This is a genomic window from Streptomyces malachitofuscus (assembly GCF_055571035.1).
The window spans coordinates 1-41,437 of sequence record NZ_JBVIGA010000045.1 but is presented as its reverse complement, the minus strand read 5'-3'; the positions used below and the strand labels follow the sequence as shown (position 1 = coordinate 41,437).

27 protein-coding genes, 1 tRNA gene and 1 pseudogene are annotated in these 41,437 nt (G+C 73.1%); 12 read left to right on the top strand and 17 right to left on the bottom strand.

Features of this window, described 5'->3' with window-relative positions; all coding sequences use genetic code 11:
* Window positions 1-341: 341 nt before the first annotated feature.
* The 7 genes from ACZ44S_RS37595 to ACZ44S_RS37565 all read left to right on the top strand — a co-directional run bounded on the left by ACZ44S_RS37595 (window position 342) and on the right by ACZ44S_RS37565 (window position 11,287).
* The gene (locus ACZ44S_RS37595) at window positions 342-1,778 is read left to right on the top strand and encodes a hypothetical protein (RefSeq protein ID WP_466937693.1); all 1,437 of its coding nucleotides are present in this window, start codon (window positions 342-344) and stop codon (window positions 1,776-1,778) included.
* Between the two features lie 71 nt (window positions 1,779-1,849).
* A complete protein-coding gene (locus ACZ44S_RS37590) occupies window positions 1,850-2,935 on the top strand; it encodes a glutamate ABC transporter substrate-binding protein (protein WP_466937691.1) in 1,086 nt (361 codons plus the stop codon).
* Window positions 2,936-3,009: 74 nt separating this feature from the next.
* Window positions 3,010-4,365, top strand: coding sequence for a hypothetical protein (locus ACZ44S_RS37585; RefSeq protein WP_466937689.1), 1,356 nt, complete (start codon window positions 3,010-3,012; stop codon window positions 4,363-4,365).
* Between the two features lie 22 nt (window positions 4,366-4,387).
* Complete coding sequence (locus ACZ44S_RS37580; protein ID WP_466937687.1) at window positions 4,388-6,970, top strand: serine/threonine-protein kinase; 2,583 nt, start codon at window positions 4,388-4,390, stop codon at window positions 6,968-6,970.
* 3 nt (window positions 6,971-6,973) lie between these two features.
* Window positions 6,974-8,464 (top strand): PP2C family serine/threonine-protein phosphatase, encoded by a 1,491-nt coding sequence (locus ACZ44S_RS37575; RefSeq protein ID WP_466937684.1) that lies wholly within the window; start codon window positions 6,974-6,976, stop codon window positions 8,462-8,464.
* A 111-nt stretch (window positions 8,465-8,575) separates the two neighbouring features.
* A complete protein-coding gene (locus tag ACZ44S_RS37570) occupies window positions 8,576-9,922 on the top strand; it encodes a vWA domain-containing protein (RefSeq protein ID WP_466937682.1) in 1,347 nt (448 codons plus the stop codon).
* A 93-nt stretch (window positions 9,923-10,015) separates the two neighbouring features.
* Window positions 10,016-11,287: an FHA domain-containing protein gene (locus ACZ44S_RS37565; protein WP_466937679.1), complete on the top strand. Its 1,272-nt coding sequence runs from the start codon at window positions 10,016-10,018 to the stop codon at window positions 11,285-11,287.
* Window positions 11,288-11,294: 7 nt separating this feature from the next.
* Here ACZ44S_RS37565 and ACZ44S_RS37560 read toward each other — a convergent pair whose 3' ends face one another.
* Window positions 11,295-12,281 (bottom strand): methyltransferase domain-containing protein, encoded by a 987-nt coding sequence (locus tag ACZ44S_RS37560; RefSeq protein ID WP_466937676.1) that lies wholly within the window; start codon window positions 12,279-12,281, stop codon window positions 11,295-11,297.
* A 49-nt stretch (window positions 12,282-12,330) separates the two neighbouring features.
* Here ACZ44S_RS37560 and ACZ44S_RS37555 point away from each other — a divergent pair, with 49 nt between their 5' ends.
* From ACZ44S_RS37555 to ACZ44S_RS37545, 3 genes are all read left to right on the top strand, one after another.
* Window positions 12,331-12,744 carry a globin gene (locus ACZ44S_RS37555; protein WP_466937698.1) on the top strand — a complete coding sequence of 138 codons (414 nt, stop codon included), beginning with the start codon at window positions 12,331-12,333 and terminating at the stop codon, window positions 12,742-12,744.
* 166 nt (window positions 12,745-12,910) lie between these two features.
* Entirely contained in the window at window positions 12,911-16,210 is a 3,300-nt protein-coding gene (locus tag ACZ44S_RS37550; protein WP_466937674.1) for an FtsX-like permease family protein, read from the top strand.
* 7 nt (window positions 16,211-16,217) lie between these two features.
* Complete coding sequence (locus ACZ44S_RS37545; RefSeq protein ID WP_466937696.1) at window positions 16,218-18,959, top strand: FtsX-like permease family protein; 2,742 nt, start codon at window positions 16,218-16,220, stop codon at window positions 18,957-18,959.
* 29 nt (window positions 18,960-18,988) lie between these two features.
* On the opposite strand, the pseudogene ACZ44S_RS37540 reads toward ACZ44S_RS37545, so the two are convergent.
* Window positions 18,989-19,239: pseudogene (locus ACZ44S_RS37540) on the bottom strand (hypothetical protein); the annotation flags it as partial.
* A gap of 45 nt (window positions 19,240-19,284) precedes the next feature.
* On the opposite strand from ACZ44S_RS37540, the gene ACZ44S_RS37535 reads away from it, so the two are divergent.
* Complete coding sequence (locus ACZ44S_RS37535; protein ID WP_466937672.1) at window positions 19,285-20,253, top strand: ABC transporter ATP-binding protein; 969 nt, start codon at window positions 19,285-19,287, stop codon at window positions 20,251-20,253.
* Between the two features lie 10 nt (window positions 20,254-20,263).
* Here the strand turns inward: ACZ44S_RS37535 and ACZ44S_RS37530 are convergent, their stop codons facing one another.
* From ACZ44S_RS37530 to ACZ44S_RS37490, 9 genes are all read right to left on the bottom strand, one after another.
* Window positions 20,264-20,929, bottom strand: coding sequence for a DUF8185 domain-containing protein (locus tag ACZ44S_RS37530; protein ID WP_466937671.1), 666 nt, complete (start codon window positions 20,927-20,929; stop codon window positions 20,264-20,266).
* Window positions 20,926-21,351, bottom strand: coding sequence for an acyl-CoA thioesterase (locus tag ACZ44S_RS37525; RefSeq protein ID WP_466937668.1), 426 nt, complete (start codon window positions 21,349-21,351; stop codon window positions 20,926-20,928). The genes ACZ44S_RS37530 and ACZ44S_RS37525 overlap by 4 nt, the downstream gene beginning before the upstream one ends.
* 4 nt (window positions 21,352-21,355) lie before the next feature.
* The gene (ettA, locus tag ACZ44S_RS37520) at window positions 21,356-23,020 is read right to left on the bottom strand and encodes an energy-dependent translational throttle protein EttA (protein ID WP_466937666.1); all 1,665 of its coding nucleotides are present in this window, start codon (window positions 23,018-23,020) and stop codon (window positions 21,356-21,358) included.
* Window positions 23,021-23,193: 173 nt separating this feature from the next.
* Window positions 23,194-24,081 carry a MerR family transcriptional regulator gene (locus ACZ44S_RS37515; RefSeq protein WP_466937663.1) on the bottom strand — a complete coding sequence of 296 codons (888 nt, stop codon included), beginning with the start codon at window positions 24,079-24,081 and terminating at the stop codon, window positions 23,194-23,196.
* Window positions 24,082-24,209: 128 nt separating this feature from the next.
* Entirely contained in the window at window positions 24,210-25,616 is a 1,407-nt protein-coding gene (locus ACZ44S_RS37510) for an MFS transporter (RefSeq protein ID WP_466937660.1), read from the bottom strand.
* A gap of 200 nt (window positions 25,617-25,816) precedes the next feature.
* Window positions 25,817-27,238, bottom strand: a complete 1,422-nt coding sequence (locus ACZ44S_RS37505; protein WP_466937657.1) for a Cys-Gln thioester bond-forming surface protein — start codon at window positions 27,236-27,238, stop codon at window positions 25,817-25,819.
* 277 nt (window positions 27,239-27,515) lie between these two features.
* Entirely contained in the window at window positions 27,516-27,998 is a 483-nt protein-coding gene (locus ACZ44S_RS37500; RefSeq protein ID WP_466937655.1) for a single-stranded DNA-binding protein, read from the bottom strand.
* Window positions 27,999-28,260: 262 nt separating this feature from the next.
* The gene (locus ACZ44S_RS37495) at window positions 28,261-30,087 is read right to left on the bottom strand and encodes a YfjP family GTPase (protein WP_466937653.1); all 1,827 of its coding nucleotides are present in this window, start codon (window positions 30,085-30,087) and stop codon (window positions 28,261-28,263) included.
* Between the two features lie 3 nt (window positions 30,088-30,090).
* Window positions 30,091-31,701, bottom strand: a complete 1,611-nt coding sequence (locus tag ACZ44S_RS37490) for a dynamin family protein (protein ID WP_466937652.1) — start codon at window positions 31,699-31,701, stop codon at window positions 30,091-30,093.
* Window positions 31,702-32,021: 320 nt separating this feature from the next.
* Here ACZ44S_RS37490 and ACZ44S_RS37485 point away from each other — a divergent pair.
* Window positions 32,022-32,097, top strand: a tRNA-Arg gene (locus ACZ44S_RS37485).
* 293 nt (window positions 32,098-32,390) lie between these two features.
* Here ACZ44S_RS37485 and ACZ44S_RS37480 read toward each other — a convergent pair.
* The 6 genes from ACZ44S_RS37480 to ACZ44S_RS37455 form a co-directional block, all read right to left on the bottom strand.
* A complete protein-coding gene (locus ACZ44S_RS37480; protein ID WP_466937649.1) occupies window positions 32,391-32,984 on the bottom strand; it encodes a malonic semialdehyde reductase in 594 nt (197 codons plus the stop codon).
* Between the two features lie 235 nt (window positions 32,985-33,219).
* Window positions 33,220-34,056 (bottom strand): shikimate dehydrogenase family protein, encoded by an 837-nt coding sequence (locus ACZ44S_RS37475; RefSeq protein WP_466937647.1) that lies wholly within the window; start codon window positions 34,054-34,056, stop codon window positions 33,220-33,222.
* Between the two features lie 81 nt (window positions 34,057-34,137).
* Entirely contained in the window at window positions 34,138-35,088 is a 951-nt protein-coding gene (locus tag ACZ44S_RS37470) for a class I SAM-dependent methyltransferase (protein ID WP_466937645.1), read from the bottom strand.
* Between the two features lie 78 nt (window positions 35,089-35,166).
* Window positions 35,167-36,798 (bottom strand): bifunctional 3-(3-hydroxy-phenyl)propionate/3-hydroxycinnamic acid hydroxylase MhpA, encoded by a 1,632-nt coding sequence (gene mhpA / locus ACZ44S_RS37465; protein WP_466937643.1) that lies wholly within the window; start codon window positions 36,796-36,798, stop codon window positions 35,167-35,169.
* A 24-nt stretch (window positions 36,799-36,822) separates the two neighbouring features.
* Complete coding sequence (locus ACZ44S_RS37460; RefSeq protein WP_466937640.1) at window positions 36,823-37,605, bottom strand: arylamine N-acetyltransferase family protein; 783 nt, start codon at window positions 37,603-37,605, stop codon at window positions 36,823-36,825.
* Window positions 37,606-37,609: 4 nt separating this feature from the next.
* Window positions 37,610-41,437 (bottom strand): SDR family NAD(P)-dependent oxidoreductase (locus tag ACZ44S_RS37455; RefSeq protein ID WP_466937639.1); only part of this gene is annotated, 3,828 nt, incomplete at its 5' end.

Below are 41,437 nucleotides of genomic sequence, written 5' to 3'. Positions count from 1 at the left end.
GCCCGCAGTGGCTGGCGCGTCCGCACCCCGCACCCCCACCAACAAGCCCCATCGCGCCAGTCCGAGGACGGACACCCCCGCCCCGGCCCCGCACCCCCACCCACCGTGGGCGCTACGCGCACCCCACCCCACCCGCAGCTGCGCCGCAGGCGTACGACCACGGCCCGCGGACGGGAACCGAACCGATTTCCGAGGCGTGTTCCTGGGCAGGGTGGGGGCGGGGGCAGAGCCGGAATGTCCGGCCATGGCGCTGCAATCCGATCAAGATCGTGCCAAGGCCGGTGCATATGTCAGCCCCGGCGGCGATACTTGCCGCGGAGGAGGACCACGGGGGAGGTCAAGTGACACACACGCCGAACAGCACGGCGCCACCAGGCACGCCCACGCTGCCCGCGCTGCCACCACAGCGCACCCCCACCCCGGCGCCCCCCTCACCCCCCACAGCCCCCACCGCCCCGGACACCCGCCGCACCGCCTTCGCCGAGGGCGTGGACCGCCTGCGCAAGGCCGCCACCACGGAACCCGGCCGCCTCCGCATCATCGGCGGGGTCCTGGCCGCCCTCGTCCTCGCCTTCGGCGCCGTCACGGCCTGGCAGATGACCGACAGGGCCGCCGCCGCGGACGACGTCCTCACCAGCAGCCAGCCCCTCACCTCCGACGCCGCCGACATCTACCGCTCCCTCGCCGACGCCAACACCACCGCGTCCAGCGGCTTCCTCGCCGGCGGTCAGGAGACCGAAGCCTCCCGGCAGCGCTACGAGAAGGACATCCGCACCGCGGCCGCCAAACTCGTCAACGCGGCCGCCAACTCCGACCCCGGCTCCCCCTCCGCGGAGACGATCACCAAGCTCAACCGCCTGCTCCCGGAGTACAAGGGCCTGGTGGAGCGCGCCCGCACGTACAACCGCCAGGGCTACCCCGTCGGCGGCGCCTACCTCCGGTACGCGAACGAGAAGATGCAGCAGGAGATGCTCCCGGCGGCGGAGGACCTCTACACCAGCGAGAACCAACGCCTCCGCGACGACTACGCCAACGCGACCTCGTACCCCTGGCCCGCGACAGCCCTCGGCGTCGTCGCGCTCGCCGCACTCGCGTGGGCCCAGCGCCGCACCTACCTCCGCACCAACCGCGTGCTCAACCACGGACTCGTGGCGGCGACGGCGACCGCCACCATCGTCCTGCTGTGGCTGACCGCGGGCCACACCCTCGCCCGTTCGAACCTCGACGACTCCTTCGACCACGGAGTCCGCTCGCTCAACGTGCTGCACGACGCGCGCATCGCGTCCCTCAAGGCCCGGGGCAACGAGAACCTGACCCTGGTGGCGCGCGGCGCGGAGACGACGAAGGTGGGCGACGAAACGGTCGACGCCTACGACCACGACTTCGGCCGGGACATGGACACCCTCGCCGAGGGCCTGGCCCGCGCCGAGCGCCTGGCGGACGACGACAGCGGCGCGAAGCCGGTCACCGCGGCGGTGGGCAACATGACGGAGTGGCAGAAACGCCACAAGGCCGCCCGCGAGCAGGACGAGAACGGCAACTACCAACAAGCACTGGACATGGTGATCGGCGTCAAGGGCGCGACGGGCGAGTGCTTCGACAGCGTGGACCGGAATCTGGCCACCGCGCTGAAGCACGAGGAGGCCGAGTTCCAGCAGGCGGCCGGCGACGGCAGGGACGCGCTCACGGGCCTGCCGATCGGCGCGGCGGTCCTCGCCGTGCTGGGCGCGGCAGGCGCGGTACTGGGCATCGGCCGCAGGCTGTCGGAGTACCGATGAACGGGCGCGCACAGATGAACGGGCGCGCACAGACCGCGCAGGGGGCGACCGAGCCGAAGGGGACGCCGAGGATGACCGCACGACGCCTGCGGGCGGGCGTGAAGGGCTGGGGCGGAGTGGGCGCGATGGCGACGGCCTGCGCCCTGGCCCTGGTCTTCGCCCTCATGCTGACCTGCACCGGATCCGTGAACCGCGACGCGGCAAACCCCACCGGCCAACCGGTCTCGCACGCGGCCGCCGCACAGGCACAAGCCCAAGCCCAAGCCCAGGAACAGGCACAGGCACAGGCCGCCGAGGAGTGCACGGCCCCGGAGAAGCAGACCCTGTCCCCCTCCGACGCCGACGGCCCCACGATCGAGGCGATCAAGAACCGTGAGGGCGAGAAGCGCAAGCTGATCGTCGGGGTGGACCAGAACAGCTACCGCTGGGGCTACCGCGACCCCAACAGCGGTGAGAGCGGCAAGCTCGAGGGCTTCGACATCGACCTGGTGCACCGCATCGCCGAGGACATACTCGGCGACCGGGACGCGGTCCAGTTCAAGGCGATCCCGACCGACCAGCGCATCCCCGCGATCAAGGCGGGCCGGGTCGACATGGTCGTCCGCACGATGACGATCAACTGCGACCGCCTCCAGGACGTCGCGTTCTCCGCCCCGTACTTCAAGACGGGCCAGCAGGTCCTGGCCCCGAAGTCCTCGCCGATCGAGGGGTACGACGAGACCCTCGCGGACCAGGAGATATGCACGGCGACGGGTTCGACCGCGTACGCGAAGCTGGAGGCCGACAAGGAGGCGGACCGGCTCCCGGAGTCCACGGACATCCGTACGACCGTCCCCAACCAGCTGGACTGTCTGGTGCGGCTGCAGCTGGGCGAGGTCGACGCGGTGGTCACCGACGGGGCGCTCGCGGCCAGCCAGGCCGCGCAGGATCCGACGGTCGAGCTCAAGGGCGAGGCGTTCACGGCCGAGTACTACGGCGTGGCGATGAAGAAGGACGCGGACGACCTCGTCCGCCGGGTCAACCGGATCCTGGTGGACTTCCGCGAGGACTCCTCGGAAGGTTGGGACTCCTCGTACGCGGACTGGCTGTCGGCCACACTGGGCCAGGACCCCACCGCATCGAAGCCCCCGGCCCCCGAGTACCTGCGAAAGAGCTGATCCCTTACCCACCCGCCCACCCACCACCCACCACCCACCACCACCAACCCCACCCCCCCAGCGAGAGGTGATCGATGGCCGACACGGACCCCACCGGGCCGGTACTGGACCGGGACGAGGTGGACCGTGCGCTGGCGCGGCTCGGCGCGGAGCACGAGGCGATCGAGACCTCGCTCCTCGCCCTGCAGGACCACGCGGGCCGAAGACTCCTGGAGGGTGCGCAGCTCACCGGCGTCACCGAGGAGCGCTGGAAGTCCACGGAGGCGTCGATCACGCTGCTGTGGACCTACTTCGACGCGTACACGGACGCGCTGCGCACCGCCCGGGACATCCGCTCCCGGCGCCGCTGGTCCAGCCGGGAGGACCTGGTGGAGCTGACGGAGCTGCTGCGCGGCGAGCCGGTGACGGTGGCGGGCAGCGCGGCGGCGACCGCCCACGCGCCCACCCTGCACGGCGGCGGCCCCGGCAGGCTCAGCGAACGCTACTCGCTCGCCGCCCTGGTCGACCGTATGAACGAGCTGTACGCGACCTCGCTGGACATGGTCGTGGCCGCGGACGCGGTGTGGTCGGCGCTGCCCGCGAGGATCGATTTACTGGCCGCCGAGCTCCAGCGCACGAGCCGGCTCGCGCACTCGGTGGGGGTCCGCCCGGGCGAGCACCCGGCGGGTGACGACCTGGAGCGGATCACCCGCACGCTGACGAAGCTGCGCGAGCAGGTGGTGTCCGACCCGCTGGCGTTCTGGAAACCCGCCGAAGGCAGCTCGGCTCCGGGCGGCGGCAAGCCCGACACCACGGTCTACGACCGCGAGGCACGGGCTCTGGAGGACGTACGCCGCGAGATCGACGCGGTGCTGACGGTCCGCCAGGACGCCGAGAAGAGGATCGTCAGGCTGCGCGACGTGCTGTCCCGTGCCGACCGCACGCTCGCCGAGGCCCGCACCGCGCGCGGCGAGGTGCTGGCGAAGATCGCGGCGACGGAGGTGCCGGTGGTCAGCGGCCCGCCGACGGCTCTGCAGGAGCAGTTGTCGACGGCGGCCGAGTACCGCAGACACGCGCAGTGGCACCGGCTGTCCCCGCTGCTGGAGTCGCTGGAGCGGAAGGCGGAGGACGAACTGCTGCGCGCCCGCGAGTCGTTGACCGCGGTCACGGCGCCGCTGGCGGTCCGGGCCGAGCTGCGCGGCCGGCTGGACGCGTACAAGGCGAAGGTGGCCCGGCACGGACTGGCGGAGGACCCGCTCCTGGTGGAGCGGTACGAGAAGGCCCGCCGCATGCTGTGGAGCGCGCCCTGCGATCTGCGCGCCGCCGAACAGGCGGTGCTGCGCTACCAGCAGGCGGCCTCGGAGCAGCTGGGCGGCGCACCGCGGGTGCCGGGCCAGGGCGGGCCCGGCGACCGGAGGGGGCCGGACGAGCGAAGGGGGCCGGACGCATGAGCGACCAGGGGGAGGCGGCGTCATGAGCGAGCCGGAGAACCAGCAGCCCGACGCCGGCCAGGCGCTGGGTGCCTGTCAGCGCCCGGAGTGCGGTGGCACGTACGAGGACGTCGGCGGCGGCGAACTGTACTGCGACACCTGCGGTCTGGCCCCGGTCGTGTCGCCGACCGGCCTGGTCGCCTCACCGCCGACCGGCGTCACGGCCGGCTCGGCCACGGGAAGCTCCCGGGAGTCCCAAGGCTCCAAGGGCTCCCGGGGCTCCCGCTCCAGCGGTCGCAGTTCCCGTACGTCGTCGCAGTCGTCGAAGTCCCGCCGCTCGGTCTCCGGACGGCTCTCCCGCTCGCTCTCGGGCCGGACGTCGGGCCGCTCGGTGTCGGTGCGCAGCTCCGGCGCCGGCACCGGCTCGTCCAGCCGGGGCCGGCTCGGCGCCGGACTGGTGCAGGTGCCGCCGATCCCGCGCCCCGATCCGCGCACGATGGTGCGGGACGACCCCGAGGTGCCCGAACGCAAGCGGTTCTGCTCGCGTTCGGACTGCGGGGCGCCGGTGGGCCGGGCCCGCAGCGGCCGGCCGGGGCGTACGGAGGGTTTCTGCACCAAGTGCGGCCACCCGTACTCGTTCGTGCCGAAGCTGCGGTCCGGGGACGTGGTGCACGGCCAGTACGAGGTGGTCGGCTGTCTGGCGCACGGCGGTCTGGGCTGGATCTACCTCGCCGTGGACCGGGCGGTCTCGGACCGCTGGGTGGTCCTCAAGGGCCTGCTGGACACGGGCGACCAGGACGCGATGGCGGCGGCGATCTCCGAGCGGCGGTTCCTCGCGGAGATCGAGCACGCCAACATCGTGCGGATCTACAACTTCGTGGAGCACCTCGACCAGCGCACCGGCTCCCTCGACGGCTACATCGTCATGGAGTACGTCGGCGGCAAGTCCCTGAAGGAGATCGCCAACGCCCGCCGCACCCCGGAGGGCAGGCGGGACCCGCTGCCGGTGGAGCAGGCGTGCGCGTACGGCATCGAGGCGCTGGAGGCGCTCGGCCATCTGCACAGCCGGAACCTGCTGTACTGCGACTTCAAGGTCGACAACGCGATCCAGACCGAGGACGAGCTGAAGCTGATCGACATGGGCGCGGTGCGCCGGATGGACGACGAGGAGTCGGCCATCTACGGCACCGTCGGCTACCAGGCGCCGGAGGTCGCCGACGCCGGGCCGTCGGTGGCGTCGGACCTGTACACGGTGGCCCGTACGCTCGCCGTCCTCACGTTCGACTTCCAGGGCTACACCAACGTCTTCGTGGACTCGCTGCCCGACCCGGACAACATCGAGGTGTTCCGGCAGTACGAGTCCTTCTACCGCCTCCTGGTCCGCGCCACCGACCCGGACCCGGCCCGCAGGTTCGCCTCGGCGCAGGAGATGACCGAGCAGCTGACGGGTGTGCTGCGCGAGGTCGTCTCGCTCCAGTCGGGCCGGGCCCGTCCGGCGCTGTCGCCGCTGTTCGGCCCGGAACTGCGGGTGACGGACACGGAGTTGTTCCCCGCCCTGAACGGGGACGTCTCCCGCCTGGGCACCAGGGCTCCCGCCCCCCGCAGGGCCAGGCCCGCCCTGCTCCCCGCGGCCCCGGCGACCCCCGCACCCGCCGCACCGCCCGCCGCACCCCCCACCGCCCTCGTCAAGCCCGCCGAATGCGCCCCCGCGGCGCTCGCGCTCCCCGTGCCGCACGTGCACCCCGCCGACCCCAACGCCGGTTTCCTCGCGGGCCTGCTGACGTCCGCGCCCGGTGAGCTGATCAACGCGCTGGCCGCGGCGCCCGCCCCGTCGACCGAGACCCGGCTGCGCGAGATCCGCGCCCGGCTGGAGACCGGCGAGTGGGCCACCGCGCTGGAGGCACTGCGCGCCGTGGAGGAGCAGGACCCCGACGACTGGCGGGTGGTCTGGTACCGGGGTGTCGCCGCGCTCGTCACCGGCGACCACGAGGGCGCCGCGCTCGCCTTCGACGCGATCTACGACGCCTTCCCTGGGGAGATCGCGCCGAAGCTGGCGCTGGGCCTGTGCGCGGAGGTACTGGGCCAGTTGGACAACGCCGCCGAGTACTACCGCCTGGTGTGGTCGACCGATCCGAGCTATGTGAGTGCCGCGTTCGGGCTGGCCCGGGTGCATCTGGCGGCCGGGGAGCGCGGTGCCGCGGTGCGGACGCTGGAGTCGGTTCCGGAGTCCTCCATCCACTACACGGCCGCGCGGGTGGCGGCCGTCCGGGCGCGGCTGCGCGGGCGCACGGCCGCCGCCGGTGACGTACCGTTCCTGGACGACCTGACCGCCGCCGCCGGGCAGGTCGAGGCCCTGGAGGCGTACGGACTGGATCCGGCACGGCGCGAGCTGTTGTCGGCCGAGGTCCTCGGCTGCGGGCTGGACTGGGTACTCTCCGGGGGCCGGGGTTCCGCCCCTCCCGCCGCCGGGGGACGGACGCTGCTCGGCAGCGGCCTGGACGAGCGTGGTCTGCGCTTCGGCCTGGAGCGTTCGTACCGCACACTGGCCCGGCTGGCGCGGAGCGGCGAGGAGAGGATCGACCTGGTGGAACGTGCCAATCGTTACCGCCCCCGGACGTGGGTGTAGTTGATGTCGCAGATGCCTCAGCAGGCCGCTCTGTCGAAATGCCCGAGCTGCGAGGAACCCCTCGAGTCGGGTGATCGTTTCTGCGGTGCGTGCGGATATGACCTGTCCGTGGTTCCCGCCCGGCCGAGGGACGAGCCGACGATTACCCTGAACGGCTCGGTGCCGCCCCAGGCGTCGGCCTGGCCGTCCCCCGGCCACGACGGTTCCGTGGAGGGCCCTCCGGCCCATCGGCCGACGGACGTTCCCGGCACGGACTCGGACGGCTCCCCGCTGTCCGGCGGGGCGGGCCGGCCGGCCCCCGCCGCCGCAACCCCGGCCGAGGGCCCCGCCGTACCGCCGCCGCCCCGGGGCGCCCCGGTCGCGCCGCCCCCGCCCGCGGCGCCGCCCGCTCCGTCGGCCGGTGTGCGCTTCGACCACCGCGCCGAACCGGCCGCGGCCCCCGCCCCCTCCGTCGCCCCGTCCGCCGTCCCGGACGGCCCTCCCGGCGGCGTCCACCAGCCCGCTCAGCCCGACGAGTACCCGCTCCAGGCGCCCGACCCGCGGGTGACCGCCGAGCCGGACCGGCGGGCCGCCGGTGCCACGGTGTGCGTGGCCTGCCGCGCGGGCAGGGTGGACGACGACGGCTACTGCGAGAACTGCGGCCACGCCCAGCCGCGCGAACGGGACCACATGGAACAGGAATGCGGGCCGTTGGCCGCGGTCAGCGACCGCGGACTGCGGCACCACCGCAACGAGGACGCCTTCGGGGTCGGCACCACCACGCTGCCCGACGGTTCGCCCGCCTCGGTGGCGATCGTCTGTGACGGCGTCTCCTCGGCGACCCGTCCCGACGAGGCGTCGCTGGCCGCGTCGCGTGCGGCCAGCGAGTCGCTGCTCGCGGCCCTGCCGCTCGGCACGCACCCGCAGCAGGCGATGCACGACGCGATCATCGCCGCCTCCGACGCGGTCAACGCGCTGGCCGACGAGCCGGACCCGGCCGCCCGGGAGCACGGCCCGCACCAGAACGCCCCGGCGTGCACGATCGTCGGCACGGTGGTGACACAGGGCCTGCTGGTGGTGGGCTGGGTCGGTGACAGCCGCGCCTACTGGGTCCCGGTGGACCGCTCCGCACCGGCCGCCCGGCTCACCGAGGACGACTCGTGGGCCGCGCAGATGGTCGCCGCGGGCCTGATGGGCGAGGCCGAGGCCTACGCCGACCACCGGGCCCACGCGATCACCGGCTGGCTCGGCGCCGACGCCTATGAACTCGAACCGCACACCGCGTCGTTCAAGCCGGACCGGCCCGGGGTGATCGTGGTCTGCACGGACGGCCTGTGGAACTACGCGGAGTCCGCCGACGACATGGCCGAGGTCGTCCCCACCGACGCCGCCGTGCGCCCCCTGCACAGCGCGCGGGTGCTGGTCGGTCACGCCCTCGACGGCGGGGGCCACGACAACGTAACAGTGGCCCTCGTGCCGTTCCCGGCCGTCCCCCAGGGGGCAGGATCGGCCTGAGGCCGCGTACGGGACACGTTTTACGGGGAGGCCTCAACGGACCGGAGGGGACCGGTCCGTCAGCCGTCGTCGCCCCGCGCAGTCGGGGCATCCGAGGGGGATCGAACAGGCATGGCCATCTTCTCGAAACCGAACGTGCCGCAGTTCTCGGTGGACGTGTACCAGAACGAGTACCTGCCGGAGGGCGGCAGCGAGGTCAACGCCATCGTGACGGTGACGGCGACCGGCGGCGGCACCATCGGCAGCGCGCTGGCGGCGCCCCACCTGTACTCGCCGGGCGAGGGTCCGTCGGCGGCCGTGGTGCTCATGGTCGACTGCTCGGGTTCGATGGACTACCCGCCGACCAAGATGCGCAACGCCCGCGACGCGACGGCCGCCGCGATCGACGCCCTGCGGGACGGTGTGCACTTCGCCGTGGTCGGCGGCACCCACGTGGCCAAGGAGGTCTACCCCGGGGCCGGCGGGCTCGCGGTCGCCGACGCCACCACCCGTGAGCAGGCCAAGCAGGCGCTGCGCAAGCTCGGCGCGGGCGGCGGCACGGCGATCGGCACCTGGCTGCGGCTGGCCGACCGGCTGCTGGCGTCGGCGGACGTGGCGATCCGGCACGGCATCCTGCTCACCGACGGCCGCAACGAGCACGAGTCGCCCGAGGACCTGAAGGCGGCCCTGGACGCCTGCGCCGGACGGTTCACCTGCGACGCCCGCGGCGTGGGCACCGACTGGGAAGTGAAAGAAGTCACAGCCATCGCCTCCGCGCTCCTCGGGACCGCCGACATCGTCGCCGACCCGGCCGGCCTCGCCGACGACTTCACGCGGATGATGGAGACGGCGATGGGCAAGGAGGTCGCGGACGTCTCGCTGCGGCTGTGGACGCCGGTCGGTACGACCGTGAGATTCGTCAAGCAGGTCGCGCCCACGGTCGAGGAACTCACCGGCCGCCGCACCGAGGCGGGCCCGCGAGCGGGCGACTACCCGCTGGGTTCCTGGGGAGACGAGTCCCGTGACTACCACGTCTGCGTCGAGGTCCCGCCCGCGGGCATCGGCCGGGAGATGCTGGCGGCCCGGCTCTCATTGGTCATTCCGGAGCCTGGGGGCAGCGTGCAGAACCTTGGCGCGCAAGGCCTGGTGCGGGCGGTGTGGACCGACGACATGGCCGCCTCGACGTCGATCAACCCTCAGGTCGCCCACTACACCGGGCAGGCCGAACTGGCGCAAGTCATCCAACAAGGATTGGATCTGCGCAAAGAGGGAGATATCGATGGAGCAACGGCCAAACTGGGCCGTGCCGTTCAGCTCGCGAGTGCGTCGGGCAACGCCGATACTGCGAAACTGCTTGCGAAGGTGGTGGACGTCGTCGACGCCGCGACCGGTACTGTGCGACTGAAGGCGAAGGTGGAGGAGGCCGATGAGATGACTCTCGAGACCCGGTCGACCAAGACCGTTCGCGTGAAGAAGTGATCTGTAAGTATCTGTAAGTGATCGAGCCCGACCCCTCGGGGTGGGAGAAATCCGGTCGGAACCGGCCGGACAAGGAGAGGGGGAAGCGCCGACATGCCGACCTGCCCGAACGGACACCAGTCGGGTTCCGACGACTGGTGCGAGGTGTGCGGTCACCGCATGGCGGGTGCCGTACCCCCACCTCCTCCCCCGCCGCCGGCGCCCGGTGGCGGAGGCTACGGATTCCCGCCGCCCGGCGGCCCCACCGGCGGTCCAGGAGGCCCTGGCGGCCCCGGCGGCGGTTACGGCGGCCCCGGTGGTCCCGGTGGCCGGGCGGAGCTGTGCCCGCAGTGCCGTACGCCGCGTGAGGGCGGTGCGCCGTTCTGCGAGGAGTGCCGGTGGAACTTCCTGACGAACACGGCGACGTCGTACACCCCGGCCGCCCCGCGCCCGCCGGCCCCCGGCCCGGGCGGGCCCTTCCAGCAGCAGCCCGGCCCGTCGTACGGCGGCGGTGACTCCTACGACTACCAGGGCTCGCGTCCGTCGCAGATGAACCGGCCCGCCGAGCCGATTCCGCCGGGCCCGCCCGGCTTCGGCGGCGACCCCTCGCGCCCGGCGCCCCCGCCCGGCCCGGGCGGTCATGGAGGCCACGGCGGCCCCGGTGGCCACGGCGGCCCCGGTGGCCACGGCGGCCCTGGCGGACCCGGCGGCCCGGGTGCTCCGCAGGCCTTCCAGCCCGGCGGACCGCCGGCCCCTCCCGGATACCCGCAGGACACCGGCCGCCCGCCGCAGGGCGGACCGTCCTTCGGCGGCGGTGACGACGACTGGGTGATCTCCCCGCCCGGCGGCCCCGGTGGCGGCCCCGGTGGCCCGAACGGACCCGGTCAGCGCGGTGGTTACGGCTACCCGCAGCCCGGTGGCACCCAGGCGCCCCCCGGACCCGGTGGCTTCCCGCAGCAGCCCCGCCCCCCGCAGGGCCCGGTGACCTGGACCGCGACGATCGGTCCGGACCGCGAGTACTTCATGGCGATGATGCACCGCTCCGGACCGGAGGCCGCGGGCCTGAACCTGCCCGCGTACTCGCCCGAGCAGCAGCGCCGGCTCACCGGCAACCAGATCACGATCGGCCGCCGCCGCCACTCCACCGGCGACGTCCCCGACATTGATCTGTCCACGCCGCCGGAGGACCCGGGCGTCTCGCACCAGCACGCGGTGCTGGTGCAGCAGCCGGACGGCACCTGGGCGGTCGTCGACCAGAACTCGACGAACGGCACGACGGTCAACGGCTCGGACGAGCCGATCCAGCCGTTCGTCCCGGTCCCCCTCCAGGACGGCGACCGCGTCCACGTGGGTGCCTGGACGACGATCACCATCCGCCGGGGCTGAGCGGTACCTACCCGGCGGGCACCGGCCAGACATGCGGCCCCTCGGGGTCGTCCAGCCAGGCGCGGTCGCCCTCGGGGCCGACGGTCAGGCCGTAGCGTTCGCGCTGCGGCCTGCCCTCGTTCTCCCACAGTTCACAGGCCTGCCGGGGACCGAGGGCGCCGGCGGTCAGCGCCAGCAGGAACCGGAAGAGATCGCTCCCCCTGGCCGCGGACGGCAGCCCCTCCAGATCCGGCTGTTCCCGCCACGACCGCCCCGCGCCCCGCAGCGGCACGAAGTACGCGGGCGTGTGCAGGAAACGGCCCTCCGCGTGCCCGGGGTCGCGCACGGTGAGCGCGACCAGGCCGGTGGCGAACGGGGCGAGGATCCGGCCGCCCGGACGGCACTGGTCGAGCCAGGCGTGCGGAACGGCGGGCAGGGCGCAGGTCGCGATGATCCGATCGTAGGGGGCGCGGGCGGGCACTCCCCGCGCGCCGTCACCGGTCACCACGGCCGGCCGGTGTCCGGCGGCCTCGAGGTGCCGGCGGGCCGACTCGGTGATCTCCGGGTCGAGATCGACGGTGGTGACCAGGTCGTCGTCGCCGAGCCGGTGGGCGAGCAGGGCGGCGTTGTAGCCGCTGCCGGTGCCGATCTCCAGGACCTGCTGCCCGTCCCGGACGTCCAGCCCCGCCAGCATCAGCGCCATCAGGGAGGGCTGGCTGCTGGAGGAGAGCAGCTCGCCGTCGCGCAGCCGGATCGCCAGCGGGGTGTCCTCGTAGGCGCCGCGCAGCCACCGCTCGCGTGCTTCGGGGTCGGGGTGCTCGCCCCACCGGCGTTCGTACCCGCCGGCGACACCCACGTAGTAGTACGGCACGAACAGATGGCGTGGCACGGCGGCGAACGCCTCGCGCCACACCGGGTCGGCGTCGAAGGCCCCGCTCGCACCGATCTCCCGCACCAGCGCCGCCCGCGCCGCCGCGGCGAGACGCTCACCCGCCTCGGGGTCCCGGCCGCCCATGCCTCCACGGTACTGAGGCCTTGAGTCCTACGCCGTGCTGTCTGAGACCATGGACGGCGTGACAGAGATTCGGCGCGGCACGCTGCAGGAGCAGACCTTCTACGAGCAGGTCGGCGGGGAGGAGACCTTCCGCCGGCTCGTCCACCGTTTCTACGAGGGAGTGAAGGACGATCCGCTGCTGCGGCCCATGTACCCCGAGGAGGACCTGGGCCCGGCCGAGGAGCGGCTCGCGCTCTTCCTCATGCAGTACTGGGGCGGCCCGACCACCTACAGCGAGAATCGCGGCCACCCGCGCCTGCGGATGCGGCACGTCCCCTTCAAGGTCGACCGCGCGGCTCACGACGCGTGGCTGAAGCACATGCGCGACGCCGTGGACGACCTGGGCCTGTCCCAGGAACACGAACAGACGCTGTGGAAGTACCTGACGTACGCGGCGGCTTCGATGATCAATTCCCCGGACTGACGACAGCCCTGCCGAAGAGCCCCTCCGCCCCTCCCCGATCGCATTCCGGTCCTCCGACGCCGATTTTCGATCACAATACGATCAATCCCACCCGCCAACCGGTTACCCCCACCCCACCCCCTCTGACAACATCACCCGGAGGTCCGGACAACCAGGGGGGGTTGCGGTGCCATCCGCAGGGGACTCGGCGACATTCGCACTCGCCCGCGCGCAAGCGCACAAACCCCTCCTCGCAGCCGCTCTCGTCACCGTCCTCCTCACCACGGCCGTCCTCGCCACCCTCACCGCCTACTCCACCACCATCGGCGACGCCTCGCTGCGCCACGCCCTGGCGGCCCCCCGCGACGCGGCCGACACCACCATCGTCGTCAAGGCCGAGACCGTCCCGGCGGCGAGCCGCACCGCCGCCGACAACGCCGTACGCGAAGGCACCCGCAAGGCCTTCGACGGACTGCCGGTGACGCTGCGCACCCTCACCCGCTCCGGCCCGTACGCCCTCCCCGGCTCCCTCCGCCCCCGGGACGAACGCGCGCGGACGGACGAGCCCGACCTCACACACTTCGCCGCGCTGGACCGCACCCAGGTGCGGCTCACCGAGGGCCGGATGCCCGCACAGGCCACCGGTGCGGAGATCGAGGCCGCCCTCCCGGAGAGCGCCGCCCGCGTCCTCGACCTGGAGCCGGGCGCCCGCCTCACTCTGGACGACCGGCTCGACGGACCGCCCGCGACGGTCCGGATCACCGGCCTGTACCGGCCCGTGGACACCGCCGCGCCCTACTGGCAGCTGGACGACCTGAACGGCCGCGGGATCGTCAAGGGACACTTCACCACGTACGGCCCCCTGCTCGCCCACCCCGCCCTGTTCACCGGAGCCGGGGACAAGGTCAGCGCGGGCTCCTCGGGATGGCTGGCCTCGGCCGACTTCTCGGCGATGACGGCCGAGCGGATCGACGCGCTGCGCCAGGCCGTGCGCCAGGGCATCGCCGGCCTGCCCAAGGCCGGGGCACTGAACGGCACGGCGACCGCCACGAGCGAGCTGCCCGCCGCACTGGACCGCATCGAGCGCTCCCTGCTCGTCTCCCGCTCCACCCTGCTGGTCATCACGCTCCAGCTCGCCCTCCTCGCCGCCTGCGCCCTGCTGCTGGTGGCCCGGCTGCTGAGCACGGAACGCGCGGGCGAGACCCTGCTGCTGCGGGCCCGCGGCGCCTCCCGCGCCCAGGTGGCCCGGCTCGCCGCCCTGGAGGCGCTGCTGCTGGCCGTGCCCGCGGCGGCCTGTGCCCCCCTGCTCGCGGGACCGCTCACCCGGCTGCTCGCCGACCAGGGCGCGCTGTCCCGGATCGGGCTGCGCCTGGACGCCTCCGTCGGCGCGGTCGCCGGACGCGGCGCGGTGTGGCTGGTGGCGGCGGGCGTGGCGCTGGGCTGCGCGCTGGCCGTCACTGTCCCGGCCCTCCTCTCCTCCTTCGCCGCCGGCCGGGCCAGGCCGCTGCCGGGCGTGGTGCGCGCGGGCGCGGACGTGGGTCTGCTGGTGGTGGCCGGTGTGGCGTACTGGCGGTTGAGCCGCCGGTCCTCCGGTGCCGCCGGCGAGGACCTCGGCGTCGATCCGCTGCTCGTGGTCACCCCGGCGCTGGCGCTGCTCGCCGGTACGGTGCTGACGCTGCGGCTGCTGCCGCCGGTGGCGCGGCTGGCCGAGCGGTGGGCGGCCCGCGGCCGGGGGCTGCCGGGGGCACTGGCGGGCTGGCAGTTCAGCCGCCGCCCGATGCGCGGGGCCGGTCCGGTGCTGCTGCTGGTGCTCGCCGTGGCGCTGGGCATGCTGGCGATCGGCCAGGGGTCCTCGTGGGAGCGCTCGCAGGACGAGCAGGCGGACTTCCGGGCCGGTGCGCCGGTGCGGGTGCTCGCCGCCGGGGAGGCCGAGCTGGGCAGCACCCAGGCGTACGCGGCCGTCCCCGGCGTGACCTCGGCCGCTCCGGCCTACCGCACGTCGGTGACGCTGTCCGGCAACCGGACGGCGACCGTGCTGGCGCTGGACACCACGGAGGCGGCCGGCACCGTGCTCATGCGGCCCGACCTGGCTTCCGGGCCCGGGGACCCGCTCCTCGGCGGCCTGGCGCCCAAGGGCGCGACGGCGGGGGTGCGGGTCCCGGCGGGCACCGCGCGCCTGGCACTGGCGGCCCGGATGAAGGGCGCGGAGGCGGGAACGGCGGTCGAGGTCAGGGCCACCCTGGCGGACCACTACGGAACGCCGTACAAGGTCACCTTCGGCCGGCTCCCCGCCGACGGACGCAGCCACACGCTCACCCTCGACCTGTCCGCGGTCGCCGAGGCGCCCCCGGGCGCGCTGACGCTGACCGGACTGCGGCTCACCCTGCCCCAGCCGGTCGGGCGGGCCGAGAACCACCGCCTCACCGTGGCCTCGCTGACCGCCACGGACACCGGTGGCCGGACCCGGCCCCTGACCCTGCCCGACGGCTCCGCCGACTGGACCCTGTCCTCGCGGATCGACGGCGGCGACCCGGTGTCGTCCCCCGATGCGAGGACCGCCCCGACCCGCCCCCGGCTGACCGCCGGCTCCCCGCCGGCCTTCACCTACGGCACCGGCTACGTGCCGCAGGACAACTCCTGGACGATCCCGTCGCTCACCGTCCTGCTGCGGATGTCGCAGCCCGCTAAGACCGAGGTCGCCGGCGTGGCCACCGACCGCTATCTGGCATCGACGGGCGCCCGCACCGGGCAGCGCGTGGACGTGACGGTCGACGGTTCCCCCGTGCCGGTGCGGATCACCCGGTCGGTGCGGGAGCTGCCGTCCGTACCGGCCGGGGAGACGGACGACGGGGGTGCCCTGCTGGTGGATCTGCGGTCGGTCAACCGGGTGCTGCAGGACCGCCGCGGCGAGAGTGTGACGCCCACCGAGTGGTGGCTGCGGACCGCGCCGGGCGCGTCGGCCGAGGTGGCCTCGGCGCTGCGGGACCGGCCCGACGTCGAGCCGTCCCGGGTGGTGGTGCGGGACGAGATCGCCGAACGGCTGCGCGACGACCCGTTCGGCGCGGGGGCCGGGGCGGCGTCCGCCGCGGTGGCCTTCGCGGCGGCGGCGCTGGCGGCGGTCGGGTTCGCGGTGAGCGCGGCCGGGGCGCTGCGCGAACGGTCCGCCGAGTTCGCGGTGCTGCGTGCCCTGGGCGCGTCACGCCGGCGGCTGGCCCGGGTGGTGATCGTCGAGCACGGGGTGCTGGTCGGTCTGGCGCTGGCGGTGGGGGCGCTGCTCGGCGCGGTGCTGGCACGGGCCGTGATCCCGTTGGTCATGCTGACCTCGGAGGCCTCCCGGCCGGTGCCCGAGGTGCTGGTGGAGCTGCCGGCCGGACGGGTGGCCGTGCTGCTGGCCGCCGTGGCCACGGCGCCGCTGCTGGTCACGGCCGTCCTGGCGGTGCGCCGCCCGGACCCGGTGACCTCGCTGCGGGAGCGGGGAGGTGAGTGAGGTGAGCGTGCGGTCCCCGAGACCGAGGACGGCCGCCCCCTGGGTGCGCACCCGGATACGGTCCGCCCCCGGCGCCGCACTGGGCCTGGCGCTGCTGGTGGCGGTGACCGCGTTCCTCGCCGCCGCGCTGCCGCGCGCCGTCGACCGGTACGGCGACGCGGGCCTGCACCAGGCCCTGCAGTCGGCCGAACCGGACCGCACCACAATGCTGTTGTTCGACCCGCGCCCCGGCTCCGGCCTGCCCCAGGAGGAACGCGAGGCGGCCGTACGCGCGGACGCCATGCGCGCGGACCACTCCGAGATCCTCGGTCTGGTTCCCCGGTCCCTCGCCGTCGACCCGGACCAGTCCGCCCACGGGGTGCGCACCTTCGAGGAACAGGTGATGGACGAGCCCTGGCTGCCCCGGCCGGACGGGCTGCCCACACGGCTCACGTTCGTCGCGCAGGGCGGGCTCGGCGACCACTCCCGCCCGCGCGAGGGCCGGCTGCCCGAGGCCCCGGGCACCGTCACCGCGGCGACGGAGAGCATCGAGGGCGCCGTCACCGCCGACACGGCCCGGGACCTGCACATCGAGGTGGGTTCCGTCCTGGACATCCCCGGCGTGGAGCGCGCACCGCTCAGAATCCGGATCACCGGCATCGTCGAACCGCGCGAGCCCCGCGGCGCGTACTGGTCGACCGACCCCCTGCTGCGTACCCCGGGCCTGACCGTCCTGCCCGGCGACCCGGATCTGCGGGAGTACTGGCTGGGCAGGGTGCTGCTCCCGCCGGACGCCGCCCCGGCGCTCCTCGGCACCGCCGCGGAGCCCATGCGCTACTGGCAGCTGGCCCCGGCCGTCACCGACCTGCACGGCTACGACGCGGCCCTTCTGAAGTCCGCCGTCGCGTCCCTGGAGTCCGGCCCGGTCCTCCAGCGGGTGCGCGCGGCCACCTCGCCCGACGTCAACGCGAGCACCGAACTGGACGACGTGCTCACCGAGTACACCGTGCTGCGCTCCGCCATCGGCCCGATGGTCTCCGTCGCCGCCTTCGGCACGGGTACGGTCGCCGCCGTGGTCCTGGTCATGGCCGGCTCACTGGCCGCGGACCGGCGCCGCGCCGAGCTCACGCTGCTGCGCGCCCGCGGCGGGTCCCTGCGCGGGGTCGTCGGACGGCTGCTCGCCGAGACGGCGGTGGTCGCCGTGCCCGCGGCTGCCCTCGGGCTGGCGGCCGCCCGGCTCGCGCTCCCCGGCGCCCGGCCGGAGCACGCCGTGGCCGCCGCGGGCGCCGTCGCCCTCCTCGGCTGCCTGGCCCTGCCCCTGCGGGCCGTCGCCGCGCACCGGTCCGTACGCGTGCACGGCGACCGCGAGGACGTCGTCTCGGCCCGCCCGTCGCGGCGCCGCACGGTCGCCGAGGTCACCCTGCTCGCGCTGGCGGTGGGCGCGGTCGTGGCGCTGCGCGCCCGCGGCACGTCGGACGGGGCGACGGCCTCCGGTGACCACCTGGTGTCCCTGGCCCCGGTGCTGGTGGGGACGATCGCCGCCTTCGTGCTGGTACGGCTCTATCCGCTGCCCCTGCGCGCGCTGGCCCGGGTGGCGAGGCGGCTGCGGGGTGCGGTCGGCCATCTGTCGCTGGCCCGCGCGGGCCGCGCCTCCGGCTCCGCGGTACTGCCCCTGCTGGGGCTGCTGACCGCGCTGACCACCGCCGCCTTCGGCGGGTCCGTGCTCACCGGGGTGGACGACGCCCGGGACCGCGCGGCCGTACTCACCGTCGGCGCCGACGCCCGCGTCGAGTCGCCCTTCCCCCTGCCGTCCGGCCTGACCGACCGCGTGCGCCGCGCTCCCGGCGTACGGGAGGTCACCGCGCTGAGCGTCGCCAGGTTCGCCCAGCCCGGCAACGACACCGGGACGGTCCCGGTGGCCGGTGTCGACCCGGCCGGCTACGCCGCCCTCGCCCGGCACACCGGGATCGGCGCCTTCGACCGGAAGGAACTGGAGGCGTCCGGGGCGTCGAAGCCCCTGCCCGCCCTGGCCTCGCCCGAGGTCGCCGACCGCCATGGCACCCGGCCCTTCCCGGTGCGCATGGAGGACGGCACTTCCGTCACCGTACGCATCGCGCTGGTGCGCGAGCGGACCCCCGCGGTCGTCGGCAAGGAGTTCCTGGTCGTGGACCGGTCGGGGCTCTCCGAGCGGTCCGCCCGCCCGACCCTGCTGCTGGCGACCGGCGACCGCCCGGACGGGGCCGCGCTGCGGGCGGCGACGGGCGGCAGGACACCGGTCCAGCTGCGCGCCGAGGAACGCGCCGGTTACGTCGACTCGCCGCTGCAGTCGGGCGCCGAGCGCGTCTACGCCGCGACGGTCGCGGCGGGCGCCGGCTACGCCGTGTTCGCGCTGCTGCTGACGCTGGTGCGCGCGGCCCCCGAACGGGCGGCGCTGCTCGCCCGGCTGCGCACCATGGGCCTCACCCGCGCCCAGGGACGCCGTCTCCTCGTCCTCGAGTCCCTCCCCCAGGCGCTGCTCGCGGCACTGGGCGGGGTCCTCACCGCGTGGGCCACCATCCGGCTGCTCGCCCCCGGCATCGATCTGACCGCCCTCGCCCTGCCCGTCACCGCGTCGTCGGCGGGGCAGGCGGCGCTGCGCACCGATCCGGTGTCGCTGCTGGTGCCGGCGCTGGCGGTCGTGGTGCTGACCGTCGGGGTCGCGGTGGCGCAGGCGTGGTGGACGGGGCGCCGGGGGTCGGTGCGGGAGCTGAGAGTGGGGGACGCCCGGTGAGACCGGACGACGCGAGGCCCGGGACGGCTCGCCGCAGGGTCCAGTGTCTCCAGGGCGCTGAGGACCACCTCGCCGTCGGCCCCGGCCGGTCCCCAGGACGGCTTCACACGGAACCGCGCGTACCCACCGTCCCGCCGTCCCGCTCGGCGACCCCGCACTGCAGCGGCGACCCGCCGCCCCGGTCGCTCTCCGGGGCGAGCACCCCCGGCCGGTCCCAACCGGGGGTGGCCGGCGAGGCCGTACGACGACGGGCGGCCCCGAGGACCCCACCACGTGCCGGCCCCCCACGGCCGCGACCGACCGACTCCCACCCAGGAGGTGCCCGATGACCTCGAATCCCACCCTGGCCGAGCTGGCCGACCGCGTCGCCGCCGACCGCGACCGCCCGGCCTACGGCCATGACGCGCTCATCACCTGCGACCGCCTGGTCCGCGTCTTCACCGCGGACGGGGTGGAGGTGCAGGCGCTCCAGGGGCTCGACCTCCTGGTGCGGGAGGGCGAGTTGATGGCGCTCGTGGGCGCGTCCGGCAGCGGCAAGTCGACCCTGATGAACATCCTGGCGGGCCTGGACACCCCCACGGCCGGCGCGGCGCGCGTGGCCGGCCGTGATCTGCTCACGATGACTGCGAAGGACCGCCTCGCCTACCGCCGTGAGGTGGTCGGCTTCGTCTGGCAGCAGACCTCCCGCAACCTGCTGCCCTATCTGACCTCGGCCCAGAACGTCGCCCTGCCGATGCAGCTCTCCGGCTTCCGCGGACGGTCCCGTGCCGCGCGCCGCGCCCGTGCCGAACGCGCCCTGGAACTGCTGGAGCTGCTGGAGGCAGCCGACTGCCGCGACCGCCGTCCGCATCAGATGTCCGGCGGCCAGCAGCAGCGCGTCGCCATCGCCGTGGCCCTCGCCAACGATCCGTCGGTGCTGCTCGCCGACGAGCCCACCGGCGAACTCGACTCCCACACCGCGGAGCAGATCTTCGCCGCGTTCCGCACCGCGAACGAACGGCTCGGCACGACCATCGTGATCGTCACCCACGACCAGGCGGTGGCGGGCGAGGTCCGCCGCACGGTCGCCATCCGGGACGGCCGTACCTCCACCGAGGTGCTGCGCCGCAGCGAGGTGGACGCCGTCACCGGCGACGAGACCGTGGTCGCCCGCGAGTACGCCATGCTCGACCGCGCCGGACGGCTCCAGCTTCCCGCCGAGTACACGGAGGCACTGAGGATGCGTGACCGCGTCGCGCTGGAACTGGAACCCGACCACATCGCCGTCCGCCCGGACGACAGGGACGGGCGGTGAGCGGGCCGTCTCAGCGCACGCTGATGCCGAGTGCCCCGAGCCCCGCCCGGCGTACGGCGACCGATCCGTAGGGCGTGCGCAGCCGGAGCCAGGACCCCGAGGAGAGCAGCGTCTGCTCGGTGCCGCGCAGGAACCCCAGCGACTGCGCGGCGTGCACCGCCCGCACCGGGAGGCCGGTGTCCGCGACCGTGCGGGACCAGATCTCCCGCCCGATGCGGTCGAGTTCGGCGCGGGTACGCCGCTCGGGCGCCAGTTCCTCCGTACGGGAACGGAACTCCGCGACCGACGCGGCGACGAGTCCCCGCAGCTCCTGGGCCGCCGGCAGCCCCGGTTCGGCCCGCCAGCCGCCGCGCGGGGGCAGCACCCCGGCCCACGGCGGGCCGGTCACCGCCCCGGGCACGGCCGCCGTGGCGGCGGACTCGTCCACCGATTCCAGCAGTTCACCCGCGGAGACGGTCACGTCCAGCGTGACGTCGAGCCCGTTCTCGTACGGTTTCGCCAGCCGTACGGCGCGGACGACGAGCACCTCGAAGGACGGGGGCCGGCCGAAGACGGCGAGCGCCTTGCCGGCCGCCTGCAGCCGGACGGCGGCCGAACGGTCGTAGTGCAGCAGCCGGGAGAGGAAGGCCGCGAGATCCGCGGCCTCCCCCTCGTCGGCGAGGTGGAGCACCGTCATGCGGCGACGGCCTCCTCCTTCTCCTCGTCGGCGGCGTCGTCCGTGTACTCCTGGAGGAACGCGCGCTCCTCCCCGGTGAGCCGGCGCGGACGCTGGGCCTCGAAGTCGAACGGCACTATCACCGTCGACGCGCGGACGTAGACGAGGTCGTCGTCCTTCACCTCGTAGGTGAGGGTGAAGGACGCCGCCCTGATCTCCGTGACCCACAGCTCGATGTCCACGGGCGTGTGCCGGTGGACGAGCTGCCGCTTGTAGTCGATCTCGTGGCGCGCCACCACGGACCCCTGCTTGAAGTCCTTCTCCGGGCGGAACAGGAAGTCGATACGTGCTTCCTCCAGGTAGCGGAGGAACACCACGTTGTTGACGTGGCCGTACGCGTCCATGTCCGCCCAGCGCAGCGGGCAGCGGTAGATGTGGCGCAAGAGATCAGCCCCGGGTCAGCTTCTTGTAGGTGGCACGGTGCGGACGCGCCGCGTCCGGGCCGAGCCGCTCGATCTTGTTCTTCTCGTACGACTCGAAGTTGCCCTCGAACCAGAACCACTTGGACTCGCCCTCGTAGGCGAGGATGTGCGTGGCGACGCGGTCCAGGAACCACCGGTCGTGGGAGACGACCACGGCGCACCCCGGGAACTCGAGCAGGGCGTTCTCCAGGCTGGAGAGCGTCTCGACGTCGAGGTCGTTGGTCGGCTCGTCGAGGAGCAGCAGGTTGCCGCCCTGCTTGAGGGTGAGCGCGAGGTTCAGCCGGTTGCGCTCACCGCCGGAGAGCACCCCGGCCGCCTTCTGCTGGTCCGGTCCCTTGAACCCGAAGGCCGAGACGTAGGCGCGGCTCGGCATCTCGACCTGACCGACGTTGATGTAGTCAAGCTCGTCGGAGACGACCGCCCACAGGCTCTTCTTGGGGTCGATGTTCTCGCGGCTCTGGTCGACGTAGGAGATCTTGACGGTCTCGCCGACCTTGATGGAGCCGGAGTCGGGCTCCTCCATCCCCTGGATCATCTTGAACAGGGTGGTCTTGCCCGCGCCGTTCGGGCCGATGACGCCGACGATGCCGTTGCGCGGCAGCGTGAAGCTGAGGTCGTCGATGAGCACCTTCTCGCCGAAGGCCTTGCTGAGGTTGTTCACCTCGACGACGACGTTGCCGAGCCGCGGGCCCGGCGGAATCTGGATCTCCTCGAAGTCCAGCTTCCGCATCTTGTCGGCCTCGGCGGCCATCTCCTCGTAGCGGGCCAGACGCGCCTTGGACTTGGCCTGCCGCCCCTTGGCGTTGGACCGCACCCACTCGAGCTCTTCCTTGAGCCGCTTCTGCCGCTTGGCGTCCTTCTGACCCTCGACCTTCAGACGGGCGGCCTTGGTCTCCAGGTACTTGGAGTAGTTGCCCTCGTAGCCGTGCAGCCGGCCGCGGTCGACCTCGCAGATCCACCCGGCGACGTTGTCCAGGAAGTACCGGTCGTGGGTGACGGCGACGACGGTGCCCTCGTACTTGGCGAGGTGCTGCTCCAGCCAGTTCACCGACTCGGCGTCGAGGTGGTTGGTGGGCTCGTCGAGCAGCAGCAGGTCGGGGGCCTCGAGCAGCAGCTTGCACAGCGCCACGCGGCGCTTCTCGCCACCGGAGAGGTTGGCGACCGGCCAGTCGCCGGGCGGGCAGCCCAGGGCGTCCATGGCCTGCTCGAGCTGCGCGTCGAGGTCCCAGGCGTTGGCGTGGTCGAGCTGCTCCTGCAGCTTGCCCATCTCGTCCATGAGCTCGTCGGTGTACTCGGTCGCCATCTGCTCGGCGATCTCGTTGAACCGGTCGAGCTTGCCCTTGACCTCGGCGACACCCTCCTGGACGTTCTCCAGGACGGTCTTGTCCTCGTTCAGCGGGGGCTCCTGCAGCAGGATGCCCACGGTGTAACCGGGCGTGAGGAAGGCGTCACCGTTGGACGGCTGCTCCAGCCCGGCCATGATCTTCAGAACGGTCGACTTACCGGCACCGTTCGGACCGACGACACCGATCTTCGCCCCCGGCAGGAAGCTCAGGGTGACGTCGTCGAGGATCACCTTGTCGCCGTGCGCCTTACGCGCCTTGCGCATGGTGTAAATGAACTCAGCCAAGAGAAACCGTCCGGCAGCTTGAAACAGGCAGTGGGCAGATACACCCCATCTTGCCGTACCGCCACCCCTGGGCGGAAACGCGTCTGCCACACACCCTCCGACCTGCCCTTTCCCGGACAGCCACGGTAGGTCGCCCGTCACTGTCGGTGGGCACCCTGTGCCCTCGGGCGTTCTCACCCGGCAGCGGGGGGGTCCTGGGCGGACAGTTTCTCCGCCAGTTCCATGCAGCGCAGGCGGGCCGGGGAGAGGTCGTAGGGCATCTTGCCGGTGGCTTCGAGCACGCTCATGGAGTCGGTGCCGCCCTCGCCGTCATCGGCGGTGTCTGGGTGCAACGTGTCCCAGGCGTCGAAGAGGGCGTCGTCGTCCTCGTCCAGGCCGGACTCCTCGATGGCGGCCTGCAGGGCGCTTTCGAAGGCGTGCCGCTCGGCGGCCACTTGAGCCACCCGTGGATCGTCGACGGCGACACTGTCGTCGAGTGCCTCCTCGGCCTCGTCGATGCGGTCGGATCGCTCCCGCAGCGCGGGATGCGTGGCCAGGACGACGAAGCGGGTGGCCTGGGCGGCCGCGCCGAGCGGGCCGAAGATCCGCTCGGTGACCAGCAGACTGTCCAGGTCCGCCTGACGCAGGGAGCCCTCGGGCAGGCTCTTGAGGCGTTCGGTGACGAAGCCGGAGAGCAGGCCCATCCGGCTGCCTTCGGCCCGCATCCGCCGCACGGCGGTCCGTTGCCGCCGCAATTCCGCCTCCTGCTCGGCGAGCCTTTCCTCCAACCGCTCCAGGATGCCCGCGATACCTTCTCCGCTGTCCGCGCCGTCGGAAGCCGTGCCGGTGGTGAAGGCGTCACGGATGTCGTCCAGGGCGATCCCGGCGTCGGCCATCCTGCGAATCCACAGCAAGCGGATCATGTCCTCGTACCCGTAGCGCCGGCGGCCATCGCCGCCCCGCTCGGGCTCGGGGAGCAGGCCGATCTCGTGGTAGTGGCGAATCGCCCGTGGCGTGCTGCCGACGAAGGCCGCCGCGTCACCGATCTTGACCTGACGGGGTGGCAGGAAAGACGAAGGCATGAGCAGGGACCTCTCCTCGCGGCATCGGCACGTGGTCCACGGGACCACATGCCGCTACGGAAGGTGCAACCCTCTCCACACACCGCGCCGCGCGAATGCCAGGGCCTGTGAATCGGGCCGGGGCGTGATCAGGCGGCTCTGGCGCGGACGGCCAGGGCTGCGACGAGGAGGGGTGGGGCGAGGAGGAGCGCGAAGGCTGCCGCGTAGCCGCCGAGCGGGTCGGCGCCCGCGGCCAGGCAGGCGTTGAGGACGGCGGAGGCCAGCGCCAGGACGACGACCTGGCCGAGGTTCATGTTGGTCTGCAGGGCGCTGGTGGTGTGGCCCTGCCGGTGGGGGGCGCTGTGCTTGAGGGACAGCACGGTGACGCACGGGTCGAGCAGGCCCATTCCGACGGCGGCCAGCGGCATGGAGGCCGCCGCGACCAGCGGGTGCACGCTGTGGAGGCTTCCCGCGACCGCGACCGCGACGGAAGCGGCCATGACGAGCGCCCCGACGGTGACGAGGCGGTGCCGGGCGACGTGCTGGAGCGCCTTGCCCTGCACCCAGGAGGCACCAGCCCACAGCACCGCGGACGCGGTGAACGCCACGCCGACCGTCACCGCCGCGACCTCCCGCTCCGTGATCAACATCAGCGGCACCAGGGCCTCGACGGTGAAGTACGTGCCCGAGGTGAGGCCGCGCAGCAGCACCGTCGTCGGCAGCCCACGCGCGCTCCGCCAGGTGCCGGCCGGCAGCAGGCGGGGGGCGAACACCACGAGCAGGACGACGCCGACGGCGACGAACGCCAAGTGGTGCACGTCCCACTCCGACACTCCGTACTGGCCGAGCGCCGCACCGAGGCTGAGCATCGCCGCCACGAACAGGGGCGGACGGGCGGCGCGTTCCTCGGCCGGCGGCAGGTCGGCGGGACCGGTGCCGTCGTCCGCCGCGGGCCGACGGAGCACGAGCACCAGCGCGATCGCGGGCAGGACGGTCAGGACGGCCAGGCCGTAGAACACCGCCCGCCAGGACCACCCTTCGGCGACCGCACCGGCCAACGGCGGCCCGACCAGCGACGGGATCACCCAGCTGGCGCTCATCAGTGCGAGCATCCTGGGCCGCAGCCGCTCGGGGTAGGACTGGCCGATCGCGGTGGTCACGGACACCGCGACCATCCCGGCGGCCAGGCCGTCCACGAACCGGCCGGCCGCGAGCTGCCAGATCGACCCGCTGGAGGCCGACACCAGCAGCGTCAGGACGGACAGGGCCATGCCGAGGGCCAGCGGACGGCGCGCCCCCGACCGGTCCGCCCAGTGCCCGCCGAGCACACCGCCCAAAAGGCTGGCGGCCACGAAACAGCCTGCCACCAGCGGGAACAGGGACACTCCGTCGAGGTCCCGGGCCGCCGTCGGCAGGGTGGGCACCACGGCCAGCGCGGCGAACCCGGTCAGGAACATCACCACGGCGAACGTCGTCGTGGCGGTCGCGTACGGGCGCGAGAAGATGCCCGGCTCGGTGACGGCGGTGGGAGCGGGCACGGGTCGCGCTTCAGCCATCGACACCCCGTTCCGGCAGGGCCAGGCTCCCGCTGTACGGACCGACGGGTGAATCCGGGCACCCGAGAGAACTGGTCTGGACCATTACTCGAGAACTTATGAGGGACGTCGAGGCCAGGTCAACAGCGAGATCCGGACCGGGGGCGCCGAGATCGCGCCAAGCGCCCCCGGATGTCGGCGCACCGGGTAGCGGTGGTGCCTCAGTCGTCGGACGGGGTCTGGCGGCGGCGGGCGATGACCAGGCCCGCGCCGCCGAGGACGACCAGGGCGATGGCGGTGCCGGCGATCCACGGGGTGGCGTCGGAGGACCCGGTCTCGGCGAGGTTGGTGTCGGTGGGGGTGCCGCCCAGGGGGGTCGGGGCGGTAAGGGTCTGGGCGGTCGTGCCCGTCTCGGCGGTCTTGGTCAGGCAGTCGAGCATGCCGGTGAACCGCTGTTCGAAGCCGTGCGGTCCCTTGACCGTGAAGTCGTAGGGCTGGTCCTCGCTCAGCGGAACCGTCACCGTGCGGGACGCGCCGCCCGCGACGGTCTGCTCCACGCCTCCCAGTTCGAAGGTGAAGGGCTCGTCGTCCTGGTTGGTGACGGTGAGGTCCACACCGCCCTTGGCGCAGTTCTCACGGGCGGACAGCGCGGGTATCGCGCCTTCCAGTGCCCAGGTGGCGGTCGCCGTCGCCGAGACGGTGGACTCGCTGGACCCGGCGAGGATCTGCGTCTGGCTCCGGGTGTCGGAGACGAAGGCACGGCCGACGGGCACCGTGGTCGAGGCCTGCGCGGTCAGTTCGGCGGTGGCCGCTGCCGCGTCCTCCGGCACCTCGAAGAAGATCTTGCTGCCGTTGGTGGCGGTGGTGACGGGCTCGCCGTCCTTGTTCACGATGCGCACGCCGCCGGTCGTGGCGTCCGCGGGCGGGACGAGCGTCACGCTGCGCGCGTCCGTGCGTACCGTCACCGGGCCGATCCGCTCGCCCGGGCGGCCGGAGACCGCCGGCGGGTCCAGGGCCAGCGAGGCCTTCGGCTCCGCCTGGTTGCGGGCGTTCTTCTCCAGGTAGTCGGCGAGCTGCTCGGCCTGGGGGTCGACGGCGTCCACGGCCACGTCGTCGGAGTGGCGCCAGATGGCCACCTGGGTGCCGGCCGCGGCGTCCTGTTCGGTGAGCTGGCCGCGGACACCCGCCTTCTTCGCGAGCTCCGCCAGGTTGTTCACCTGGGGGTAGGAGTGCTGCAGGATCCAGCGGATGCGGCCGGCGTCCTCGTTGGTGCCCAGCGAGGTCCCGCTCCAGGCGGTCTCGTGGTACTTGGCGTCCTTCTGCGTGGGCGTGTGGATGTCGACGCAGTACGTCTGGAGCATGCCGCCGCCCTCGACGGACATCTCGAACAGCCCCGCCGACAGCTGCTGGTCCCCGTCGGCGCCGTGTATGACGGCCGCGCCGTACGTCTTGAGTCCGGCTATGGTCGCCGCGGCTCCGCTGCGTCCGGTGTGCCCGGGCGCCGTTCCGCCGTCGCCGTCGGCGGCGGCCGTTGCGGCACCGGCCAGCACGGTGGTGGCGACCAGTCCGGACACCAGCGTTCCCGCCGCGAGGCGGGCCGACCCACGTCCGCGCGCGGACCACGCGGAGAACGAAACAGACACCGAATTCCCTTCCGAGCAGGACCCGTTGAGCGGGGGGACGGTCCCACCAGCAGAATCTCCGGCCCCGAGGGTCCCGGGAGCCGTCCCGGCATCCTAAGGAGACGGCGGACAGCGCTTGCCGATGATCGCATCGGAGGAGTGATCCGAATCGGAATCGTTATCGCCCGAGCTCCCGCGAGCAGGGCTTATCGACAAATCCACCCGGGATGGTTCGGTACGCATCCGCCGATAAGCCTCAGTTCGGCCGGTGGTGGCGCCGAGTCGCCGTCCGCTGACGTCATGTCACGGCGGCGGGCTCCGGCGGTCGTTGTGACGCTGTGTCATCCGTCTGCGGCGAACTGTCGGGCGGCGTCTCCCAGTTGGGTTCAGGGCGTTCCGCCGCGGCGGCCGTCTGGTCCGGTCGCTGGGCGCGGCGGAAGGCGGTCGTGCCGCGGGCCAGGTCGTGGCCGATCGCCACCGCGTCGATGTCCGCCGACATCCAGCCGGGCTGCCCCTCCCGGGTCTCCGTGCGCACCTTCAGCCGGCCCTGGACGACGACCGGGTCGCCCACCGACAGGGATGCCGCGGCGTTGGTGGCGAGCTGCCGGTTGGCCCACACCGTGAAGAAGTTGGTGTGCCCGTCCGCCCAGGTGTTCTTCTCCCGGTCCCGGTACCGGGCGGTGACCGCGACCCGGAACCTCGCCGCGGGGCCGGTGGCGGTCTCCCGGTACACCGGCCGGGTGGCCACGTTCCCCACCACGCACACCATCGTCTCGTTCATTGCTTTCCCTCCCTCGCCCGGGCCCGCCGGCGTCCGCGCCGGCGCCGGGCGGACACGCGTACGGGACCGTCCCGTACGGCTTCCGTCTGGCGCGGCGACCTCAGGCCGTCCCGCGATCGCCGTGGAGCCAGACTCCCGCCGCCGGACCGGACCCGCCGAGCGCTGTGGACCTTCCCCGGCCTGTGGAGAACTCCGCCACCCGAACGAGGGATCGGCCACCCGCATCGGGGTTCCGCCATCCGGGAGAGGGCTACGGGCCGGGTCAGCTGCCTCCGGTCCCCACCCCGACCACCCGCCCGTACTGCTCCCGTACCTCGCGGTAGCGCAGCAACTCCGCCGCCACCGGATCCAGCACGCGGGCCCGCCCGCACCCGGAGGCGGCTTCCCGCAACCGTCTCTCCGCCTCCAGGCCGTACCGCCGGGCCGGCCCCCGGGCGGCCATGCGGCAGCTCCACTCGACGAGCGGCCCGCCCACGATGCCGATCACCATCAGCAGCACCGGCACCCCGAGGTTCGGCGCCGTGATACCGATGATCTGCCCCAGCAGCCAGAGGCCGCCCATGAACTGAAGGACGGTCATCGAGACCTGGGCGAGCACGGCCACCGGCCACCAGGCGGGCCGCGGCGGTCTCCCCGGGGGCAGCCCCGCGCGGACGGCCAGTTCGTCCAGGGCCTCCGGCAGCCCCTGCGAACCGCGTACGGCGGCTTCCCGCACGGCCCGCGCCCACGGCGCCGGCAGTCCGGCCGACGCCCGGTCGGCCACCGTGCGCACCGCCTGCTCCACGCGCTGCCGCGCGGTGGCCTCCTCGTCGGGCTGCCCGCGCAGGGCGACCCTGCCGGTGTTCGGTTCGCTCCGCTCCTGGCACCACCGCCACAGCCGCAGCCAGGGCGTGCCGCACGCGCGGTTGGCGTTGCGCAGCCACGCGCGCTCGGCCGCCTCGCCTGCCGCCGTGGCGCCCACCGCGTCCGCGAGCCGGTCGGAGAACTCCTCGCGCGCCTCCTCGCTCAGTCCGGTGCGGCGGCGGGTGGCGTACACGGGCCACAGCCGGGCCGCCGCGATGTCCAGGTCCGCGGAGATCCGGCGGGCCGGGGCACCGCGTTCGGAGACGAACCGGCCGAGCGCCTCCCGCAGTTCGCCGACTCCGTCACCGGTGAGCGCGGACAGGGCCAGCACGGCCGTGCCGGGTTCGCCGTACTCGCCGAGGACGATGCCGTCCTCGTCGAGCAGCCGCCGCAGGTCGTCCAGGACCTGTTCGGCGGCCTCCCCGGGCAGCCGGTCGGTCTGGTTGAGCACGACGAACATGACCTCCGCGTGGGCCGCCATGGGCCGCAGATAGCGCTCGTGCAGCATGGCGTCGGCGTACTTCTCGGGGTCGACGACCCAGATGACGGCGTCGACCAGCCCCAGTACGCGGTCCACCTGCTCGCGGTGCTGCACGGCCGCCGAGTCGTGGTCGGGCAGGTCGACCAGGACGAGCCCGCGCAGCCGGTCGTCCGCGTCCGCCGTCGCCTGGAGGGGACGCCGCCTGAGCCGGGGCGGGATGCCGAGGCGTTCGATGAGGCTCGCGGCGCCGTCGCTCCAGCTGCACGCGATGGGCGCGGCGGTGGTCGGCCGCCGTACGCCGGTCTCGGAGATGGGCACGCCGGCCAGTGCGTTGAACAGCTGGGACTTGCCACTGCCGGTGGCGCCCGCGATGGCGACGACGGTGTGCTGTCCGGACAGGGCGCGTCGCGCGGCGGCCTCGTCGAGGACCCGGCCCGCCTGGGCGAGGGTGCGGTTGTCGAGCCGGGTGCGGGACAGGCCCACCAGTTCGCGCAGCGCGTCGAGCCGCGACCCCAGCTGCGGGCCGTACGTCAGGGGCGTCACCTTCTGCGGTACGGACGAGCGGGGTTCCGTCACCCGGTGCTGCTCCTCCCCCGCGCTCCCGTTGACCCGCCGCGCGATGAGCCCGTCGTCCCAGGGGCCTTGGGCATCCGCGCGGGGAGCGCCCTCGGCGTCACGACCGGAGCGTTCGTGGTGCTCGGGGTGCTCCGGGTGCTGCGGTTGCTCCGGGTGCTCGGTGTGGTCCTGGTCAGTGACGGCGGTCACCGGTCACCTCTCCTTCTGCAGTACGGACAACGCGGCGATGAGTTCGGGCTGGGGTTCCGCGTGCACCTCGAGCGCGTCGAGCGGGGCGAGCCGGCGTTCGCGCTCGGCGTGCATGACCCGGTCCACGTGGTCGACGAGCAGCCGTCCGCCGCGGTCCCTCAGGCGCAGCGCGCCGTGCGCACCGATCCGCTCGGCGAGTCCCTCCCCGGCGGTCCGGGCGCGGCGGCCGCCCAGGAGCACCGTGGCCACCAGCGCGGCGACCATCTCGGGGTCGGGCGCCAGGCCGCGGTCCAGCTCGCGCACCTCGTCCTCGGCGTACTCCTCGAGTTCGCGCCGCCAGCGCCGTACGGCCAGCCCGATACGGTGTTCGGCGCTCTCCGGGGCGGCGGCGCGGGCGGTGAGCTCGGGGGCGTCCGCCGCGGGTTCGCGCCGCCAGGCGTCCTCGACGCGCTCGTCGGCGGCGGCCACGGCGCACAGCAGTAGCGCGCTGAGGCTCTCCACCAGCGTGTCGAGGAGTTCGCCCGGGGTGCAGTCGAGGGGGAAGGCGTGCCACCGCTTGAGGGCGTCCCCGGCGAGCACGGCCCCGGCCTGGAGCCGGCCCCGTACGCGCGAGTGCTCGCTGTCGTACGCGCCCTCGATCGCCGCGGTGAGCCGCAGCGCGGCGGCGTACTGGGCGGCGGCGGCCCCGGCGAGTTCGGGGAGGCGGGCGTTGAGGGAGTCGAGGACGCCGTACGCGGTGCGGGCCATGACGTGCTGGCGCGCGGCGGGGTCCAGCGTCTGGTGGACGAGCCAGGTCCGCAGCGCCGCCACGGCGGTGGCGGGCAGCAGGCCGCCGCCCCAGGCCGACTCGGGCAGCTCGGGCACGGTGAAGCGGGGCACGTGGCCGAGTCCGGCCTTGGTGAGGAGGGCGCCGTACTGCCGGGACACCTCGGAGACGACCTGGTGGGGCACCCGGTCCAGGACGGTGACCAGGCTGACGTCGTACTCCTTGGCGGTGCGCAGCATGTGCCAGGGGACGGCGTCGGCGTAGCGGGCGGCGGTGGTGACCATGACCCAGATGTCGGCGGCGCTGATGAGTTCGGCGGCGAGGACCCGGTTGTCGGACACCAGGGAGTCGATGTCGGGCGCGTCCAGGAGGGCGAGGCCGGGCGGCAGGGTGTCGGCGCTCTCGACGCGGAGCACCCGGGCGGGGTTCTCGCCGGGGAGGAGCAGGTCGTCCGCCGGGTCCTGGTGGTGGGGCACCCACACGCGCGTGAGGTCGGGCAGCACCCGCATCCCGCTGAACCAGTGGTGGTCCTCCGGATGGCAGACGAGCACCGGCGTCCGTGTCGTCGGCCGCAGCACGCCCGCCTCGCTGACGCGCCTGCCGACCAGGGAGTTCACCAGGGTGGACTTCCCGGCCCCGGTGGAGCCTCCCACGACGGCCAGCAGGGGCGCTTCGGGATCTCTCAGCCGGGGCACCAGATAGTCGTCGAGCTGTGCGAGCAGCTCGTCGCGGTTGGCACGCGCGCGTGCGGCCCCCGCCAGGGGCAGCGGGAAGCGTGCGGCGGCGACACGGTCGCGCAGGGCGGAGAGTGCGTCGAGCAGCTGAGGCCGTACGTCCAAGGTCACCACATGCGAAGAATGCCCAATTTTAGGGGAATTCTGAAGCATATGAGCATGTCTGCGTGCCGACAGGACACAACGGATGGAAGGGACGACTGAGGCGCAGGGGCGGTCCAGGCATAACGAGTGGACAACACCCGATGCGCCAGAGGCCAAAAGCAGTGCACGATTCGTACCTGCCTGCGATTATCAGGACCGCTTCACCGAACCTCCACATGGAGTCACGGAGGCGAGGCGGCAGGGACAAGGATGCGGGAGCCCTATCCTTGTCTCCGGCAACGTCAGGGACGCGCCCGACCAGGGCACCTTGACGCCAGGCCATCACACCGGCCCCCGTAGCTCAGTGGATAGAGCAGGCGCCTTCTAAGCGCTTGGCCGCAGGTTCGAGTCCTGCCGGGGGCGCCACTGGCCTCGCGTCAGATGGACCGCGTATTGCCTGGTCAGACCGTGTCTGACCGCCAATGCCTCCAGAATACGCCGGACCGTCGAGAAGCGCGGGCATCCGGCTGACACCGGCGGAAACCGAGTTTCCACGGGTGTCCGTCCCCCATACATCCCGCCGCCTCCACCACCTGGACGCACCACAGGGACGTCTGCCGAGCCACGCCGAAGGGCGGTGCGGAACCCCGTCCACGGGGTCCCGCACCGCCCTTCTCACATCCGGCTCACCCGGTCCTGCCGACGCACGGGCACGCTGTTCAGACCGTCGTGACCACCTGGTCGTAGGTGAGGCGGGGGGAGCGGTCGAACCAGGCGTTCTCGCCCGGCTTGCCCATGTTGACCACGGCGAGGACCGAGTGCTCGCCGTCGGCGAAGAACTCCTTGTTGAGGCCGTCGGCGTCGAAGCCGGTCATGGGGCCGGCGGCCAGACCCGCGGCGCGGACGCCGAGAATGAAATAGCCCACCTGCAGGGCGGCGTTGAATTGCGCGGACTGCTCTCGCACGGCACGGTCCGAGAACATGAGGTCCTTGGCCTGGGGGAAATGCGGCAACTGCTCCGGGAGCTCCTCGTGGAACTCGTTGTCCGCGGCGAGGATCGCGACCAGCGGGGCCGCCTCGGCCTTCTTGTTGTTGCCTTCCGCGAGGTGCTGGACCAGGCGCTTGCGGCCTTCCTGCGAACGGACCAGGACAACGCGGAGCGGCTGCTGGTTCATCGAGGTGGGGGCGTACTTGATCAGGTCGTAGATGGCTCGGACCTGCTCGTCGGTCACCGGCTCGTCGGTGAACGTGTTGGCCGTGCGGGCCTCGCGGAAGAGGAGGTCCTGCGCCGCGGCGTCGAGAGCGAGAGTCATAAGGGAATTCCTTGGTGAATTGTTGGAGGGAATGAGAGGGAAGCCGTTCGGAACAATGCCCCGACGGCCTTTTCTGCATGATCGGCAGATTATCCGAGAAATATTCTCTCCTCTACCGAACGAGGTTTTACCGCACCGGTCATGGCTGTTTTCGGCCCGTTCCGGCGGGACGGAGAACGGCGTCCCGTTCCCGTTCCGTGCCGGCTCCGTGCCTGTTCCGCCCCGCGTCGGCCGGTCAGCCGGTGGTCCGGGGGACACCGAGTCCGAAGAACGCGCGGTAGGAGTCCATCTGGCCGGTGAGCATGTGCAGCCCGTGGTGCACCCGGTGGCCCCGTGCCGCCGCCTCCTTCAGGAGGGGGGTCTCCTTCGGCTGCATGATGATGTCCGCCACGACGCCGCCCGGCGGCAGGGCGGCGGGCGCGAACGGCAGCGGGTCCTCGGCGCGCAGGCCCAGCGGGGTGGCGTTGACGGCGATATCGGTCTCGTGCAGCGGAAGTTCGGTCACCGCGGCGACCCGCCCCGGCCAGTGCCGGGCCAGCCGGTCGACGAGCTCGGCCAGCCGGGAGGTGTCGGGGTCGCACACCGACAGGTGCGCCGCGCCCGCGGTGAGCAGTGCCGCCGCGATGGCGCTGCCCGCACCTCCCGCGCCGGCCATCGACACCCGCCTGCCCCGCGGTTCGTGGCCGGCCCCGGCCAGGCCCGCCACGAACCCCGAGCCGTCGAAGTTCTCGGCGAGCCAGGTCCCGTCGGGCTCGCGCCGCAGGGCGTTCGCGCTTCCGGCGATCTCCACCGCGCGGCTGCGGCGGTCGGCCAGAGCGGCGACGGCCGCCTTGTGCGGCACGGTGGCGAACAGGCCGTCGAGGTTGCCCACCCCTTGCAGGCCGCGGACCACGGACGCGAGGTCCGCGGCCTGCACGTGCACGGGCACCAGCACCGCGTCGATGCCCAGCTCCGCGAAGACCGGGTTGAGCAGCCCGGGAGACCGGACCTGTGCGACCGGGTCGCCCAGGACGGCGTACAGACGGGTGTTCCCGCTGATGGGCGCCGGGGGCAGGGTGGCTTCTGTCGTCATCGGTTTCGGCTTCCTCGGCTGGACTGCGACGGGCGACGGGTACGGGCCTCACCCGCTGCGGACGGTTCGGCCGGTGCCGGGTCAGATCTTCTTGGCCACGTAGAGGCGGTAGCTGTCGACCGGCGGCATGAACTGCGACGGCAGTACGCCCATCCGCTTCAGCAGCTTGGTGGAGCCGCTGTCGGTGTAGCCGGCGAAGGAGCCGCCCACGGCCTCCGGGCCGACCCGCTTGGCCATGTGCCGCTGGATCACGCCGACCCGCTGCTCGCGCAGCGCCTTGTGGAAGGAGCCCCCGGGGGAGAGCCGTCCGTGGATCGCGGCCCGCACCTGGGCCGAGATGTCGCGGTCGAGCACCCACTCCAGACCGAGCTCCTTGTCCTGGAGCTCCTTCAGGAAGGCGTGACGCCGGGTGGTGTAGAGGTCGACGTGCGTGAAGTAGCCGCCCGGCTTGAGCACCCTGGACACCTCCTCCAGGAACTTCTCCAGGCTCGGGTAGTTGTGGGCGCTCTCGATGTTCACGAGGACGTCCACCTCGCCGTCCTCGAACGGCAGGTTCTCCGCGTCGCCCTGGACGTAGCTCAGTCCGGCGCGGCCGAGGGAGGCGTTGGCGCGCTTGACGGCCTCGTCCGACAGGTCGAGGCCGACCATGCGCTCGGCGTCGACGATGCGGGAGAGGAAGTTCAGGCCCTCGCCCAGTCCGCAGCCGACCTCCAGGACGAACTTGTCGGCGTAGTCGTCGAGGTCGAACGGCACCTCCCGCAGCGCGGCGAAGTACAGCTCCTCGGAGTAGCCGTCGGTGTCGTAGTCGAGGAAGCCGGGTATGCGGGCGGTGATCTCCTTGGCGTTCTGCTCGTCGTGGTAGCCCCAGTTCCACAGGATGCCCTTCTTGGACATCCGGGCCTGGAGGTCGTAGCTGGTGGAGATGTTCTTCTTGTGCATGCCCTCCTTGGCACTCTGACCCGTCTGGTCGTCGGTCAGATTGATCTCGTTCACGCTGGTGAACAGGCCGTACATGTCTTCGCGGGCACCCATGGGCATGGTCCTATCTAGTGGTGCTGCAGGGGGTTTCTGGGGGGACGTGGTTTTCCGGGGGCTTGGAGACGGCGCGGGTCAGCCGGCGTCGGCCGGGACCGGTGTCCCCAGCCGGCGGGCGAGTCCGTCGACGAGGTCGCGCAGGTCCTCGGGCCCGTGGGCCGCGCCGAAGACGGTGAAGTCGGGGCGCACCAGCACCGCCGTCGCCCCGCATGCGGCGAGATACGGCAGGTAGCGGTCCTCGGTGTCGGCCACGGCGCCGGGACCGGCTCCGGCCGGGTCCGTGCCGGCGGGCAGGATGTGGGCGAAGCGGGTGCCGATGCCGTCGAGGAAGGCCCGCCGCCGGGCGTCCAGCGACGTCGCGGGGTCCTCGGCGGCGAGCAGGACGAAGCCCAGGCCGACGATCTCGTCGAACAGGCCCTCCCCCTCGGCGCCGGCCACCCGGGCCTGCGGGAAGAGGGTGCCGGCGGGGGCCGCCGGCGTGCCGTCCCCGGTGCGGCGGAGCAGTCCGTCGTCGAGGGGGATCGCGGTCGACATCGGCAGGGCCGCGGCGCCCTCGCGGTCGCGGGCGGCGAGCATGATCGCGTCCCGGTCGGCGGCGGCCGCGGGGTCGGTCACGCAGATGACCTTGCCCAGTTTCACGGACGTGGTGACGGCGTTCCGGACGTGGGCCCGGCGCTCGACGGTGTAGGTGTCGAGCAGGGACGCGTCGGCGCGGGAGCGCAGGACCAGGTCCAGCTTCCACGACAGGTTGGCCACGTCACGGAAGCCCGAGCACATGCCCTGCCCGGCGAAGGGCGGCATGAGGTGTGCGGCGTCGCCCGCGATCAGCAGCCGGCCCTTGCGCCACTCCTCCGCCCAGCGGGCCTGGAAGGTGTACACGGCGTGCCGGTCGAGCGTCGCGTTGTCCGGCCGCACGTCGAACATCTCCAGCATGCGCCAGTGCGTTTCCTCGCGCCGCAGTTCCTCGATGTTCTCGCCGGGCAGCCTCATGAACTCGAAGCGGCGGTGCCCGGGGCCCGCCGACACGGCGGTCCGCGGCCGCCGGGGGTCGCAGATCTGGAGGTTGTTGGGGCGGAAGTCGCGCGGCTCGTTCAGTACGACGTCGCAGATCAGCCAGTCGTAGAAGAAGCCGAGGTCGGTGAGGGGGCTCTCCATGGACTCCCGGACGAAGCTGTTGGCTCCGTCGCATCCGACGACGTACCGCGCGGTGAAGGTGTGCTCCTCCTCGTCGGCGTCCTCGGAGATCACCTCGACCAGGTCGCCGCGGTCGTCGAGTTCGACGACCTCCTGGCCGCGCACGACACGCAGGTGGGGGAAGTCGGTGCCCCGTTCGATGAGGGCGGCCTCCAGGCCCGGCTGGTACATGGCCGTCGCCTGCGGCCAGCCGCAGTGGCCGTCCACGGCGCTCTCCAACTGCAGCAGGGTCTCGCCTTCGGCGTTGCGCCAGGCGTAGTCGCGGGAGTTCTCCCCGAACGTGTCGAGGAAGGCCCCGATGCCGACGGCCGCCAGGTTGCGGGCGGCCTCGTCGTCGAAACCGACCGCCCGCGGCATGGGGTACGGCTGGGCGTAGCGTTCCACGACGGTGACCCGCCAGCCGCGCCGGGCCAGCAGGATCGCCAGTAACTGCCCGACGGGACCGTAGCCGACGACGGCCACGTCCGTGTCGGTCTCCGGGCCGGCGCCGGCCGTCAGTGTCTCCACTGTCATGTCCGTTCTCCGTCCGGTCCCGTCTCAGCCGTTGCCCGTGCCGGCGAGGATGTCCTTCACCGTGCCCTCGAACTCGGCCTTGTCGATGAGCGTGCGGACCGACTCGTGGCCGTTCTCGACCGTCAGCAGCCGCCGGCCGGTGAGGACGAGCTGTCCGCGGTCGGTGGCACGGCCGCGCAGGGCGGTCCCGGCGAAGAGGGAGTTCTTGACGATCTCCTCGGAGGCGGTGTCCTGCGGGCTGTCCCAGTCGGAGACCGACCGGGGCGTGAGCTCGAAGCGGTACACCGACCGCCAGTCGCCGGCCGCGGCCTTCCGTTCCAGCACGTGGTGGCTGCCGTCCGGCGTGAGCCGGTAGGAGCAGCCGTACTGGTGCTGCACCTCCTCGGTCATCCGCAGCGGCTCCAGGTACGAGGGCCCGGCGAAACCCACGTCCACCAGCCAGGTCTCCCCGTCCAGCCGCACGCAGTTGAAGGTGTGCTCGAAGTCGGGTCCGAACTGCCCGTCGGGCCAGCGCTGGGACGCGGCCAGGATCGACACGTCGTAACCGAGTTCGGTCAGCAGCCTGCGGAACAGCCCGCTCAGGTCGTGGCACACGCCGCCCGCGCCCTCGACGACGATCGCGCGGAACGTGGCGTCGACGTCGATGTCGACGACGTTGCGGAAGCCGGTGAAGCTCTTGATGAAGTGGCTGCTGTCGTAGGCCAGCGACATCAGGTGCCTCTTGTGCAGGAGGCGGAGCGTCTCGGCGTCGGGCGCGGGCGCCTCCTGGAGTCCCAGCCGGCGCAAGTAGGTCTCGACCTCGAACATCTGCTTACTTTCCCTTCTCGGTGTGGTCCCACTTGGCCAGCAGTTCACGCAGGTGCGTCACGGCCCGCTCACGCGAGGTGTCGTCGTGCAGCGCCGGGGCCAGCGCCGATTCCAGCCTGCCGATCTCGTCGGCGACGGTCTCCGGCGTGACGGCGAGTTCGGGTTCGAGCGCCTCCAGCATCAGCTCGGCGATCATGCCCGCGGTGGGGGCGTCGAAGATGAGGCCCTGGGGCAGGTCGAGTCCGGAGATCCGATGGAGCCGGTTGCGCAGTTCGAGGCCGGTCAGGGAGTCGAAACCGATGTCGAGGAAGGCGACGCCGTCCTCGATCACGGCCGGTCCGGTGGAGTGCCCGAGGATCTGTCCGGCCTCCTTCAGCACGAGATCGGTCAGCGCGGTCATCCGCTCCTGCGGGGGCAGGGGCAGCAGCAACGTCCGCAGTGCCCCGTCCCCGTCGCCCGCCTGCGCGTCGTCGACGGTGCCGGTGGTCCGGGCGGGGGCGGCCTCGGGCAGTTCCCGCAGCAGCGGGCGCTGCCGGGCGGCGGTGTAGGCCGGTACGAACCGCGACCAGTCGATGCCCGCGACGACGAGGTGTCCCTCGTCCCGCGCCATCGCCTGTTCCAGTGCCCGTACGGCGAGTTCGGGTCGCATCAGCTCGACGCCGACCTCGGCGAACTCTGCGGCGACGGCGTCGTCGACCATGCCGCCGCCGGCCCAGGCGCCCCAGGCCACCGCGGTCGCCGCCCGGCCCTGGGCGCGCCTGCGGCGGGCGAGGCCCTCCACGTGGGCGTTGGCGGCGGCGTAGCCGCTCTGTCCGGCGCCGCCCCAGACGGCGGCTCCGGAGGAGAACACCACGAAGGCGTCCAGCGGGTGCTCCGCGAACAGTTCGTCGAGGTGCACGGCGCCGGCGATCTTCGCCCGGCCCACTTCGGCGAACTCCGCGACGGTGCTGTCCGGCAGTCGCCGCGGCTCCTGTGCGGTGCCGGCCGCGTGGAAGACGGCGGAGACGGGCAGATCGGACGGGACCGCGTCGATCACCTCGGCGAGCGCGGCTCGGTCGGTGACGTCGCAGGCCGCGACGGTGACCCGGGCGCCCAGGGCGGTCAGTTCGGCCTCCAGCGCGTCCGCTCCGTCCGCCGCCCTGCCGCGGCGGCTGAGCAGCAGCAGGTGCTCGGCGCCCCGTCCCGCGGCCCAGCGCGCCACGTGTGCGCCGATGCCGCCGGTACCGCCGGTGACGAGCACCGTGCCGCACGGCGTCCAGCCGTCGGCGGAGGCGGCCGCGCCCTCGCCGGACTCGGTCGGGGCCGGGGCGGGGGCCGGGGCCGGGGCCGGAGTCGGGGCCGTCGTGGCGGACGCGGTCGGGGCCGGAGTGGTCGTGCCGCCGGTTTCGGCCTCGCCGGCACCGGCACCGGTGGCATCGGCGGTCCCGGCGTCGGCGGAGGCGCGCCGGGAGGCGGTCTCGGTGAAGGGCGCGGCGCGGACCATCCGGCGGGCGTACGCGCCCGCCGGACGGATCGCCACCTGATCCTCGCCGTGCTCCCCGCAGAGCACGGCGACCAGCCGGGCCAGGGCCGTCGTGTCCGGCTCGGCCGTCACGTCGACGAGTCCGCCCCAGGACCTGGGGTGGTCGAGGGCCAGTACGGTGCCGAGCCCCCAGATCATGGGCTGGTCGGCGCTCCGTACCTCCCCGTCCTCCCGGACGGCGACGGCTCCGGAGGTCAGGCACCACAGCGGGGCGGTGACGCCGAGGTCGTCGAGTGCCTGCACGAGGGTGACGGTGGCCGCCGTGCCGCGCGACAGCGTCGGGTGTTCGGTGTCCGGCCGCTCGTCCAGCGCCAGCAGGGACGCCACACCGGCCAGGGCCGCTGCCGCCGGGTCGAGGCCCGCCCGCAAGAGTCCGGCGCGAAGGAGTTCGGCCAGGCCCTTGCGGTCCTCGCCGTCCACGTCCACCCGTACGACGCGGCCGCCGTGCGCGGTGAGCGCGGCGTCCAGTGCCTCCGCCGGCACGCCGGTGTGCTCGGCGGGCGCCAGCACCAGCCACGTGCCCTCGGCGCCGGTCGCGCCGGGCACCAGCCGGTCCGTCACCGGCTGCCATTCGATCCGGTACTGCCAGCCGTCCAGCACGGCCTGGTCCCTGTGTCGTCGGCGCCACGAGGACAGGGCGGGCAGCACACCGTCCAGTGCCGTGACGTCGACCTGGAGGGAGCGGGCCAGCGAGTCGGCGTCGCCGCTGTCCACGATGTCCCAGAACGCCCTGTCGGCCGGGTCGGAAGCGGTCGCCGTCTCAGCAGCGACCGGGGCGTCGCCCTCGATCCAGTAGCGCTGGTGTTGGAAGGCGTAGGTGGGCAGAGCGGTGCGGTGGGCACCGGTCCCGGAGAACACCTGCTCCCAGTCGACCGTGACACCGCGTGTGTGCAGGTGCCCCAGCATGCCCATCAGCGCCCGGTCCTCCGGCACGTCACGACGCAAGGACGGCACACAGTCCTCCGCGATCATCCCGGACAGGACACCATCAGGGCCCAGTTCGAGGAACGTACCGACCTTGTGCTCGCGGAGGGTCTGCACACCGTCGTGGAAACGGACCGTGCCACGCACGTGCTCGACCCAGTACTCCGGATCGCACAACCGCTCCGGCTCCGCGACCGCACCCGTCAGGTTCGACACCACGGCGATCGTGGGGGTGTTGAAGGTGAGGCCGGAGACGATCTGCCGGAAGTCGTCCAGCATCGGGTCCATCAACGAGGAGTGGAAAGCGTGCGAGACCCGCAGACGTCGTACCCGACGCCCCTCCAAACGGCCCACGACCTCCTCGACAGCCGCCTCGGCGCCGGAGAGGACCACGGACGTCGCGCCGTTCACCGCCGCGATGCCCGCGCCCCCGACCAGCAGCGGCGCCACCTCGTCCTCCGACGCCTCGACCGCCACCATCACCCCGCCCGACGGCAACGCCTGCATCAGACGACCCCGCGCCACCACCAGAGCAGCCGCATCCTCCAACGACCACACACCCGCCACGAACGCGGCCGCCACCTCACCGATCGAATGACCGGCCACCACATCCGCGCGCACACCCCACGACTCCACCAACCGGAACAACGCCACCTCAACAGCGAACAAAGCCGGCTGCGCATAACGCGTCTCGTCGAGCAGCGCCGCGTCGTCGCCGAAGACCAGGTCCTTCAGCGAACGGCCCAGGGGCCGGTCCACGGCCGCGCACACCTCGTCGAAAGCCTCCGCGAACACCGGGAACGCCGCATACAGCTCACGCCCCATCCCGACCCGCTGCGCACCCTGACCCGTGAACAGCACGGCGAGATCACCCGCGACCACCGGCTGCGGGTCGACGGACGCGAGGCGTTCGCGCGCCTCCTCCACCGAACCCGCCACGACCACCGCACGACGCTCCAAGTGCGCACGCGCCGTCGCCAACGAGAACGCCACATCCGCCAGACCCAGCTCGCCATGCCCTTCCAGATGTCCGGCGAGCCGCTCCGCCTGAGCGTGCACGGCTTCCGACGTCCGCCCCGACAGCAGCAGGGGGACGGGCCCGTTCGCGGCCGTCGGCTCCGGGGCGGCCTCCTCCTCGGCGGCCTCCAGAATCACATGCGCGTTCGTGCCGCTCAGTCCGAAGGAGGAGACGGCCGCCCGGCGCGGACGGCCGGGGAGCTGCGGCCAGTCACGGGCCTCGGTCAACAGCTCCACCGCACCCGCCGACCAGTCCACCTTCGGCGACGGCTCATCCACGTGCAGCGTCTTCGGCAGCACCCCGTGCCGCATCGCCTGCACCATCTTGATCACACCCGCCACACCCGCGGCGGCCTGCGCATGACCGAT

What these genes read in the sequence shown, in the direction of transcription:
- ACZ44S_RS37590 (WP_466937691.1), top strand. Translation starts at nt 1,850, where the DNA reads ATGACCGCACGACGCCTGCGGGCGGGCGTGAAGGGCTGGGGCGGAGTG.
- ACZ44S_RS37585 (WP_466937689.1), top strand. Translation starts at nt 3,010, where the DNA reads ATGGCCGACACGGACCCCACCGGGCCGGTACTGGACCGGGACGAGGTG.
- ACZ44S_RS37580 (WP_466937687.1), top strand. Translation starts at nt 4,388, where the DNA reads ATGAGCGAGCCGGAGAACCAGCAGCCCGACGCCGGCCAGGCGCTGGGT.
- ACZ44S_RS37575 (WP_466937684.1), top strand. Translation starts at nt 6,974, where the DNA reads ATGTCGCAGATGCCTCAGCAGGCCGCTCTGTCGAAATGCCCGAGCTGC.
- ACZ44S_RS37570 (WP_466937682.1), top strand. Translation starts at nt 8,576, where the DNA reads ATGGCCATCTTCTCGAAACCGAACGTGCCGCAGTTCTCGGTGGACGTG.
- ACZ44S_RS37565 (WP_466937679.1), top strand. Translation starts at nt 10,016, where the DNA reads ATGCCGACCTGCCCGAACGGACACCAGTCGGGTTCCGACGACTGGTGC.
- ACZ44S_RS37560 (WP_466937676.1), bottom strand. Translation starts at nt 12,281, where the DNA reads ATGGGCGGCCGGGACCCCGAGGCGGGTGAGCGTCTCGCCGCGGCGGCG.
- ACZ44S_RS37555 (WP_466937698.1), top strand. Translation starts at nt 12,331, where the DNA reads ATGGACGGCGTGACAGAGATTCGGCGCGGCACGCTGCAGGAGCAGACC.
- ACZ44S_RS37535 (WP_466937672.1), top strand. Translation starts at nt 19,285, where the DNA reads ATGACCTCGAATCCCACCCTGGCCGAGCTGGCCGACCGCGTCGCCGCC.
- ACZ44S_RS37530 (WP_466937671.1), bottom strand. Translation starts at nt 20,929, where the DNA reads ATGACGGTGCTCCACCTCGCCGACGAGGGGGAGGCCGCGGATCTCGCG.
- ACZ44S_RS37515 (WP_466937663.1), bottom strand. Translation starts at nt 24,081, where the DNA reads ATGCCTTCGTCTTTCCTGCCACCCCGTCAGGTCAAGATCGGTGACGCG.
- ACZ44S_RS37510 (WP_466937660.1), bottom strand. Translation starts at nt 25,616, where the DNA reads ATGGCTGAAGCGCGACCCGTGCCCGCTCCCACCGCCGTCACCGAGCCG.
- ACZ44S_RS37500 (WP_466937655.1), bottom strand. Translation starts at nt 27,998, where the DNA reads ATGAACGAGACGATGGTGTGCGTGGTGGGGAACGTGGCCACCCGGCCG.
- ACZ44S_RS37480 (WP_466937649.1), bottom strand. Translation starts at nt 32,984, where the DNA reads ATGACTCTCGCTCTCGACGCCGCGGCGCAGGACCTCCTCTTCCGCGAG.
- ACZ44S_RS37475 (WP_466937647.1), bottom strand. Translation starts at nt 34,056, where the DNA reads ATGACGACAGAAGCCACCCTGCCCCCGGCGCCCATCAGCGGGAACACC.
- ACZ44S_RS37470 (WP_466937645.1), bottom strand. Translation starts at nt 35,088, where the DNA reads ATGGGTGCCCGCGAAGACATGTACGGCCTGTTCACCAGCGTGAACGAG.
- mhpA (WP_466937643.1), bottom strand. Translation starts at nt 36,798, where the DNA reads ATGACAGTGGAGACACTGACGGCCGGCGCCGGCCCGGAGACCGACACG.
- ACZ44S_RS37460 (WP_466937640.1), bottom strand. Translation starts at nt 37,605, where the DNA reads ATGTTCGAGGTCGAGACCTACTTGCGCCGGCTGGGACTCCAGGAGGCG.